Source organism: Variovorax sp. P2_H12, from assembly GCF_056403395.1.
On record NZ_JBFUFO010000049.1, the window covers coordinates 1 to 46,619 of the forward strand.

Annotated in this window: 45 protein-coding genes and 3 pseudogenes; 34 read left to right on the forward strand and 14 right to left on the reverse strand. The window is 67.7% G+C overall.

What is annotated here, in order from left to right; genetic code table 11:
• Positions 1-219: pseudogene (locus AC1DYK_RS29850) on the forward strand (3-keto-5-aminohexanoate cleavage protein); the annotation flags it as partial.
• Positions 220-225: 6 nt separating this feature from the next.
• Here the strand turns inward: AC1DYK_RS29850 and AC1DYK_RS29855 are convergent.
• Together AC1DYK_RS29855 and AC1DYK_RS29860 are read right to left on the reverse strand one after the other, a co-directional pair.
• Entirely contained in the window at positions 226-1,269 is a 1,044-nt protein-coding gene (locus tag AC1DYK_RS29855) for an AraC family transcriptional regulator (protein ID WP_478169603.1), read from the reverse strand.
• A gap of 387 nt (positions 1,270-1,656) precedes the next feature.
• On the reverse strand, positions 1,657-1,827 hold the full coding sequence (locus AC1DYK_RS29860) for a hypothetical protein (RefSeq protein ID WP_478169604.1): 171 nt from the start codon (positions 1,825-1,827) through the stop codon (positions 1,657-1,659).
• Positions 1,828-2,166: 339 nt separating this feature from the next.
• On the opposite strand from AC1DYK_RS29860, the gene AC1DYK_RS29865 reads away from it, so the two are divergent.
• From AC1DYK_RS29865 to AC1DYK_RS29875, 3 genes are read left to right on the forward strand one after another with little or no spacing between them, the layout of a single operon-like run.
• Entirely contained in the window at positions 2,167-2,787 is a 621-nt protein-coding gene (locus tag AC1DYK_RS29865) for a hypothetical protein (protein WP_478169605.1), read from the forward strand.
• 24 nt (positions 2,788-2,811) lie between these two features.
• Entirely contained in the window at positions 2,812-3,861 is a 1,050-nt protein-coding gene (locus AC1DYK_RS29870; RefSeq protein WP_478169606.1) for a M14 family zinc carboxypeptidase, read from the forward strand.
• 10 nt (positions 3,862-3,871) lie between these two features.
• Positions 3,872-4,669, forward strand: coding sequence for an alpha/beta fold hydrolase (locus AC1DYK_RS29875; protein WP_478169607.1), 798 nt, complete (start codon positions 3,872-3,874; stop codon positions 4,667-4,669).
• A 150-nt stretch (positions 4,670-4,819) separates the two neighbouring features.
• Here the strand turns inward: AC1DYK_RS29875 and trhA are convergent.
• Positions 4,820-5,353: pseudogene (gene trhA, locus AC1DYK_RS29880) on the reverse strand (PAQR family membrane homeostasis protein TrhA); the annotation flags it as partial.
• Between trhA and AC1DYK_RS29885 the strand changes: the two are divergent.
• Positions 5,352-5,807: a DUF3293 domain-containing protein gene (locus AC1DYK_RS29885; protein WP_478169608.1), complete on the forward strand. Its 456-nt coding sequence runs from the start codon at positions 5,352-5,354 to the stop codon at positions 5,805-5,807. The pseudogene trhA and the gene AC1DYK_RS29885 sit on opposite strands and share 2 nt — an antisense overlap.
• Before the next feature lie 147 nt (positions 5,808-5,954).
• On the opposite strand, the gene AC1DYK_RS29890 is transcribed toward AC1DYK_RS29885, so the two are convergent.
• Entirely contained in the window at positions 5,955-6,254 is a 300-nt protein-coding gene (locus AC1DYK_RS29890; RefSeq protein ID WP_478169609.1) for a hypothetical protein, read from the reverse strand.
• A gap of 67 nt (positions 6,255-6,321) precedes the next feature.
• On the opposite strand from AC1DYK_RS29890, the gene AC1DYK_RS29895 reads away from it, so the two are divergent.
• The 15 genes from AC1DYK_RS29895 (at position 6,322) to sorU (ending at position 21,244) form a co-directional block, all read left to right on the forward strand.
• Positions 6,322-6,510: a hypothetical protein gene (locus AC1DYK_RS29895; protein ID WP_478169610.1), complete on the forward strand. Its 189-nt coding sequence runs from the start codon at positions 6,322-6,324 to the stop codon at positions 6,508-6,510.
• A gap of 497 nt (positions 6,511-7,007) precedes the next feature.
• Positions 7,008-7,565 (forward strand): TetR/AcrR family transcriptional regulator, encoded by a 558-nt coding sequence (locus AC1DYK_RS29900; protein WP_478089897.1) that lies wholly within the window; start codon positions 7,008-7,010, stop codon positions 7,563-7,565.
• A complete protein-coding gene (locus tag AC1DYK_RS29905; RefSeq protein ID WP_478089898.1) occupies positions 7,546-7,968 on the forward strand; it encodes a cobalamin B12-binding domain-containing protein in 423 nt (140 codons plus the stop codon). Before AC1DYK_RS29900 ends, AC1DYK_RS29905 begins: the two co-directional genes overlap by 20 nt.
• Entirely contained in the window at positions 7,965-9,647 is a 1,683-nt protein-coding gene (locus AC1DYK_RS29910) for an acyl-CoA mutase large subunit family protein (protein WP_478169611.1), read from the forward strand. Before AC1DYK_RS29905 ends, AC1DYK_RS29910 begins: the two co-directional genes overlap by 4 nt.
• 2 nt (positions 9,648-9,649) lie before the next feature.
• Positions 9,650-10,846, forward strand: a complete 1,197-nt coding sequence (gene meaB, locus AC1DYK_RS29915; RefSeq protein ID WP_478169612.1) for a methylmalonyl Co-A mutase-associated GTPase MeaB — start codon at positions 9,650-9,652, stop codon at positions 10,844-10,846.
• On the forward strand, positions 10,843-11,166 hold the full coding sequence (locus AC1DYK_RS29920; protein WP_478169613.1) for a hypothetical protein: 324 nt from the start codon (positions 10,843-10,845) through the stop codon (positions 11,164-11,166). Before meaB ends, AC1DYK_RS29920 begins: the two co-directional genes overlap by 4 nt.
• Positions 11,167-11,211: 45 nt before the next feature.
• Complete coding sequence (locus tag AC1DYK_RS29925) at positions 11,212-13,158, forward strand: AMP-dependent synthetase/ligase (RefSeq protein ID WP_478169614.1); 1,947 nt, start codon at positions 11,212-11,214, stop codon at positions 13,156-13,158.
• Positions 13,159-13,169: 11 nt separating this feature from the next.
• A complete protein-coding gene (locus AC1DYK_RS29930; RefSeq protein WP_478169615.1) occupies positions 13,170-13,967 on the forward strand; it encodes an ABC transporter ATP-binding protein in 798 nt (265 codons plus the stop codon).
• 18 nt (positions 13,968-13,985) lie between these two features.
• Entirely contained in the window at positions 13,986-14,915 is a 930-nt protein-coding gene (locus AC1DYK_RS29935) for a branched-chain amino acid ABC transporter permease (protein WP_478169616.1), read from the forward strand.
• Between the two features lie 69 nt (positions 14,916-14,984).
• The gene (locus tag AC1DYK_RS29940; RefSeq protein WP_478169617.1) at positions 14,985-16,061 is read left to right on the forward strand and encodes a branched-chain amino acid ABC transporter permease; all 1,077 of its coding nucleotides are present in this window, start codon (positions 14,985-14,987) and stop codon (positions 16,059-16,061) included.
• A gap of 57 nt (positions 16,062-16,118) precedes the next feature.
• Positions 16,119-17,444 carry an ABC transporter substrate-binding protein gene (locus tag AC1DYK_RS29945; RefSeq protein ID WP_478169618.1) on the forward strand — a complete coding sequence of 442 codons (1,326 nt, stop codon included), beginning with the start codon at positions 16,119-16,121 and terminating at the stop codon, positions 17,442-17,444.
• 67 nt (positions 17,445-17,511) lie between these two features.
• Complete coding sequence (locus AC1DYK_RS29950) at positions 17,512-18,315, forward strand: ABC transporter ATP-binding protein (RefSeq protein WP_478169619.1); 804 nt, start codon at positions 17,512-17,514, stop codon at positions 18,313-18,315.
• A gap of 139 nt (positions 18,316-18,454) precedes the next feature.
• Complete coding sequence (locus AC1DYK_RS29955; RefSeq protein WP_478169620.1) at positions 18,455-19,627, forward strand: rhodanese-like domain-containing protein; 1,173 nt, start codon at positions 18,455-18,457, stop codon at positions 19,625-19,627.
• A gap of 76 nt (positions 19,628-19,703) precedes the next feature.
• Positions 19,704-20,918: a SorT family sulfite dehydrogenase catalytic subunit gene (gene sorT, locus AC1DYK_RS29960; protein WP_478169621.1), complete on the forward strand. Its 1,215-nt coding sequence runs from the start codon at positions 19,704-19,706 to the stop codon at positions 20,916-20,918.
• A 5-nt stretch (positions 20,919-20,923) separates the two neighbouring features.
• Positions 20,924-21,244 (forward strand): SorU family sulfite dehydrogenase c-type cytochrome subunit, encoded by a 321-nt coding sequence (sorU, locus tag AC1DYK_RS29965; RefSeq protein ID WP_478169622.1) that lies wholly within the window; start codon positions 20,924-20,926, stop codon positions 21,242-21,244.
• Positions 21,245-21,259: 15 nt separating this feature from the next.
• Here sorU and AC1DYK_RS29970 read toward each other — a convergent pair whose 3' ends face one another.
• The 3 genes from AC1DYK_RS29970 to AC1DYK_RS29980 form a co-directional block, all read right to left on the reverse strand.
• Positions 21,260-21,667, reverse strand: a complete 408-nt coding sequence (locus AC1DYK_RS29970) for a DUF1801 domain-containing protein (protein WP_478169623.1) — start codon at positions 21,665-21,667, stop codon at positions 21,260-21,262.
• A gap of 66 nt (positions 21,668-21,733) precedes the next feature.
• Entirely contained in the window at positions 21,734-23,335 is a 1,602-nt protein-coding gene (locus tag AC1DYK_RS29975) for an arylsulfatase (RefSeq protein ID WP_478169624.1), read from the reverse strand.
• 131 nt (positions 23,336-23,466) lie between these two features.
• Positions 23,467-24,687 (reverse strand): acetate/propionate family kinase, encoded by a 1,221-nt coding sequence (locus tag AC1DYK_RS29980; protein WP_478169625.1) that lies wholly within the window; start codon positions 24,685-24,687, stop codon positions 23,467-23,469.
• Positions 24,688-24,748: 61 nt separating this feature from the next.
• Here AC1DYK_RS29980 and AC1DYK_RS29985 point away from each other — a divergent pair, with 61 nt between their 5' ends.
• Complete coding sequence (locus AC1DYK_RS29985) at positions 24,749-25,702, forward strand: phosphate acetyltransferase (RefSeq protein ID WP_478169626.1); 954 nt, start codon at positions 24,749-24,751, stop codon at positions 25,700-25,702.
• A gap of 37 nt (positions 25,703-25,739) precedes the next feature.
• On the opposite strand, the gene AC1DYK_RS29990 is transcribed toward AC1DYK_RS29985, so the two are convergent.
• Positions 25,740-26,159 (reverse strand): hypothetical protein, encoded by a 420-nt coding sequence (locus AC1DYK_RS29990; protein WP_478169627.1) that lies wholly within the window; start codon positions 26,157-26,159, stop codon positions 25,740-25,742.
• 588 nt (positions 26,160-26,747) lie between these two features.
• Between AC1DYK_RS29990 and AC1DYK_RS29995 the strand changes: the two genes are divergently transcribed.
• Both AC1DYK_RS29995 and AC1DYK_RS30000 read left to right on the forward strand, forming a co-directional pair.
• Entirely contained in the window at positions 26,748-26,912 is a 165-nt protein-coding gene (locus AC1DYK_RS29995; protein WP_478169628.1) for a hypothetical protein, read from the forward strand.
• Complete coding sequence (locus AC1DYK_RS30000) at positions 26,909-27,655, forward strand: hypothetical protein (RefSeq protein WP_478169629.1); 747 nt, start codon at positions 26,909-26,911, stop codon at positions 27,653-27,655. Before AC1DYK_RS29995 ends, AC1DYK_RS30000 begins: the two co-directional genes overlap by 4 nt.
• Positions 27,656-27,679: 24 nt before the next feature.
• Here the strand turns inward: AC1DYK_RS30000 and AC1DYK_RS30005 are convergent, their stop codons facing one another.
• From AC1DYK_RS30005 to AC1DYK_RS30015, 3 genes are all read right to left on the reverse strand, one after another.
• Complete coding sequence (locus tag AC1DYK_RS30005; RefSeq protein ID WP_478169630.1) at positions 27,680-27,961, reverse strand: hypothetical protein; 282 nt, start codon at positions 27,959-27,961, stop codon at positions 27,680-27,682.
• A gap of 78 nt (positions 27,962-28,039) precedes the next feature.
• The gene (locus AC1DYK_RS30010; protein WP_478169631.1) at positions 28,040-28,246 is read right to left on the reverse strand and encodes a hypothetical protein; all 207 of its coding nucleotides are present in this window, start codon (positions 28,244-28,246) and stop codon (positions 28,040-28,042) included.
• Positions 28,247-28,466: 220 nt separating this feature from the next.
• Positions 28,467-29,387 carry a LysR family transcriptional regulator gene (locus AC1DYK_RS30015; protein ID WP_478169632.1) on the reverse strand — a complete coding sequence of 307 codons (921 nt, stop codon included), beginning with the start codon at positions 29,385-29,387 and terminating at the stop codon, positions 28,467-28,469.
• Positions 29,388-29,479: 92 nt separating this feature from the next.
• On the opposite strand from AC1DYK_RS30015, the gene AC1DYK_RS30020 reads away from it, so the two are divergent.
• The 4 genes from AC1DYK_RS30020 (at position 29,480) to AC1DYK_RS30035 (ending at position 33,358) form a co-directional block, all read left to right on the forward strand.
• On the forward strand, positions 29,480-30,718 hold the full coding sequence (locus tag AC1DYK_RS30020; RefSeq protein WP_478169633.1) for a CaiB/BaiF CoA transferase family protein: 1,239 nt from the start codon (positions 29,480-29,482) through the stop codon (positions 30,716-30,718).
• Positions 30,715-31,710: a hydroxymethylglutaryl-CoA lyase gene (locus AC1DYK_RS30025; protein WP_478169634.1), complete on the forward strand. Its 996-nt coding sequence runs from the start codon at positions 30,715-30,717 to the stop codon at positions 31,708-31,710. Before AC1DYK_RS30020 ends, AC1DYK_RS30025 begins: the two co-directional genes overlap by 4 nt.
• A 39-nt stretch (positions 31,711-31,749) precedes the next feature.
• Positions 31,750-32,751 (forward strand): Bug family tripartite tricarboxylate transporter substrate binding protein, encoded by a 1,002-nt coding sequence (locus AC1DYK_RS30030; protein WP_478169635.1) that lies wholly within the window; start codon positions 31,750-31,752, stop codon positions 32,749-32,751.
• Between the two features lie 100 nt (positions 32,752-32,851).
• The gene (locus AC1DYK_RS30035) at positions 32,852-33,358 is read left to right on the forward strand and encodes a hypothetical protein (RefSeq protein WP_478169636.1); all 507 of its coding nucleotides are present in this window, start codon (positions 32,852-32,854) and stop codon (positions 33,356-33,358) included.
• Between the two features lie 342 nt (positions 33,359-33,700).
• Here the strand turns inward: AC1DYK_RS30035 and AC1DYK_RS30040 are convergent.
• Positions 33,701-34,393, reverse strand: a pseudogene (locus tag AC1DYK_RS30040) (SDR family oxidoreductase); the annotation flags it as partial.
• Between AC1DYK_RS30040 and AC1DYK_RS30045 the strand changes: the two are divergent.
• From AC1DYK_RS30045 to AC1DYK_RS30070, 6 genes are all read left to right on the forward strand, one after another.
• Complete coding sequence (locus tag AC1DYK_RS30045; RefSeq protein ID WP_478169637.1) at positions 34,344-35,306, forward strand: AraC family transcriptional regulator; 963 nt, start codon at positions 34,344-34,346, stop codon at positions 35,304-35,306. The pseudogene AC1DYK_RS30040 and the gene AC1DYK_RS30045 sit on opposite strands and share 50 nt — an antisense overlap.
• Complete coding sequence (locus tag AC1DYK_RS30050; RefSeq protein WP_478169638.1) at positions 35,303-37,414, forward strand: prolyl oligopeptidase family serine peptidase; 2,112 nt, start codon at positions 35,303-35,305, stop codon at positions 37,412-37,414. Before AC1DYK_RS30045 ends, AC1DYK_RS30050 begins: the two co-directional genes overlap by 4 nt.
• A 59-nt stretch (positions 37,415-37,473) precedes the next feature.
• Positions 37,474-41,160: a GAF domain-containing protein gene (locus AC1DYK_RS30055; RefSeq protein ID WP_478169639.1), complete on the forward strand. Its 3,687-nt coding sequence runs from the start codon at positions 37,474-37,476 to the stop codon at positions 41,158-41,160.
• Positions 41,157-41,528, forward strand: coding sequence for an Hpt domain-containing protein (locus AC1DYK_RS30060; protein WP_478169640.1), 372 nt, complete (start codon positions 41,157-41,159; stop codon positions 41,526-41,528). The genes AC1DYK_RS30055 and AC1DYK_RS30060 overlap by 4 nt, the downstream gene beginning before the upstream one ends.
• On the forward strand, positions 41,521-42,585 hold the full coding sequence (locus AC1DYK_RS30065) for an adenylate/guanylate cyclase domain-containing protein (RefSeq protein ID WP_478169641.1): 1,065 nt from the start codon (positions 41,521-41,523) through the stop codon (positions 42,583-42,585). Before AC1DYK_RS30060 ends, AC1DYK_RS30065 begins: the two co-directional genes overlap by 8 nt.
• A 104-nt stretch (positions 42,586-42,689) precedes the next feature.
• Entirely contained in the window at positions 42,690-43,109 is a 420-nt protein-coding gene (locus tag AC1DYK_RS30070) for a hypothetical protein (protein WP_478169642.1), read from the forward strand.
• Between the two features lie 57 nt (positions 43,110-43,166).
• On the opposite strand, the gene AC1DYK_RS30075 is transcribed toward AC1DYK_RS30070, so the two are convergent.
• Both AC1DYK_RS30075 and AC1DYK_RS30080 read right to left on the reverse strand, forming a co-directional pair.
• Positions 43,167-43,811: a LysE family translocator gene (locus AC1DYK_RS30075; protein WP_478169643.1), complete on the reverse strand. Its 645-nt coding sequence runs from the start codon at positions 43,809-43,811 to the stop codon at positions 43,167-43,169.
• Positions 43,812-43,919: 108 nt separating this feature from the next.
• Complete coding sequence (locus tag AC1DYK_RS30080; protein ID WP_442284593.1) at positions 43,920-44,075, reverse strand: hypothetical protein; 156 nt, start codon at positions 44,073-44,075, stop codon at positions 43,920-43,922.
• 190 nt (positions 44,076-44,265) lie between these two features.
• Between AC1DYK_RS30080 and AC1DYK_RS30085 the strand changes: the two genes are divergently transcribed.
• Positions 44,266-45,348: an ornithine cyclodeaminase gene (locus AC1DYK_RS30085; RefSeq protein WP_478169644.1), complete on the forward strand. Its 1,083-nt coding sequence runs from the start codon at positions 44,266-44,268 to the stop codon at positions 45,346-45,348.
• Positions 45,349-46,619 lie beyond the last annotated feature (1,271 nt).

Here is a 46,619-nt window from a genome sequence, read left to right on the forward strand (position 1 = left end):
ACGGGCAAGATGAGTTCCGTCGAGCAGATCAAGCAGTTGGTGCGTATCTCCGGCGAATTCGGCCGCCCCATCGCGACAGCGAAACAGGCACGAGAGATCATGAAGATCGGGGTCTTCTACGAAACGACGGAAGAGACGCTTCAGGCCAACGGCTTCGCGCCCAATCGCAACGGTGGCAACCAGGGATTCCTGCGCAAGCCGGCCAGCGACCTCGGCTGAAGCCCATCACTTGCCTGCTCCGGATTCTCCCGGAGCCGCCATCACAGCCGCTTGTTTGCTCCATTGCGAGGCGCTGCAGCCGAACAGATTGTGGAACCAGTGACTGAAACTGCTGGGACTGGAGAAGCCTAGCAGTTCAGCCACCTCGCTGAGCGGCAGGTCGCTCTCGCGCAAGTGTCGCTTCACCAGATCCGAGCGCACCTGTTCGAGCAAGCCGCTGAAAGTGACCCCCTCCGCATCGAGTCGGCGGTGCAGCGTGCGGCGATCGACGCGCAGGTGCCGTGCAATCTCCTGCGCGGTGCAGGTGCCACCAGGCAGCAATGCCAGGATGAGTTGGCGGCAGGCTTCCCGCACACTTTCGCTGCGATCCCTGAGGTCCGCTTCCAGGTATTTGCGCGCGAAGCCCGCCGCCACCGGGTCTCCGGGCTCGCGTGGTCTGGACAAGTCGGTCGCCAGGCAGACCAGGCCGTTGAATTCCTGGTTGAACTTGACGCTGCGTCCGAAGAATGCCCGGTGAGCGGACACGTCCACAGGCGGGCGATGCGTGAAGCAGACTTCAAGCGGCCGCCAATGCGATCCGATCAAATCGCCCAGCATGCGAAACATGGTGCCCACGGAGAGTTCCACCGACTGTCGCATCTGCAGCCCGGGGCTTGGCAGCAAGTCTTCCCGGATGATGACCAGGCTGCCGGTGTCTTCGACACGGACGATCAGCGAGGCGTTCACCAGCTTGAGGTAGCGGCACAGCGTGTCGAGGGCATCCCTCGGCGTGCGCTCCTCCCTCAGCACCAGGCTGATGGGCCCGAGGGCGGAGAGCTTGCGCTGGGCCGCAAGACGCAGCGCCAGATCTTCCGTCTTGGTGGCACGCGCGGTGATCTCCAGCAACTCGCGCGCGGCATCTCTCGGAATCAGCGTCTCGGGGTCTTCCAGGAACTTGGCCTGCAGCCCCACGGTTCGCATGAACGCATTGGGGTCCCGGCCGAGAGACTGCACCAACTCGACGTAGCCGATCAAGCTGGCGCTGCGCACGAGTCGAGCGATATGTCTCATGGGGTGGGCGCGATTATCGTCCGGCCTCGCCCCCGAAGCGTGTCCCCGGGCGAGGTGGGCTTTCCCTGTTGACGTCGCCACGACCAGGATCACCGTGACCCCCATGACCTCGAACGATCTGGTGTCACGGGTCGCTACCGCCTCGATGGCGCTGGACTGCGCGATCGCTGCAATCTGGGCGTCGCCGATCGAGACGCTGTGTCCTGCTCCCCGAGCCTTTCCTGGTCAACGACGTGCTATGGCGCGACGGCGCAATTCATGCGCCCTTCATCCTCCCTATATCCGCCTTGATCACGGAGCACTCAGCGGAGCGCGCACGATATGACGAAGCGCTAGAGGCCTTCTCGCGGCCGTTGATGGAACGCAACCCGACCCGCGGCTGGAGTTTCAGCCCCGTTGAACATCCAGCGTCGGCGGCTTGGCTACTTTGAGAGCAGGGAGCTTCAAGACGCTGCCCAGGTTCGCCGCGATGGCTGGGTGAAACGTTGCAAGGATCTTCGTGCCCTCGGCGATCCGGCTTCGCCATCCCTTGCCGCGACCCATGATGTCGTCCGCCACCTCCTGAAGTGCGTACGGCGATCGCGAAGCGCTGCCAGCCGAACACCTCCTTGACCAACACCCAAGCGCCGTTAGGCCCGATGGCGCGCAACTGGGCCAGTTTCGCCACCAGCGGTTGCCCTCGATGAGCCTTCACAGACCGGCGGAGTCACTTCCGGCATGTCCGCTCGCTCCATCGCCGCCGCACCGGATTCGTCCGTGCGCACAGGCGTCGATGCGGCGCCAGGCCTTGAACCGATCGAAGCTCCCGTCCGAAGACCAGGCGCAGACGCAATTCAAAAATACGTGACTCCATGCAAGACATACGGTATAAATCGTTTACACCATTACTTGACATTGATGACCGCTTTGAATACCGCCCCGAATCAGACGGCACCCGACCACGCAGAGGCCCCTTCTGCCCGCGCCGAGATGGCCCTGCAGTCCCCGGAGGGTTTGCCCCCATCCGCCGCTCCTACGGTGAACGCGCCCAAGGCGCCGAGTCGCGCGCCACGCAAGGCGGCAACGCCGACGCCCAACGCCAAGGCCACATCGCCTTCGAAGACAGTGAGGAGGGCGCAAACGAAACAGGCGGGTCCCACAGTCAGCCAGGCTGCGACCTCCAAGAAGGTAGCCAAGCACCCACCCGAGCCGCTACCGAAAGCCCGGCCCACGGCGAAGTCGGACGGCGCTGCCAAGAAGCTCTCGTCCAACACCGCCGAGAAGTCCACCAGCAGCAAGAAGGCGCCCAAGCCCAAGGAAAAGCTGGTTCGCGACAGTTTCACCATGCCCCAGGAAGACTACGCACTGATCGCCGGACTGAAGAACCGCGCCCTGATGTTCAAGCGACCGACGAAGAAAAGCGAACTTTTGCGCGCCGGCCTGCATGCGCTCCAGGCATTGCCGGCGGCAACCCTTCGCGAGGCCCTCGATTCGCTGACCCCCTTGAAGGTGGGCCGCCCCAAGCGGGGAGCCCTCTAAAGGACCCGAAATGGATTTTCATCGGTGATCGCCTTGGAGGGCCTCGCGTCCGTGACGCCCACGGACCTCCCTGAACTCGAGGAACTGCGAACGCTCACCGAACTCGGCGCCCCGTGGATGGAGCGGCGCCTGCTCTGCGAGGTCGATGCGGGCGAGCGCCGCTTCCCGGTACACGCCTACCTGCTGGGCAGCAGCCGAAAGGACGCGCCGGCGGTCGGCATCTTCGGCGGCGTCCACGGCCTGGAGCGCATCGGCGCCGAGGTCGCGATCGCCTACCTGCGCAGCATTGTGATGCGACTGCCCTGGGACGTGTCGCTGCAGCGCATGCTCGAGACGACGCGGCTGGTGTTCGTGCCGTTGGTCAACCCGGGCGGGCTGTGGCTGGGCACGCGCGCCAATCCCCGGGGCGTCGACCTGATGCGCAATGCGCCCGTCGACTCCAGCGAACGGGTGCCCTACCTCGTCGGCGGGCACCGGATCAGCGCCGCCCTGCCCTGGTACCGGGGGGCCAAGGAGGCCCGCATGGAATGCGAGAGCGCGGCCCTGTGCCGCATTGTCGAAGCCGAACTGCTCGACCGGCCGCTCAGCATCTCGGTCGACTGCCATTCCGGCTTCGGCCTGAGCGACCGGGTCTGGTTCCCCTTCGCCCACACCGGGCGCCCGATCGCGCACCTGCCGGAGATCCACGCCTTCGCCGAGATCCTCGACCACAGCCTCCCGCACCACCGCTACGTGGTCGAGCCGCAGAGCAAGCAATACCTCACTCATGGCGACCTCTGGGACCATCTCTACCTGGGCGCCGCGGAACGAACCGGCAGCGTGTTTCTGCCCATGACGCTCGAGATGGGATCGTGGCGCTGGGTGCTCAAGAACCCGCGCCAGTTCCTCTCGCGCAGCGGCATCTTCAACCCGGTGGTCGAGCACAGGCGCCAGCGGGTGTTGCGGCGCCATGTCGGCTGGCTCGATTTCATCACGCGCGCGGTGTGCAGCCACGAGGGCTGGATGCCGGCACCGGCGCAGCGTGCGCGGCACCGTGCCGGCGGCCTGGCCCGGTGGTACGGCGCGCGGGCCTGAGCGGTAGCCGATGGAACGCTGGGTCCTGTTGCGCGGCCTCACGCGCGAAAGCGCGCACTGGGGTGTCTTTCCCGAGTTGCTGCAAGCGCAGTTGCCGCCCGGCGCGCAAGTGCTCGCCGTCGAGATTCCCGGCAACGGCCGCCTGCGGCAGCTGGCCAGCCCCACGCGCATCGAGGCCGCCACCGAGAGCTGCCGCCAGCAGCTTCAGGCCCTCGGCGTCGCGCCACCCTATCGCCTGCTCGCGATGTCTCTCGGTGCCATGATCGCGGTCGACTGGGCCGACCGGTTTCCGGGCGAACTCGAAGGCTGCGTGCTGGTGAACACCAGCCTGCGCGTCTTCAGTCCCTGGTACCAGCGCCTGCGGCCGGCCAACTACGGCGCGCTGCTGGGCCTGCTGCTGAGCGCCGATGCCCGCCGCCGCGAGCAGGCCATCCTGCGCCTGACCAGCCGGCAACCGGGCTGCGCCATCGAAGTCATTGATGAATGGACTGCCATTCGCCAAGCGCGGCCGGTCTCCGGCACCAATGCCCTGCGCCAGTTGCTGGCAGCGGCGCGCTACCGCGCGCCAACCCGGGCGCCCGCCGTTCCGCTGCTGGTCCTCGTGAGCCAGCGCGATAGGCTGGTCGACGCGCATTGCTCGCGATGCCTTGCCCAGCATTGGAATGCCACGCTCGTCGAGCACCCAACCGCGGGTCACGACCTTCCGCTGGATGACGGGCCTTGGGTCGTGCAGCAGGTCTGCGCCTGGGAGGCAGTCACGAATGCCGTCAAGCTCGACTCCCCCGCATTCCCATCGCGGGAACGCTGACCCGCCTCCTGCTCCCCTCACAGGACAACCGACCTGATCGCGCAGTAGTGACTGGCCGAGCCACCGATGACGAACAAGTGCCAGGCGCCCTGCGCGCACGGCCAGCCATCCCATGCCCAGGTACCTGGACAGCGAAGGCGACGAGCCCTCCCTGACGCGGGTTTCGAGCCCGACCCCGACCAGAGCGACGGTCCAGACCGCACCCACCATGGCCACGCCCTGCCAGCCTCCAAGCGAAACCAGGCCGAACGGCGTATAGGTGCCGGCAATCATCAGGTAGATGGCGCAATGATCGGCTCGCCGCCAAGTCTCTTTCGCAGGGCCCTGGGACGCATGGTAGAGCGTCGACGCCGCATACAACAGCACCAGGGTCAGGACGAAGATCGCAGCAGCGGCGCAGCGCACCGCATCCCCGGTGCCCGCAGCCTTGATCCAGAGAAAGGCGCCGCCGACGAGCGAGAGTATCAAGCCCAGGAGATGGCTGTAGCCATTGAATCGCTCCCCGTCAATGACGCGAAGGCTTTGGGCGGAACGTGCGTTGTAGTCCATCACTGCAAGATCAGATCGTGGTGCGATGACCTTGTCATGACGCAAGCGGCATCTGACCGGGACGCAAGTTGTGCCTCGACTGCGCAAACCCGTCCGTCCGATGGTGCTATCGAAGAAGGCGGGAAAATGCCACATGTCCCTGCTGTCCGTCAGTCACGCGAATCCCAGCGTTGAGGAGGTTGTCGCCTCCTACCGTGCCGCGCATTACTGCATCGAGCCGGCAGGTGCATCTGCCGTGATACTGCGCATCGGTGAGCGGTCAGCCGGGTTGGCTGCGCTATACAGCGAATTGGGCGTGGACAGCTGCGCATTCCTCACCGCTTCGAACCCGTTGGGAGTTGTCTTGCGCGATGCGGACAACGCGGTCGCCATGACTGCGCTGTGCGTTGATGTCCACGCGTTGGGCTTCGCGCTGTTGCCCGGCGTTACCAGAGATGGGGACCCTGCCAGCAGCTGGCCTGGCGAAGAGAGCATTGCAGTCCTCGGCATCGGTCGAGACGCGGCGCGTGATCTGGGGGATCGCTACCAACAGAACGCCATCGTGTGGGCAGGCTCCGATGCTGTGCCCGAACTGATCCTCCTTCGATAGCCCGGAGCCCACAGCAACGGCCATCGTGCTTCAGATCAGTCAGAGCTGGATCTGCTCGTCAGAGGGTGAGCGATCGCCGGACGGCGCGCGTCTGTCCAGCGAACGCGACGTCAACCGCTGTGTCGGCGCTGCTCGAATCTTCGGGGCTCACCATCGTGCCAATGCGCCACCCAGTGCGCCGGCAACTCCTCCCAGCGCAACGCCGACCACCACACCGACCGGGCCGGCCATCGCGACGCCGATGGCGGCACCCGCGGCCGCACCGGCAATCACGCCGCCACCCACAAGCACCGAATTCGCCTCGCGCTGTGCTTCTTCGGGCTTCAGAGGAAACTGCGCCGCGGGCCTCGGATCCTGCGACGGAATGCCGTACCCGGGACGGGCCTGCTCGACGAGGTCTTCGTCGGCAGGTGCGGGGTTCCACGGCGAGGTGGAAGATGGGTTCATGTGCCTCTCCTAAGCAGGTCAAAGGCCCCCGAAGTTCGCTTTGGGGGCTTGTCTATCGGCGATCTCCGTGGACGATGAGCAGGTGACTCGTGCGGCGCGTGTCTTCGACCGGATCGTCGTCTTCGTCCCCATCGCCGGGGCCAATGACGCGACCCGGATCGACCTCCAGGCGAGCGTGAAACGCGCTGAGATGAAGCCGCAGGGCGGGCTCGAAGTCGGGCTGGGGCATGGCGAGCGGCATGACGGCTACTCCTGATTGCTTGTGCGAGCAAGATATGTCGGTTGGCCTGCACCCGGTGTAGGAGCCCGCGCGCGGCGCAGCGACCCGATGGCTGTTTCGATGCGTCAATGGGTCCTACGAAATCACGTTCTTGTCCGTGGTGTCTTACAGCACTTCACGGGGATATCGTCGTTGTCCACACGACGATCGACGATCTCGGCATTCCTGCCCCAGTGCAGGAGGTCCGATTCCGGGCCGGGATCGGCCTCATTGGATCGCCCGCGGAGCGGCGGTTTTCTGTCGCCAGCACCGACGCCTCAGAGCCATCGCCCCGGTGACCAGGGTGAACGCCACCTTCATGGACATCGTCGCCGGCCCGTGTCGCAACGGAGTCCGACGCTGTCCCATGGTGGATTCCCTAGTTCGAAAGTGTTGACTAGAGGATGGGCGCGACAAACAATATACCAAACGAACGATTGTTTTTTATGTCAGCCCAACGAAAGACCAGCCGCGCCCCACGCTCGGACAACCGATTGCCGGAGCTCCTGGATTCGGCGGCGCGACAGTTCGCCAGCCGCGGCTATGCCGCCACGTCGATGCGGGACATCGCCGTGGCGGCCAGCATGCTTCCCGGCTCGGTGTACTACCACTTCTCCTCCAAGGAAGAACTGCTGGTCGCTGTCTACAGCGCGGGGGTCAAGGAGCTGGAAATTGCGGCCGCCGAAGCCGTGCAGAAGGAGTCCGACCCGTGGTTGCGACTCGAGGCGCTCTGCCGGGCGCACCTGGAAACGGTGCTTCGAGACAGCGACTACGCCCACGTGCTCATTCGCGTCCTGCCGGACGACATTCCGGGCGCGGCCGAGCGGCTGAGAGAACTTCGCGAGAGCTATGAAGACTCGTTCCGCGACGCAGTCGCGCAGCTTCCGCTCACACCCAGAGCAGACCGGCGGGCCCTGCGGCTGATGCTGATCGGCGCGCTGAACTGGGCCGCGCTCTGGTTCAACCCCCAGGGACGCGACTCCCCACGCGTACTGGCAAGGAAATTCGTGGGGCTCATTAAGGAGACGCAAGATGACAGCACGCCCACCTAGGGTGATCGTCACCAAGATCGGGTTCGACGGTCATGACAGGGGCAGCCGCGTGATCGCAGCATGCTTGCGCGATGCGGGCATGGAGGTGATCTACACCCCGCCGTGGCAGGAGATCGCCACCGTCGTGAAACTCGCGGTCGAGGAAGACGCCGACGTGCTCGGCGTCTCGTCCCTCGCCACGGACCACCTGATCGTCCCCAAGCTGATGACTGCGCTGAGGGAGGCCGGCATGTCCGATGTCCAGGTGATCGTCGGCGGCATCGTCCCCGCCAAGGACGAGGCCATGCTGCTGGAAGCCGGCGTCGCCCGTGTCTTCCACCCGGGAACGGCGCTCGACGATGTGGTGACCGATGTCATCGCGCTCACCGCCAAACGTCGCCAGATGCAAGGAGAGTCCGCATGAACGCCACCGTCACGAACATCAAGGAGTCGCCGTCTTCCGAAAGCCATCGGCGCTGGAAAAACGAGTTCGCCCAGGGCGTCCAGGGTGACGCGACGACCTTCAACCGCTCCGGCATCGGCATCAAGCCGCTGTACACGCCGGCGGACTGGTCAGGCCAGGCCTACGAGCCATCGCTCGGCTATCCGGGCCAGTACCCCTTCACCCGGGGCATCTATCCGACGATGTACCGGGGCCGAAGCTGGTCCCAGCGGCAACTCATCGGTCTGGGCGTGCCCGAGGACTACAACCGGCGCGTGAAGGAGATCCTGGACCTTGGCGCCTCCGCCCTCTCCCTGATTCCCTGCAACTCGGTGTTCCGGGGCTACGACGCCGACGAAGTGCCTGCCGAACTTCTGGGCACGTGCGGCACGGTCATCAACCACGTCCAGGACATGGAGACCGCGCTCGACGGCGTCCCGGTCGACCGGCTGTCGACGGCGATGAACGACCCCTCCCCCTTCACCCTGCTGGCCTTCGAACTTGCCGTGGCCAAGCGTCGCGGGGTGCCGTGGACCCGCATCACGGGAACCTCGAACCAGAGCGACTGCATCTCCCACTTCGTCGCCAACCACATGTTCTTTCGCCTCGCGCTGCAAGGCGCGCGCCGGGTCGTGGTGGACCACATCGAGTTCTGCAACAAGCAGGTGCCGGGCTGGAACCCCCTCTCGATCGTCGGGCAGCACATGCAGCAGGCGGGCGCGACCCCCGCGGAAGCCATGGCTTTCACCCTGTGCTCGGGCATCCAGTACGCCGAGGACTGCATCGCCGCCGGGATGGATCCGGATCAGTTCCTCCCTCGCTTCACTTTCTTCTTCGACATCTCGATCAGCCTGTTCGAGGAAGTCGCGAAGTTCAGGGCCGGCCGGCGCGTCTGGGCCCGTCTGTGCAAGGAACGCTTCGGCGCCAAGGACCCGCGCTCCTGGCGCTTCAAGTTCCACGGCCAGACCTCCGGCGTGGACCTGACGCGCCAGCAGCCCCTCAACAACATCGCCCGGGTCACGACGCAGGCGATGGCCGGCATCTTTGGCGGCCTGCAGTCGCTCCACACGGACAGCTACGACGAGGTCTTCTCCACGCCGATCGCGGAAGCCGCACGGATCGCGGTCGCCACGCAGAACATCCTGCGCGAAGAGGCCTACCTGACCGATGTGATCGACCCCCTGGGCGGGTCCTACTACGTCGAATCGCTCACCGACGACATGGAACGCAAGATCGACGGGATCATCGCCATGGTCGACGAAGCCGGCGGGATGTACCAGGCGGTCGAGAAGGGCATCATCCAGCAGATGATCGGCGACTCGGCGCTGGCCTTCCAGAAGAAGATCGATGCGGGCGAGCAGACCATCGTCGGCGTCAACGCCTACCAGATCGAGGAAGACCCGGCGTCGTATCCCACCCTGGAGTATCCGGACCCGACCCGGATGGCCGGCTACCTGTCGCAGCTGGCGGAGTTCAAGAAGACCCGCGCCAACAGCGAGGTCCGCAAGGCCCTGAGTGCGCTGGCGCGGTCGACGGAGTCGCGCAAGACCAACGTGTTCGAGCATGTGGTGGCGGCGGCGGAAGCCGGGGCCACGCACGGCGAGATCTGCGGCACGCTGCGCGAGCAGTTGGGCTTCGGCCAGCCGCTCACCCTGGTCTGAGCATGGCGAGCAGCGCATTCATCCAGACGGCGTTGGCGGGCGATCGAAGGTCGATCGGACGGGCGATCAGCGCCCTTGAAAATGGCAGCGAGACGGCCTACGCGGTCCGCCAGGCCGTTGCAGGACGCCAGGGCCGGGCCCATGTGATCGGCGTCACGGGCCCGCCGGGCGGCGGCAAGTCGACCCTGGTCTCGGCGCTGATCCGGGGGCTGCGCGAACGCGGCAGGACGGTGGCGGTCGCCGCCGTCGACCCCTCCAGCCCGTTCACTGGCGGCGCGGTTCTGGGTGACCGCATCCGCATGGGCGATCGCCAGTCCGACGCCGGGGTCTTCATCCGCTCGCTGGCGTCGCGCGGCCACCTGGGCGGGCTCGCCGTGGCGGCAGGCGACGTCATCGACCTGTTCGATGCGGCCGGCTTCGACGTCGTCATCGTGGAGACCGTGGGCGCCGGGCAGTCCGAGGTGGAGATCACCCGCTACGCGGACACCCGGGTCGTGGTGTGCCCCCCGGGACTCGGCGACGACGTGCAGGCCATCAAGGCTGGCGTGCTGGAAATCGCCGACGTCTTCGTGGTCACCAAGGCCGATCTGCCGGATGCCCGCAAGACCGAGTCCGACCTGCTGGCGATGCTCGCGCTGCGCCGTGGCCAGGCGTCGCCGCCGCCCGTGCGGAAGGTCTCGGCACCGTCCGGCGAAGGCATCGAGGACCTGGTCGAATGGCTGGATGGCCGCACGCAACGAGGTCTCCGGCACGAAGCGGGTGGCGTCAAGAAGGCCTACAGCCAGACCTCGACCTGCATCGCCGCCGACAACCTCGCGCAGTTGCTGGGCATCGAGCTGGTGGCCGCGTCCGTCGGCAGCACCACCGTGCGCATGAAGGTGGAACGCAGGCACATCAACTTCAACGGCAAGTGCCACGGGGGAGCGCTGTTCGCGCTCGGAGACATGGCGCTCGGGCTGGCGTGCAACTCCCACGGCCGCCTGGCCACGCTGGTCGACGGCCAGATGAGCATTTCCACGGCCGTGGATGAAGGCGACTGGCTGGTTGCCCATGCCAGCGAGGTGAGCCGTTCGCGAAAGATCGGCAGCTACCAGGTGCATGTCACCCGGGCGAAGGACAACGCGCACATCGCGCTGATGCACGGAACGGTCTACGTGCTGGACCGGCCCGTCGCGGCCGTTGGCGGAGACAGCCGGTGACGGCCGCCCCTCTCGCTGCGCCGCTTCGCGGGCGCGACCGGAAACGGATCAGGTCGCTCAAGCGGCTGGCCCGCGCGGGGAGCTCGCCGGTCGCGCAGCCGGCGCTTCAGGCGCAGAGCCAGCTGATCGTGCTGGAGTTGCTGGAACGAAGCATCCGGTTCGGCCATCGGCGTCTGGCGCTTCAGCGGCTGCGGCACGCGGCGGATCTCGGCGCCCCCCTGCGCGACGACCACTGGCGCTATTGCCAACAGGTGGCGCAGGCATCGAACGACAAGGACCTCGTTGCCCTCTTCGCCATGGCGCGGCGCCTCGCGAGCTAGGCCTTTCCTCCTTCGTCGCCCCGAAATCGATTGCGTGGAGTCCATGTGCAAACCACTTTTCCCCGTTTGATGTTGCATCAAGCCGCAGCCCGCCCGGACGCGCCGGCGATGCGAGAGAAGGCGTACGGCATCTGGCACACCACCTCCTGGTCGGCCATGGCGACGCTGGTCGAGGCCATCGCCTGCGGCTTGCTCCAGGCCGGCCTGCAGCGCGGCGAGCACCTGGTGGTCATCGGCACCAACCGGCCGCGCCTGTACGCCACGATGCTCGCCGCCCAGTCGCTCGGGGCCATACCGGTGCCGCTGTACCAGGACGCGGTGGCGGCCGAATGCGTCTTCCCCGTCAGCAATGCCGAGGTGCGCTTCTGCGTGGTGGAAGACCAGGAGCAGGTCGACAAGCTGCTTGAGATCCGCGAACAGTGCCCGCGGATCTCCCACATCTGGTTCGACGACCCGCGCGGCCTGCGCAATTACGACCAGCCGGGACTCGCTGCGCTCGATGCGCTCATCGCGGCGGGAGCGGTGCACGCCGGAACCCACCCGGCGCTGTTCCGCCAGCAGATCGAACAGGCAAGCGCCGACGACGTGGCCGCCATGTTCTTCACCAGCGGCACCACCGGCAACCCCAAAGGGGTGGTTCACACGCACCGCGCCCTGATCGACCGCGCGCGCGCGGGCGCCAGCTTCGACAAGCTGAACGACAAAGACGAAGTGCTGGCCTACCTGCCGCCGGCCTGGATCGGCCAGAACATCTTCTCGTACGCGCAGTGGCTGGTGGTCGGCTACGTCGTCAATTGTCCCGAGAGCGGCAGCACGGTGATGATCGACCTCAAGGAAGTCGGTCCCACCTATTACTTCGCGCCCCCACGGGTGTTCGAGGGCCTGCTCACCAGCGTGATGATCCGGATGGAAGACGCCGGCCTCCTCAAGCGCCGGCTCTTCCACGCCTGCATGGCGCTGGCCCGCCGCGTCGGCCCCGCGCGCCTGGACGGCAAGCCGGTCGGCCTGCGTGACCGCCTGGCGTACCGGTTGAGCGACTGGCTGGTGTACGGCCCGCTGCGCAACAACCTGGGGATGAGCCGCGTGCGCGTGGCCTACACCGCGGGCGAGGCCATCGGCCCGGACCTGTTCAGCTTCTACCGCTCGATCGGCATCAATCTCAAGCAGCTCTACGGCTCCACCGAGACCGCCGTGTTCGTCTGCCTGCAGCCCGACCACGAGGCGCGCGCCGACACCGTGGGCGTGCCTTGCGAGGGCGTGGAAATCAGGCTCAGCGACACCGGCGAGATCCTGGTGAAATCGCCCGGCCTGCTCAAGGAGTACTACAAGAATCCCGAGGCCACCGCCGAGGTTCTCAGCGCCGACGGCTGGTACCGCACCAGCGACGCGGGCTTCATCGACGCCAGCGGCCATCTGAAGATCATCGACCGCGTCAAGGACGTCGGCCGCCTCCTGGGCGGCGCCTTCGACGGTGCCATGTTCGCGCCCAAGTACGTCGAGAACAAGCTCAAGTTCTTCTCGCACATCAAGGAGGCGGTGGCCTTCGGCGACGGACGCGAGAAGGTCTGCGTGATGGTCAACATCGACTTCGAGGCCGTGGGCAACTGGGCCGAACGGCGCAACCTGCCCTACGCCGGCTACACCGACCTGGCGGGCAAGCCCGAGGCGCACGAACTCATTCGCGCGTGCGTGGAGAAAGTCAATGCGGACCTGTCGCGCGACGCGCTGCTCGCCGGCAGCCAGATCAGCCGCTTCCTCGTGCTGCACAAGGAACTCGACGCCGACGACGGCGAGCTGACCCGCACCAACAAGGTCAGACGCGGGTTCATCGGGGAGAAGTACAGGCTTCTGGTCGATGCGCTGTACGACGGCAAGACCGAGCAGTTCATCGAAACGCAGGTGAAGTTCGAGGACGGCCGCTCCGGCAGCGTGAGCGCCCAGGTCCGGATCCTGGACGTCAAGACGTTCACGCCCATCGGCGCCGCCGCCTGAAGAACAAAGCCGTGAACCAGAAAACCATCGGCGACGTCATCCTTGACGTTCGCAACATCAGCCTGCGGTTCGGCGGCGTCAAGGCCCTGACCGACATCAGCTTCGACGTCCACGAGCACGAGGTGCGCGCCATCATCGGCCCCAACGGCGCCGGCAAGAGCTCGATGCTCAATTGCATCAACGGCGTCTACGCGCCGCAGGAGGGCTCCATTGCCTTCCGCAACCGGACGTTCAAGCACATGAACTCGCGCCAGGTGGCCGAGATGGGCATTGCGCGCACCTTCCAGAACCTGGCGCTTTTCAAGGGCATGAGCGTGATCGACAACATCATGACCGGGCGCAACCTGCGCATCCGCAGCGGCCTGCTCAGCCAGGCGTTCCGGAACCCCTTCGGCATCGGCACGGCCCAGCGCGAGGAAGAGAAACACCGCGCCTTCGTCGAGCGCATCATCGATTTCCTCGAGATCCAGGCGCACCGCAAGACGCCCGTGGGGCAGCTGCCCTACGGCCTGCAAAAGCGCGTCGACCTCGGCCGCGCGCTGGCGATGGAGCCGCAGGTGCTGCTGCTCGACGAGCCGATGGCCGGCATGAACATGGAGGAGAAGCAGGACATGAGCCGCTTCATCCTCGACGTCAACGACGAGTTCGGCACCACCATCGTGCTGATCGAGCACGACATGGGCGTGGTGATGGACATCTCGGACCGCGTGGTGGTGCTGGACTACGGCAGGAAGATCGGCGACGGCACGCCCGACGAGGTGCGCAGCAACGGCGACGTCATCAGCGCCTATCTGGGCACTGGCCACTGAGACCCGGCGGAGACACACATGGCATTTTTTCTGGAAGCCCTTTCCGGCGGCCTGATGGCGGGCATGCTGTATTCGCTGGTCGCACTGGGCTTCGTGCTGATCTTCAAGGCCTCGGGCGTCTTCAACTTCGCGCAGGGCGCGATGGTGCTCTTCGCCGCGCTGGCGATGGCCCGCTTCGCCGAGTGGATTCCGAAGTGGCTGGACATCGACAGCCGGCTGCAGGCCAACCTGCTGGCCTTCCTGCTCGCGGGACTGTGCATGTTCGCGGTGGCCTGGGCGGTCGAGCGGCTGGTGCTGCGCCACCTCGTGAACCAGGAGGCCGCGACCCTGCTCATGGCCACGCTGGGCATCTCCTACTTCCTCGAGGGCCTGGGCCAGAGCCTCTTCGGCAGCAACATCTACCAGATCAACATCGGGATGCCCAAGGATCCGATCTTCCTCCTGGAGTCGAGCTTCGAGGGCGGCATCCTCGTCAACAAGGAAGATCTTTACGCCGCGGTGATCGCCGCCGTGCTGGTGGCCGGCCTGTCGCTGTTCTTCCAGAAGACCGGCACCGGCCGTGCGCTGCGCGCCGTGGCCGACGATCACCAGGCCGCGCAGTCCATCGGCATCGCGCTCAATCGCATCTGGGTCATCGTCTGGTGCGTGGCCGGCGTGGTGGCGCTGGTGGCCGGGATGATCTGGGGCTCCAAGCTCGGGGTGCAGTTCTCGCTGTCGACCGTGGCCCTGCGCGCCCTGCCCGTCATCATCCTCGGCGGCCTGACCTCGGTGCCCGGCGCCATCCTCGGCGGCCTGATCGTGGGCGTGGGCGAAAAGCTCTCCGAGGTCTATCTCGGCCCCCTCATCGGCGGCGGCATCGAGATCTGGTTCGCCTATGTGCTGGCCCTCGTGTTCCTGCTGTTCCGTCCCCAAGGCCTGTTCGGCGAAAAGATGATCGACCGCGTCTGAAGCGCGTTCGACGACGCACGCCGCGCGTGCATCCCGACTCACTGCCCAGAAGACTGTTCGAGACCAACGATGTTCTACAGAGAAAACGGCCAGCTCAAGACCTCCTACCGGGCCGACCAGCAGATCCTTCCCATCGCGCAGGACCGCTGGGCCATGGGGGTCCTGCTCGCGATGGCATGCCTGGTCGTTCCGGCCATTGCGAGCGACTACGCCCTGATCGCCATCGCGGTCCCCTTCCTCATCATGTCGCTCGCCGCGCTCGGCGTGAACATCCTCGTCGGCTACTGCGGGCAGATCTCGCTGGGCTCGGGTGCCTTCATGGCCATGGGTGCGTACGGTGCGTACAACTTCCTGGTCCGGATCCCCGACATGCCGCTCATTCCCGCGCTGCTGCTCGGCGGCCTGTGCGCGACCGTCTACGGCGTGCTGTTCGGCCTGCCCAGCCTGCGCGTCAAGGGCCTGTACCTGGCCGTGGCCACGCTGGCCGCGCAGTTCTTCAGCGACTGGATGTTCCTTCGGATCAAGTGGCTGACCAACCACTCGTCGTCCGGCTCGGTCTCAGTCTCCGGGCTCCAGATCGCGGGCTGGTCCATCGGCTCGCCGGTCGAGAAGTACCTGCTGTGCCTGGGGTTCGTCCTGGTCTTCTCCCTGCTCGCCAAGAACCTGGTGCGAAGCGCGATCGGCCGGGAGTGGATGGCCATCCGCGACATGGACGTGGCCGCGGCGGTGATCGGCATCCGCCCCATGTACGCCAAGCTCACGGCCTTCGCGGTCAGCTCTTTCATCATCGGCATCGCCGGTGGCCTGTGGGCCTTCGTGCACCTCGGCGCCTGGGAGCCGGCGGCCTTCTCCGTGGAGCTCTCCTTCCGCCTTCTCTTCATGGTCATCATCGGCGGCCTGGGCTCCATCATGGGCAGCTTCTTCGGCGCTGCCTTCATCGTCCTCCTCCCCATCTTCCTGAGCCAGGCGCTGCCGGCCCTGGGTGCCCTCTTCGGGGCCCACGTGTCCGCGGCAGCCATCTCCCACGCCGAGTCCATGGTGTTCGGCGGGCTCATTGTCTGGTTCCTGATCGTCGAGCCCCACGGGCTGAGCAAGCTCTGGATGCTGGGCAAGCAAAAGCTGAGGGTATGGCCGTTCCCTCACTGACAGGCGGGTGAAGAGAGATCGATTTCGGCCGAACAAGTGCAAACAACAGGAGACACGATGAAAAAGACAATGGCGATCGCCGCCACCGTGCTGGCCGCGGTGATTTCGGCAGCTTCGGCGCCGGCAGTGGCACAGGACAAGCAGCAGTTCTTCCCGCTGCTGACCTTCCGGACCGGCCCCTACGCCCCCAGCGGAACGCCGTGGGCCAACGGCTTCGTCGACTACTTCAAGCTGGTCAACCTGAAGGGCGGCATCAACGGGGTCCGAGTCGCCTGGGAGGAGTGCGAGACCGGCTATGCGACCGACCGCGGCGTGGAATGCTATGAGCGCCTGAAAGCAAAGAACGGCGGCGCCACGGTGTTCCAGACCATGTCGACCGGCATCACTTTCGCGCTCACCGAACGCGGCGCGGCCGACCGGATCCCGATCCTGACCCCCGCCTACGGCCTGAGCGAAAGTGCCGACGGCGAGGTGTTCAAGTGGAGCTTCCCCATCGGCGGCACGCACTGGGCTTCTGCCGACACGCAGATCCAGTATGTCGCGCAGAAAGCCGGGGGCCTCGACAAGCTCAAGGGCAAGAAGGTCACCCTGCTCTATCACGACAGCCCCTTCGGCAAGGAGGCGGTCCCGGTCGTCACCGCCCGGGCGCAGATGCACGGCTTCGAACTGACTTCCATTCCGGTGCCATCGCCCGGGGTCGACCAGAAAGCCGCCTGGCTTCAGATTCGCCAGAGCCGGCCGGACTATGTGCTGCTCTGGGGCTGGGGTGTGATGAATTCGACGGCGCTCAAGGAGGCCCAGTCGACCGGCTACCCGCGCAACCGATTGGTGGGGGTCTGGCCATCGGGCTCGGACTCGGACGTGAAGGGCGTCGCGGGCGCGGAAGGCTACAGCGCCGTCCTGATCCTGCCCGGGCCGGGCTTCGACTCCAGGATTGCGAAGGAAGTCCTGGAGAAGCTGCACGGCAAGGGAAATGGGTCGGGGCCGAAGGAAGAAGTGGGCGAGGCGCTCTACATGCGCGGCCTGATGAACGCGATGGTCGCGGTCGAGGGCGTTCGCCGGGCCCAGGAGAAGTTCGGCAAGGGCCAGGTGATGACGCCCGCGCAGGCACGCTGGGGCTACGAGAACCTGAAACTCGACGAGAAGCAGCTTGCGGAGCTGGGCATCGCCGACGTGATGCGCCCCATCGCCACGACCTGCAAGGACCACATGGGGCCGTCCGCGGCGCGTGCCTACACCTGGAACGGGACCAGGTGGGATGTCAGCTCGGAGTGGCTCCATGCGGACCCGAGCGTGCTGGGGCCGCTGCTCAAGACGGCTGCGGACAAGTACGTCAGCGACAAGAAACTGGCCCCTCGAACCCCCGACGACTGCAATTCATAGGCAGCTTCGCGAAGCCGGCGCAGGCAGGCCGGCCACGGCCCCTGCCTGCTCTTTGGGACCCCATTCAATGAAAAGCATCGTTCTGAATGTCAACGGCATCGAGGTCATCTACAACCACGTCATCCTGGTGCTCAAGGGCGTCTCCCTGACAGTGGCCGAAGGCCAGATCGCAGCCCTCCTGGGCGGCAACGGCGCGGGCAAGACCACCACGCTGCGCGCCATTTCCAACCTGCTTCAAGGCGAGCGCGGCGAGGTCACGAAGGGCAGCATCGCGCTGCGCGGCGATCGGATCGAGAACCTGTCCCCGGCCGAACTGGTGCGCCGCGGCGTGGTGCAGGTGATGGAAGGCCGTCACTGCTTTGCCCACCTCACCATCGAAGAAAACCTGATGACCGGCTCGTACACGCGAACCGACAAGACAGAGATCGCGCGGAACCTGGAGAAAGTCTACAGCTACTTCCCGCGCCTGAAGACGCGGCGCGATTCGCAGGCCGCCTACACCTCCGGCGGCGAGCAGCAGATGTGCGCCATCGGCCGCGCGCTGATGGCCAACCCCAGCGTCGTGCTGCTCGACGAACCGTCGATGGGACTCGCACCCCAGATCGTCGAGGAGGTCTTCGAGATCGTGAAAGACCTGAACCAGAAAGAGCAGGTCACCTTCCTCGTCGCCGAGCAGAATACCCACATGGCGCTCAAGTACGCCGACTACGGCTACATCATGGAAAGCGGCCGGATCGTCATGGACGGCAGCGCCACGATCCTGCGCAACAACGAGGACGTCAAGGAGTTCTACCTGGGCATGGGTGGCGGCGAGCGCAAGAGCTTTCGCGACATGAAGTCCTACAAGCGGCGCAAGCGGTGGCTCGCCTGACCCTGCCGTCGCACTTTTCCTGTACCCACCAACATCAACAGAGAACTTTAGATGTACTTGCCCCTATGTATCTAAAGGTTTCATACTTTGAGATAAGCATCATAGAGGCCAGACGACGATGAGCAAGAGTTTTGCAGGTATGACATTCACCCGCGCGCGGTGGGCCGCCGGCTTCGCGCTGGCCGCCTGCATGCTGGCCTCCACGGCCGTCCATGCGCAGGTCAAGGTGCTGGTGAACCCGGGCGACCAGGCCGAGCAATCGCGCGGTGCCACCATGACCCTGTGGCGCAACGCGATCGAGCAGGCACTGCGCAAGGAGCGCGTTGCCGACATCGCCATCACGGGTTCGGCCGACATGACCAGCGACCTGAGCGCCACCCGCGCGCGCCTGCCGGATGTCGTCGTCGGACCGGCCCACCTGATCGGCTCCGCGGTGCGCTATGGCTACACGCCGGTGACTGCGGTGGATGTGCGCTCGCAGGCCGTGCTGGTGGTGCCCGCCAACAGCACGATCGGCAACTTCCAGCAAGCCGCCGGCAAGCGCCTCGGCCTGCCGCTGCAGGACAGCCTGGTGACCTACCTGCTGCGTGGCGAGGCGATCGCCGCCAACACGACGATGAAGCGGCACTTCCGCGACCTGTACGAAACGCGCTACCAGGACGCCCTGCTGGTGTGCCTGCAGATCGGCCGCTGCGACGTCGTCGCTGTCGAGAAGGCGACCTTCGACAAGTGGGTCGCTGCCGGTGCGCCGGTGAAGATGGTGATGGAGTCTCGCGATGTCCCGGGCCTGAGCGTTGCCATCAAGGAAGGCTCCAAGGTCTCGGCCGACATGCTGCGCGCCGACCTGGGCGATGCCGCACCCGGCACCAGGACCACGCGGGTGTCGGCGCAGGACTTCACGTACGTCTCCACCCTGGGCTACTTCACGCCGCGCGAGCTCAAGGGCGCCAAGGTGGTCGACGCCAAGACCGTGGCCACCCTGCTGTCCAGCCGCAGCGCGAAGTACATCGACACCCGCAACGCCGCGGAATTCAAGGAGGCGCATGTGCCTGGCTCGGTGCTGATCCCCTACGTCGAGAAGTCGGCGAAGGACCCGGACTTCGCCGCCAACCTCGACGAGTTCAACGTGGCGGAACTGGGCCCCGACCGCAACGCCGAACTGGTCTTCGGCTGCAACGGGCCCGAATGCTGGAAGAGCCACAAGGCGAGCATCGCGGCGCTGAAGGCCGGCTACACCCACGTGAACTGGTTCCGCGGCGGCCTGCCCGAATGGCGGGCCGCGGGCCTGGCCGTGGACTCGGCGGCGAAGTAATCGCCGCGCGGCGAGCGCGTAGTATCGGTTCCGACTTTCTTCCACCTCACACCCCTGATTCGAAAGAGCGTTTCTCATGACCAATCTGCCGTTTGCGCCCAATCCGATGCGTCGCGCGCTTCTCACCGGGACCGGCGCGGCCGTCACGATGGCCGCCGTCGGACCGTGGCGAACGGCCTTCGCCCAAGCTGCGGCCGCGCGGCCCCTGCCGGCCTTCGCGGCCTTCAAGGATGCGGGCGCGATGATCGTCCACAGCGCCAACACGATCGAGATGCGGCGCGGGCCGGCCGGCAACGGCGCGCTGACCACGGTCAACCAGCTCTACGTGCGCAACAACCTGGCGCCGCCGAGCGCCGAGATCGTCGCCAAGCCCGACGACTGGACAGTCCAGATCGAGGGCGTGCGGCGCCCGAAATCGCTCAGCGTGCGCGAGCTCAAGACCATGGGCACCGAGAGCGTGACCATGGTCCTGCAATGCAGCGGCAATGGCCGCGGCATGTTCCCCTCCAAGCCCAGCGGAACCCCGTGGCAGACCGGCGCGGCCGGCTGCATCATGTGGACCGGCGTCCCGGTGCGCAATGTCGTGGCGGCGCTCGGCGGCATCAACCCGGGAATGAAGTTCCTGACCGGCACCGGCGGCGAGGTTCTGCCGGCCGGCATCAGCCCGAAGTCGAGGGTCGAGCGCAGCGTGCCGGCCGCCGTCTTCGAGGACGCCCTGCTGGCCTGGGAGATCAACGGCCAGCCGATCCCGCTGGCGCATGGCGGCCCGCTGCGCCTCATCGTGCCGGGCTTCACCGGCGTCAACAGCATCAAGTACGTCAAGCGGGTGGCTTTCACCGCGGCGGAAAGCGACGCGTCGATCCAGCAGACCGACTACCGCATGACGCCGACCGGCGAGGCCTCGCAGCGGCCGACCGACCCCTCGGTGTGGCAGATGCCGCCGAAGTCATGGATCAACACGCCGCTGGCCGGCGCCACGGACCTGCGCGCGGGCGAGGAAGTCGTCGTGCGGGGCGTCGCCTTCGCCGGCGTCAACGCGGTCAAGCAAGTGGACGTCTCGATCGACGGCGGCCAGAGCTGGCGGCGCGCGGCGCTCGTCGGGCCCGACCTGGGCCGCTTCGCCTGGCGCCAGTTCGAGCTGCCCGTGCGCCTTGCGGCCGGCAAGTACGTGCTGGCCAGCCGCGTCACCGACGTGCGCGGCAATGTGCAGACCGAGAACCGGGTCGAGAACAAGGGCGGCTACCTGAATTCGAGCTGGCGCGACCACGCCGTCTCCATCTCGGTGGCCTGAACACCATGCGTCATCGCTTCTGGGGGGCCGTCGTCCTCGCCGGCCTGTGGATGGCGGGCGCCCACGCCCAGCCGGCCGCGGACGAAGGCCGCAAGCTCTTCCTGACCGGCGCGACGCCGGCCTGCGCCCTGTGCCACACGCTCAAGAAGGCGGGCGCCACGGGCCTGATCGGTCCCGACCTCGACGAACTGCAGCCGGACGCGGCCCGCGTCGAGAAGGCGATCCGGAACGGCATCGGCCCGATGCCCGCGTTCAAGACCCTGACCGACGAGCAGATCCGCACGCTGGCGCGCTACGTGGCGTCGGCGACCGGCGCGGCGCCCTGAGCGCTGCGGCGCGCGTCAGGGACGCGCTGCGGGCCCGGCGCGTGCCGCGAGCGTCGGGTCACCCAGTGCTTCATTGAGCGCGACGGCTTTGCGCGTCAGTTTGCGCACCGTCGCGGGATCGACCGTCATTCCCTCGCGCAGTTCCAGCGTCGCCATCTCGTAGCGTCCCCCGGGCTTGAGCCCGGGCTCGATGCCGCGCAGGCGCTGCCCGCGCCAGAAGCCGAACAACACGCGGCTTTCCTCGGCGCGGATCAGAAGGACCGGGCCGTTCGACAGATAGACGAGGTGGCGCCATTTGACGACCTCCTCCATGTTTGATGCGGCGCGAACCGCCGCACGCAGCCCCTCGACAAGCTCACGGCGCCAGCCGTGGAGCGCCGTCACATAGGCGTCCGGGCTGGCAGCGGGGCTGGTCTTCTGCATCACCTGGTGCCCGTGCCGCATGCCCTCGCCGGGTCCCGGTGACGCACGGCGGTGGCATCGTGTGGACTACTTCGACTCCGAAGCCGCCGCTTCCCTCCGTCTGCGAAGGTCGGCCATGGTCGACTCCAGGACCGTCGCCGGATTGAAGCTCGGCGGGAACGATCGCGGCGGGAACTCCTTGAAGGTCTCGGCGAACTTGAACACCTCCTCCATCAGGCCATACACCTGGCCGACGTGATTCAGCTGCCAATCCCAGAACGTGTTCGAGGTGATGTCGGCCCGCTCGAAGGGATCCTGGAACAGGTTGAATATCTTCTGCAGCCGCAGCTCCGTGAACGGCTCCGCCCACACCTGCATCGTGCCTGGCACGCGCTGCTCGGCACAGACGTACTTGTAGTCGCCCTGCCGGATCGCCACCAGCAGGCCGTCGTCGTCGGTGTAGAAGAACAGATCGCGCGCGCTTTTCACGCTGCTCTTCTTGCCCGCGGTGCCGCTCACCTTGCGCAGGAAGTCGGACTGGTCGTAGCCGTCGAGGTGCACCTTGTAGGTGTTGCCGTTCGCCTCGTAGCCTTTCTTGAGCTTCCCGACGATGTCGGGCTCGCCGGCGATCGCGCAGAGCGTCGGAATCCAGTCGTTGTGGCTCATCACTTCGTTGGTGACCGTGCCGGCCTTGATGACCTTCGGCCAGCGCGCCACGCAGGGAACACGGAAGGCCCCTTCCCAGTTGGTGTTCTTCTCCGAGCGGAAGTGCGTCATGGCCCCGTCTGGCCAGGTGTTCATGTGCGGGCCGTTGTCGGACGAATACACCACGATCGTGTTGTCCGCGATACCCATCTCGTCCAGTGCATCGAGCAGCGTGCCGATCGTGTCGTCATGTTCCATCATGCCGTCGATGTACTCGCTGTCGCCGTGCTCGTAGCGACCGCGATGCGCATCGCGCACGTGCGTGCGCAAGTGCATACGGGTGGAATTGAACCAGACGAAGAACGGCTTGTCCGCGTCGTTCTGGCGCTTCATGAAGTCGATCGCCGCGGCCGAGGTCTCGTCGTCGATGGTCTCCATCCGCTTCTTGGTCAGGGGACCGGTGTCTTCGATGGTCTGCTTGCCGATCTTGCCGAAACGCGGGTCGACCGTCGGGTCGTCCTTGTCGCTTGCCTTGCACTTGAGAACGCCGCGCGGACCGTACTTGGCGAGGTAGGCCGGATCTTTCGGGTAGTCGGGCAGCTCCGGCTCTTCTTCGGCATTCAGGTGATACAGGTTGCCCAGGAACTCGTCGAAGCCATTGACCGTCGGCAGGCTCTCGTTGCGGTCGCCGACGTGGTTCTTGCCGAACTGGCCGGTCGCATAGCCCAGGTTCTGGAGCAAGCCGCCGATCGACGGATCGAGCTGGCTCATCCCCATTGGTGCGCCCGGGAAGCCGACCTTGGTGAGGCCGGTGCGCAGTCCATGCTGCCCGGTGAGGAAGGCCGCGCGACCCGCGGTGCAGCTCTGCTCGCCGTAGTAGTGAAGGAATCGAACGCCCTCTTTCGCGATGCGATCGATATGGGGCGTCTCGTAGCCCATGATGCCATCGCTGTAGGCGCTGATGTTCGTCACGCCGATGTCATCACCCCAGAGGACGAGAATGTTGGGTTTGCCGCCTGCGCCTTGTCCTGACTTTGTCGCCATCGATTACTCCTTGCGTTGATGTCGATCCCGAAGAGGGGAGATGCTGTCGTTGGCCATGGGCGTCGCCGATGGCCAGGAAGAAGCGCTCTCAAGCGCTTCCATAGGGCAGACTAACCTCTTCGTGCCAATCTTCAAATTGCACTTTGGTGCAACGGCGGAACGAGCAAGCCCACGGTGTGCCGCGCGATCATCAGTTCCTCGTCGGTCGGTATGACCCAGGCCGAGCAGCGGCCGGCGGCGCGGCTGATGCACGGGCCGCCGCCGTCGTTGGCGTCGTCGTCGAGCTGCATGCCGAGCCAGCTCAGTCTTGAGACGACGAGGCGGCGGATATCGGCGCCGTGCTCGCCGATGCCTGCCGTGAACACCACCGCATCCAGGCCACCCATGGCTGCCGCCAGCGACCCGATCTCGCGCACGATGCGGTAGACGAAGAGCTCGATCGCGAGGCGGGCGCGCGGCTCATCGCTGGCGCGCAGCACGCGCATGTCGCTCGAGACGCCGGAGACGCCGAGCAGGCCCGACGCCGTGTAGAGCAGCTTCTCGATGGCCCGCGCATCCATGCCGCGCTCGTTCATCAGGTACAGCAGCACCCCGGGGTCGATCGCCCCGCAGCGCGTTCCCATCGGCAGTCCGTCGAGCGCCGTGAAGCCCATCGTGCTGGCCACGCTGCGGCCGCCCTGCAGTGCGCACGCGCTGGCGCCGTTGCCCAGGTGCAGCGCGACCACCCTGGCTGACGCCAGTTCCGGCGCCACTTCCGGCAGTCGCGCCGCGATGTACTCGTAGGACAGGCCATGGAAGCCATAGCGGCGCACCCCGCTCGCGTACAGCTCGAAGGGCAGCGCGAACATCTGCGCGACCTCGGGGTTGCTGCGGTGGAAGGCGGTATCGAAGCAGGCCACCTGCGGCACGTTGGGCAGCGCTTCGAAGGCCAGGCGGATCGGCGACAGGTTGTTGGGTTGGTGCAGAGGCGCCAGTGGCGACAACGCGTCGAGTTGCTGCAGGACCTCCGGCGTGACGAGCACCGGCTGGGCGAAGGTGGCGCCCCCGTGCACCACGCGATGGCCGACGCCGCGCAGCACGATGCCCGGCACCCGTTCGCGCACGAAGTCGATCACATGGTGCAGCGCCGCGTCGTGCCCGAGCGCCGATCCGGCGTCCCAGGCCCGATGGCCGATCACCTGGCCCGCCGGATCCCTGGCGGTGAATTCGGGCGCCGCGTCGAGCCCGTCGACCAGGCCGCGCAGGACCAGGCTCAGTGCCTCGCCGCGCATTTCGTACAGCGAGAACTTCAGGCTCGACGAGCCTGCGTTGGCGACCGCGACCATGTCGCCGCCGGGCGTTGCAACAGACATTTTTCTCATCCTCCGGGAAAGCACGACACTTATAACCCCGAACCTTTTCGCTGGAGCACCCATGGAGCCTTCGTCCGCCGCCGCGCATCCCCACTACGACCGCCTGATCGCCGCCGCGCGCGCCCTGCCGCCGTTGCGCGTCGCGGTGGTGCACCCGGCCAACGAAGTGGCGCTGCAGGCGGCGCTCGAGTCGGCCCGGCTGGGCCTGGCCGCGCCGCTGCTGGTCGGGCCGCGCGCGAAGATCGAGGCCGCCGCGCAGGCGCTCGGGGCCGAGCTCGAGGGCATGCGGATCGTCGACGCGCCGCACAGCCACGCAGCCGCCGACATGGCGGTCGCGCTCGCGCTCCAGGGCGAGGTCGACGCGCTGATGAAAGGCAGCCTGCACACCGACGAGCTCATGGCCGCCGTGGTGCGCCGCGAAGGAGGCCTGCGCACCTCGCGACGCATCAGCCACTGCTTCGTGATGGACGTGCCGGGCCACGCGCAGCCGCTGATCATCTCCGACGCGGCGATCAACATCGCGCCGACGCTGGAGGAGAAGGTCGACATCGTGCAGAACGCGATCGACCTCGCGCATGCCCTGCGGATGCCGGCCGTGCGCGTGGCGCTGCTCTGCGCGATGGAGACCGTGAATCCCAGGGTGCCGTCGACCCTCGACGCCGCGGCGCTGTGCAAGATGGCCGACCGCGGCCAGATCACCGGCGCGCAACTCGACGGCCCGCTGGCCATGGACAACGCGATCGACCCCGAGGCGGCGCGGATCAAGGGCATCGTCTCGCCGGTGGCGGGCCTCGCCAACGTCCTGATCGTGCCCGATCTCGACGCCGGCAACATGCTGGCCAAGAGCCTCAGCTTTCTTGCCGGCGCCTACGCCGCAGGCATCGTCCTGGGCGCGAAGGTGCCGGTGATCCTGACCAGCCGGGCGGACTCCGAAGCGGCGCGGCTGGCTTCGTGCGCGGTCGCCTCGATGCTGGTGAAAGCGGCGCGCGAGGGCTCGATCAAGGCGGTCGGCTGAAGAGGGCCGGCGCGCGTCGCTCGCGCCGCGATGCGACCTACCGGACTCTCGTGACCGTCACGTTCACCGCGCCATGGTTGTTGAGGTAGGCGAACCAGGCGTCATTGGCAAACAGGAACAGCTCGGGCTCGACCTCGTCGCTCTGGCCTGCGTAGGTCCACACGGCGTGCTTCCCGATGGGGAACAGATGGGCATCGTTGCGACCGACCGCACCGATCAGCTGGAACCACCGGCCTTCCTTGCAGCGCAGCGCCCAGCGCGCCATCGACTGGGCGAAGCTGGGCTGGATCCTGCCGTCCGCGCTCGATGCCAGATGCCAGTCGACCCATCGGCTGTCGTCCGCCGCGATCTCGTAGGTGGCGCCGGGCGAGAGCAGGACGCCGGTCGGGTTGTAGTGATTGCCGCTGGCGATCGAAAGCGGCCCGGACGAGTCGCCGATCGCGAGATGCATGGTCATGGTTGTCCCCCTTCGCAGGTCTGCCCCCCGACCGCACACGCCGCTCGAAGTCGCCCGTCGTCCGTCCTCGAGGACGACAGCGGCGCTGTGTGACGCGGCAGTTTACTCTTCAGGGCCCATCTTGTGCGGCCTCGGCGGCAGCTTCGCCCTCGATCGCGTCCCTCGGGCGGCCGATCCAAATCCGCCCGGCCTTTTCCCACCGGGCGGAATGCAGCGTCAACGCTTTTGGTCAGGCTGCTGGGGGGTGCTCGGATTGCCTTGACCGGGCTGCGGCTTTCCTGGGTCGGTTTGCTGCTGCTGCCCGGGGCCGCTGGGTTGATTGCCCGGTTGATTCGGCGCGTTCTGTCCTGGTTGGTTTGCCATGTGTACCTCTCGAGTGTTCGGAGCAACGTCACTCCGGATTTCAATGTAGGAAAGCCTTCCTCGTGCGTTCGTAGGCCCGTCATCAGCCCCCGCGTAGGACAAGTGTCTACGCGACGCCGCCTACGCCGGCGTTGATGGAGCGCTGTCCTACATCCGATCGGCATCCTCGGTTCTATCTTGAAAATTCAGAGAGGAGATCCTCAACGGAGAACGGAGATTTCTGAAGTGAAGACTCTGATCGACGAAGACCACGAAGCGCCGCTGGACAGCCACCTTGTGCCGCGCGTGCCGCGGGACTGCACGGTGTGTTGCAACATCCTCCACCGTCTGCAAAATCCCGCCGACTTTGAATCCTCCGACAGGATGTCATTGCGGGACACGGGCAAATGAAAGCATCGCCAGGAGCGCGCAGCTGGATGGCGGCGGGCGTTCGCCACGAACTGCTCATGCGCGCGTTGCCCGCTTTGCGACACGAGATGGCCGCCCCCGTGGCCGCAATTCGCATGGCGGTCCTGCTGATGAAGCACCAGTTGGCAAGTGCATCCACGGTCGACCCTGCGGCTCTGGCAGAGCGGGCGGCAGGCATCGAGGACCAGGTCGCGGCGCTCCCGGCCGGCAAGCAGTTCCTGCGCGGTTTGGAACTCTCGATCGATGGGGAAAGCATCACGCGCAGCGACCTCGTGGCGCAGGGGACTGCGCTCATGCGCGTGGCTTTCGATCTCCGCGGCATCAGTCTCCGTGTCGGCGACGAGTTTTCGAGCGAAGGCGGGCCGCGATTCCCGAACAGCGCTGCACTGCTCTATATGTTCCTGGGCGCGCTCGGCTATCTGAACGACAACGCGGAACATGTCGACGCGATCTGTATCGAGGCCGAGGGTATCGATGCGTTGCGCTTCTCTGCGCGGCATGGCGAAGCACCCATCACCGATTCGCCGGACGACGCCCATGGCGCGCCGCGTGCGCTTGCCATCGATGCCGTCGCGCTGCAATTGCTGGCGGATGGGCTGGGCTACGCAGCATGGATCCTTCCCGATTCGGTGCATTTCGCGCTGAGGCCTGTGCCGCATCCTGCCGAGACTCGCGCGGCACCGGCGCTAGATCGCCCGGAGCAGTCAGCCCGCGGGTGCGGTTAGCGCGCGTCTGTCCTTCTCCGCCGCCTACTTCAGGCTTGGCAGCTTGTCGGCCGAGATGTGGGTGAGTCGCCCCCGAGCGGCAACCCCGGACTTGAGGTCTGCGCCAGCCGCCTCGGAGATCTCGGCCGCATGATCTGCGAACACTTCCAGGCACTGCTGTGCATTCAAGTTCGTGTCGCCGGCCAGATCGGCCAGGGTATCCGGGACGACGATGAATTCAGCACTCCCGTCCGCAGACTCTGCATCGAAAACCACGCCGGTGCCGCGCAAACTGATCTCCCATCGAGCGTTGGTGATGTTCGTCATTTCAACCTCCGGTGTTTGGAAGACCAGTATGAACCAATCCACCCAGGTCACCCGCACCCGATCCGCAACGTCGCGCGGCTAAGTCAGCTTGTCAATGCGATATCTCGCTTCGGCAGTGGCCTCTATCACCGCGGCGGCCTCAGACCTGTGGCCAGGCTGCACTTGCTCAGAGAACAACAACTGGCCGTCGATTTCAAATCGCCAACGCCAAGTCCCTGTTGCCCGGGTCGTGGTGATCACCACAGTGTGGCCTTTGTACTCAAAGCGTTTTTTCAACGTCTGCATGTGAGTCATCCCTGCTTTGAGGAAACAGTATGGAGGTGGACCCAATCCCCCTCTCGCAGCGATGTATCGCACGGTGCTTGACGGCAGCATGGCACACTCGCGGCGCGTGATCCCCCAGGGCCTCGGGATCAGCTTCTCCGGCACCGTGTGGGGTTCGATCCTCCGCGCGTTCACCCGATTTCGACCAGCGCCCTTGCTTCGTGCTCGGGATCTGGGGCAGTCATGCACCTGGGTGCGGCGCAGGACTGACCGGCGCACTGTCCGCACACAGGTGGTCGACCAGGCTGCGCGCGGCGGGCGACAGGGCCTCGATCGACCGCACGCAGACCATGAGCTGCCGCCGCACCCAGGGCTCGTCGAGCGCCACGGCGCGGATGCCCAGGGACGACAGGTAGAGGCGCGCGCTCCGGCGCGGCAGCACGCCGACGCCCATGCCGGCCGCCACCATCAATGACATGGCGTCGTAGCCGCTGACCTGGATACGCAGGCGCAGCGGCAGGCCGGTCTCCGCCGCCGCCTTGTGCAGCTGGTTGTTGACCGCGCTGCCCGGATGCGCGCCCACGAACTCGTACGCCAGCGCCTCGCGCAAGCTCGCCTTCCTGCGCCGTGCCAACGGATGCTCGCGCGGCACGATCAGCACCAGTTCGTCCTCCCGGTACGGCAGCACGGTCAGCGCTTCGCCATAGGAGCCCGCATTCAGGATGCCGATGTCGGCCGTGCTGTCGGCCACGGCGCGCGCGATCGCCGAGCTGATGCGCTCCTGCAGGTGCACCTGCACCAACGGCGCCGTCGCCATGAAGCTGCGCAGGTCGTCCGGCAGGAACTGGGTGATGGCCGAGATGTTGGCAAAGACCCGCACGTGGCCGCGCAGCCCGCTCGCATAGCCGGCCATCTGCTCGGCGATGTCGTCCAGGCCGTTGAGGACGCCGCGCGCGAGCCCGAGCAGCGCGTGCCCGGCGGCGGTGGCCTGCGCACCCTTGTTGCTGCGCTGGAAAAGCACCGTGTCGAGCGCGTCCTCGAGCTCGCTGAGGCGCTTGCTCACGGCCGCCGGCGCCAGGTGCTCGCGCAGCGCGGCGGCGGCGATGGTGCCCTCCTCCATGACCGCCACGAAGAGGCGCAGAGAGACGGGATCGAGCTTCATGGGGCAGCCATTACACACCATCGCGATCCGCGATGGCAGCCTCGCCAATCACCGCTTTGCAGCGTGCCGGGGGCTGGCCATCATCCCGACCCATGAACGCTGCTTCCACGCCCCCGCCCCATTCCTCTTCTGCGCCCGCGGCGTCCGCTGCCCTCGCCGGCCTGCGGGTGGTCGAGATGGGGCAGCTGATCGCCGGCCCCTTCTGCGGCAAGACGCTCGGCGAGTTCGGCGCCGACGTCGTGAAGATCGAGACGCCAGGCAGCGGCGACCCGCTGCGCAACTGGCGCATGCTGCAGGATGGCACCTCCGTCTGGTGGCAGGTGCAGTCGCGCAACAAGCGCTCGGTGGCGATCGACCTGCGCTCGCCCGAAGGCCAGGACATCGCCCGCCGGCTGATCGGCGAAGCCGACGTGCTGATCGAGAACTTCCGGCCCGGCACGCTCGAGGGCTGGGGCCTGGGCTGGGAAGACCTGCGCCGGACCAACCCCGGTCTGGTGATGCTGCGCATCTCGGGCTACGGCCAGACCGGCCCCTACCGCGACCTGCCCGGCTTCGGCGCCATCGGCGAAGCCATGGGCGGGCTGCGTCACCTGACCGGCGAGCCCGGGCGGGTGCCGGTGCGCGTGGGCGTCTCGATCGGCGACACGCTGGCGGCGCTGCACGGCACCATCGGCGTGCTGCTGGCGCTCTATCACCGCAAGGTGCACGGCGGGCCCGGCCAGGTGATCGACGTGGCGCTGCACGAGGCGGTGTTCAACGTGATGGAAAGCCTGCTGCCCGAGTACAGCGCCTTCGGTGCGGTGCGCGAGGCGGCCGGCAGCGCACTGCCCGGCATCGCACCGTCCAACGCCTACCGGTGCAGCGACGGCTACGTGCTGATCGCGGGCAATGGCGACAGCATCTTCCGGCGGCTGATGGAGACGGCGGGGCGGCCCGACCTGGCGGCCGCGCCGGATCTGCAAGGCAATGCCGGGCGGGTGGCGCGGGTCGACGAACTCGATGCCGCGATCGCCGCCTGGACGCTGCCCCAGCCTGTGGCCGAGGTGCTCAAGCGGCTGGCCTGCGCCAACGTGCCGGCCGGCCGCGTCTACACCGCGCAGGACATCCACCAGGACCCGCACTACCGGGCACGCGACATGATCCTGCGCCAGACCACGCGCGACGGCCACGAGATCGACGTGCCTGGCATCGTGCCCAAGCTGTCGAACACGCCCGGCAGCGTGCGCTCGTCGGCACCGCGGCTCGGCGACGACACCGACGCCGTGCTGCGCGAGGCCGGCCTGACACCCGAACAGATTTCCCTGCTCCGCGCGAAAGGCGCCATCGCATGAATCCGCAAGACACCTGGACCGGCGCACGCCGCCGCATCCACATGCAGGAGGTCGGCCCGCGCGACGGCCTGCAGATGGAATCGGCCTTCGTGCCGACCGCCGACAAGATCGCCTTGATCGATGCGCTGTCGGCCGCCGGGCTCGCGAAGATCGAGGCCACCGCCTTCGTCTCGCCCCAGGCCATCCCCGCGCTGCGCGATGCCGAGATCGTGCTGCGCGAGATCGCCCGCACCCCGGGCGCGGTCTACACCTGCCTGGTGCCGAACGTGCGCGGCGCCGAGCGCGCGGTCGAAGCGCGCGCCGACGAGCTGAACCTGGTGATGTCGTGCAGCGAGACCCACAACCTCGCCAACCTGCGCATGACCCGGGCCCAGTCCTTCGCGGCGCTGTCGGAAGTGATCGCGCTGGCACGGCAGGCCGAGGTGCCGGTCAACGTGTCGCTGTCCTGCGTGTTCGGCTGCCCGATGGAAGGCGACATCGACCCGGCGGTGGTGCTCGACTGGGCGGAGCGCTTCACGGCCGCCGGCGCGCGCGGCATCACGCTGTGCGACACCACCGGCATGGCCTTCCCGACCCAGGTGGCGCAGACGGTGCGGGCATTCCGCGGGCGGCTGGCCGACGCCGAACTGACGCTGCACTTCCACAACACGCGCGGCATGGGCCTGGCCAATGTGCTGGCTTCCATCGACGCGGGTGCCGACCGCTTCGATGCCTCGCTCGGCGGCCTGGGTGGCTGCCCCTATGCGCCGGGGGCCAGCGGCAACGTGTGCACCGAGGAGATCGTGCACGCGCTCGAGCTGATGGATTTCGACACCGGCTGCGACCTGCCGCTGCTGCTGCGGGCGGCCGAGCGGTTGCCGGCGTTGATCGGCCACGACATCCCGAGCCAGATCGTCAAGGCCGGCCGCAGGCTCGACCTGCACTCGCCACCGCCCGACTTCGCGCTGTGGCGCGACCGGGCCCGGGCGCGCGATGCCGGCCCGGCGAGCTGAGACACACGCTTTTTCAAAGATCACAAAAAGGAGACTTCCATGACAACCTCGCACCACATCTCTCGCCGCGCGCTCGGCCTCGCGACGATCGGCATCGCGGCCTTCGGGCTGGCCCCGGCGCTGCACGCGCAGGCGCCGGCCGGCTATCCCAGCCGGCCCGTGATGCTGCTCGTGCCCACGGCCGCGGGCGGCACCACCGATATCGCGGCGCGCATGCTCGGCGTGCCGCTGGGCAGCGCGCTGGGCCAGACGGTGGTGGTCGACAACAAGGGCGGCGCCAACGGCGCCATCGCGGCGGTGGCGGTGAAGCGCGCCGAGCCCGACGGCTACACGCTCCTGATGCAGTACTCGGGCTATCACGTCATCACCCCGCTGGTCAGCAAGCAGGCGCCGCAATGGGAGGCGAAGGACCTCACGCCGGTGGCCAACGTGCTGTCGGCGCCGCAGATCGTCGTCGTGCGCGCCGACCTGCCCTTCAAGACCGTGGCCGAGCTCGTGGCCTTCGCGAAGGCGCACCCCGGCAAGCTCAACTACGCCTCGTCAGGCAACGGCTCGCTGCAACACGCGACCGGAGCGATGCTCGAGCAGCAGGCCGGCATCAAGCTGACCCACATCCCGTACAAGGGCACCGGCCCGGCGCTGCAGGACCTGCTGGGCGGCCAGGTCGACATCACCTTCGGCACGGCACCGCCCTTCGTGCCGCACATCCAGTCGGGCAAGCTGCGGGTGCTGGCCACCACCGGAAAGACCCGCCTCGCGAGCCTGCCGGAAGTGCCGACGACCGCCGAGGCCGGCCTGCCCCAGCTCGACGCCACCTCGTGGTTCGGCGTGTTCGCGCCCGCCAGGACGCCCAAGCCGATCATCGACAAGCTGACCGCGGAGATCGCGAAGACCGTGTCCACTCCCGCCTTCAAGCAGAAGGCGCAGGAGCAGGGTGCGACCGCCGACTACCTGAACCCGCAGCAGATGGACGCGCTGGTGAAGGCGGAGACGGTGCGCTGGGCGGAGGTCATCAAGGCGGCGCGAATCGAGGCAGACTGAGCGCCAGCCGCCCGGGTGTGCAGGCGCGCGAACTCGCCGACACCCGGTCGGCAATGCTTCGACAGCCGGAGGGTCTTCGGGCGCGAATACCATGGCCCTCATGTCGCACTCTTCCGGCTTCCCGCGCACGGCCGCATGCGCCATGGCGCTGCTTGCCGCCTTGCTCGCGGGCTGTGCGAGCGACCCCTCGCGCGTGCAGCCCGGCGCCGGCCGCGACCAGGTGCTCGAGCAGCTGGGGCCGCCCACGGCCGTCTATCGCACCCCAACCGGAGAACGGCTGCAATATTCACGCGGCCCCGCCGGCTTCCAGGTCAGCAATGTCGACCTCGACACTTCGGGTCGCGTGCGATCGGTCAGGCAGGAGCTCGACGAAGGCCTGTTCGGCAGCACGATCCGGCCCGGCGAGTGGCGCGTGGAGGACGTCCTCTTCACCTACGGGTCACCGTTCGAACGCACGCGCGTGACCTCTTTCGACGGCACCGTGTGGTCCTGGCGCTACCTTCACATCAACAACCGGCGGCTGCTCTACATCTACGTCGACCCCACCGGACGGGTCGACCACTACAGCGTCGGCGACGACCTGATGCTCGAACGCTGGCGTTGGTAGGCCGGATCCGAGATCCGACCAGATCCCGCGGGCCGCCGTCTCGCGCACATACTCCGAAAAACCCCTCGCCGGCCGCCTCAACGCGCGCTGCACGCCGTCGGCGACCGACGCATTGCGCCCATCCAGCACCTCGGCGAAGAGATAGCGGATGAGATCGGCGAAACCCGGCGGCAATGGCTCCTGCTGCAGCGCAGCGATGTAGTCTTCCATCGGCACTTCGACGAAGTCGATCCGGCGCCCGGTGGCGCGGCCGATCTCGGCGATGGCGTCGGCGAAGGTCCACAGCCGGGGACCCGTCACTTCATAGAGCTGGCCCGCATGGCCGTCTTCGGCCAGCGCCGCGACCGCGATCCCGGCGATGTCGGCGGCGTCCACGAAGGGCTCGCCGACCGCACCCACGGGCAGCGCGACCGCGCCCGAGCGGATCGGGTCGAGCAGATAGCCCTCGCTGAAGTTCTGGCAGAACCAGCTGGCCCGGATCAGGGTCCAGTCGACGCCCGAACGGCGCACGATGTCTTCGCAGCGCTGGGCCTCGGGTTCGCCCCTGCCGGACAGCAGGACGAGCCGCGTCACGCCGCTTCGCACCGCCAGGTCCGTGAAAGCCTGGATCGCGGCCGGCGCGCCCGGCGCCGCAAGGTCGGGGTGGTACGCGATGTAGACGGCATCCACGCCTGCCAGTGCCGCGGGCCAAGTCCGGGCGTCGTCCCAGTCGAAAGCGGGCACGGCGGCGCGCGAACCGATGCGCACACCGAGGCCCCGGGCCTGCAGCCCTTGCGCCACGCGGCGGCCCGTCTTGCCCGTGCCGCCGAGGACCAGTTTCAAGGCTTCTTTCATGATCGTCTCCTGAGGGTGGGTGGAAGAAGCTCCGATGTTGGCCGGGGATGCGGACCCAGCGGTTGCAGGCCGTCGCTCGTTCATGCCCGATCGTCCAGAACGATGGACGCGCCGCCGCTGGCGCGCGGATACTGCGGCCATGCTCGACGCCATGACAACACCCGCCGATCCGCTGGGCGAAGCGCTGCACTTCCTGCGCATGAGCGGCACCTTCTATTGCCGCTCGGAATTCACGGCGCCGTGGACGCTCGAGCTGCCGGCGATGGACAGCTGCCTGATGCTCCATGTCGTGACCTCGGGCGAGTGCCGGCTGGAGATCGACGGCGCCGAAGCCTGTGCTCTGCGGACCGGCGATCTCGCGCTGGTGCCGCACGGCGAAGGCCACAAGCTGAGCTGCGGTGCGGGCGCCCTGCCCAGCCAGCTGTTCGATCTGCCGCGCGAACTCGTCAAGGACCGCTATGAAGTCCTGCGGCATGGCGGCGGTGGCACGGCCACCTCGATGATCTGCGCCGCGGTGCGCTTCGACCACGCCGCCGCGCATCGGCTGCTGGAGGCCCTGCCGCGCGTGATCCGCGTCGATGCCTGGGATTCCCCAGAGAAGGACTGGCTTCAGAGCACGCTGCGCCTGATCGTGGCCGAGGCCCAGGAGCTGCGCGCCGGCGGCGAGACGATCATCACGCGGCTGGCCGACATCCTCGTGATCCAGGCGATCCGCTCCTGGCTGGCGAGCGACCCCGCCGCGCAGACCGGCTGGCTCGGCGCGCTGCGCGACCGGCAGATCGGTCGCGCCATCGCGCTCATCCATCGCGACCCGGCGCGCCACTGGACCGTCGAATCGCTGGCACGCCAGGTCGGCATGTCGCGCTCGGCCTTTGCGGCGCGCTTCACGCACCGGGTCGGCGAGCCCGCCATGCAGTACGTGGCGCGCTGGAAGATGCATGCGGCCGAAGCCTGGCTCAAGGATGAAGAGACGCCGCTCGCCGAACTCGCAAGCCGCGTCGGCTACGAATCCGAGGCCGCGTTCAGCCGCGCCTTCAAGCGCTTCACCGGCGTCTCGCCGGGGTCGGTGCGGCGCGCCACGTTTCGCGAAGTTCGGATCCAATCGACCCCATGACCTCCCCTCTCCCTTCCGGAACCGAACCCGAACCCGCGCCCACGGAGCCCGCCGATCCTCGTCTGTGGCTCGAGGAGGTCGAAGGTGCCGACGCCCTGGCCTGGGTCCGCCAGCGCAATGCCCGGACCCTGCGCACCCTGGCGGCCACCGACGAATTCGCCAGCACGCGGGCCGCGGTGCGGGCGGTGCTCGACTCCGAGGCGAAGATTGCCGAGGTCTCCAGGCTGGGCGACCTCTATTACAACTTCTGGAAGGACGCCGCCCACCCGCTGGGCCTGTGGCGGCGCACCACGCTGGCCGAGTACCGGAGCGCGAATCCGGCCTGGGAGACGGTGCTCGACCTCGACGCGCTCGCCGCGGCGGAGAACGTCCACTGGGTCTGGCACGGGGCGGCCGTGCTGCGGCCGGCCTTCCGCAAGGCCCTTGTCAGCCTCTCGCGCGGCGGATCCGATGCCGACGTGACGCGGGAGTTCGACCTGGTGGCCAAGGCCTTCGTGGCGCCCGAACACGGCGGCTTCTTCCGCCCGGAGTCCAAGGGCGGCCTGGGGTGGATCGACGACGACACCGTGTATGCGTTCGCCACCCTCGGGGACGGCGCGTCCACCACGTCGGGCTATCCGCGGGTCGCCCGGCGCTGGACCCGGGGCACGCCCCTGGAATCCGCCCGCACGGTGTACGAGGGCCTGGCCGACGACATGTACATCTCGGCCTTCCGGATGCACACCCCGGGCTTCGAGCGGGACTTCGTGGCCCGGTCGCTCGCGTTCTACAGTTCGGAGCTCCTGCTGGTGACGAAGGGCGGCCAGTTGCAGAAGGTCGATGCCCCCTTGTCGGCCGAACTCAGCGTCAGACGGGAGTGGCTGCTGATCGAGCTGCGAGAACCGTGGACCGTGGACGGCCGCACCTACGCCGCCGGATCCCTGCTGGCGACGCAATTCGACCGCTTCATGCAGGGCGAGCGCGACTTCGCCGTCCTGTTCGAACCGGGCCCGACACGCTCGCTGGCGGCAACGACCTGGACCCGCAGCCAGCTGGTCATCAACGTGCTCGACCACGTGAAGAGCCGCCTGCACGTCCTGACGCCGCCGGCCGCCGGCACCGGGCCCTGGGAGCACAGCGAATTCGTCGGCGCCCCGCCCATCGGCAGCGTGCACGCGCGAGCGGTCGATGCGGACGAATCCGACGACGTCTGGCTCACCGCCACCGACTACCTCACGCCCTCGACCCTCTCGCTGGCGACCGTGGGCCAGGCGCCCGAGCTGCTCAAGTGCATGCCGGCCTTCTTCGATGCCAGTGGGCTGGTGGTCGAGCAGCACTTCGCCGCCTCGGACGACGGCACCCGCATCCCGTATTTCCTGGTCGGCCCGGCCGACCTGGTGCGCGACGGCACGGCGCCGACGCTGCTGTACGGCTACGGCGGCTTCGAGATCTCCCTGACCCCGGGCTACTCCGGTGCGCTCGGCCAAGCCTGGCTTGCACAGGGCGGCGTGTACGTGGTGGCGAACATCCGCGGCGGCGGCGAATACGGGCCGCGCTGGCACCAGGCTGCGCTGCGCGAGAACCGCCACCGCGCCTACGAGGATTTCGCCGCGGTGGCGGACGACCTGGTGGCCCGCCGGATCACCTCGCCCGGCCACCTCGGAGCGCAGGGCGGCTCCAACGGCGGGCTGCTCGCCGGCATGATGCTGACCCGCTACCCGGAGCGCTTCGGCGCGGTGGTCATCGAGGTGCCGCTGCTGGACATGCGGCGCTACGCCCGCCTGCTGGCCGGCGCCTCCTGGATGGCCGAGTACGGCGATCCCGACGACCCTGCGCAGTGGGCCTTCATCCGGACGTTTTCTCCATACCACCTGTTCGACGCCAGCCGCGACTGTCCGCCGGTGCTGTTCACCACCTCGACCCGGGACGACCGGGTGCACCCGGCGCATGCCCGGAAGATGGCGGCGGCGATGATCGAGGCGGGCAAGGACGTGACCTACTACGAAAACATCGAGGGCGGCCACGGCGGCGCCGCGAACAACGAACAAGCCGCCACGATGCAGGCCCTGGCCTACCGATTCCTGTGGGAGCGGCTCGGCCCCCGCGACCACCAGCCGCTTCGCCGCTAGACTCCACGCAGGGTGCGCGACTCGCGCATCCACCCCTGATCGCAGGAGGCACTTGCCCCATGGCGGAGTCCCGGTCCCGGCCACTGTCGATGCAGGCGCTGCGCGCCGGCACCGACCTGCGCGAACCCTTCGAGCGCGTGGTCGACAGCGGGCTGCGCCTGAATGCGTCGTGCAGCGAGGGCGAGCTGCACCGCGTCCTGGTCGACGAGGCGGCGGAACTGAGCGGTGCGCAGCGGGTGCTGCTGGTGCTCGAGGCCGATGGCGGTCCGCGCATCGCCGCGTCGATGCTGCCGCGGGGTGAAGATGCCGCCACTGTGCTGGCCGCGATCGAACCCTGGCTCGACGAAACCCGCCGCACGAACGCCTCGAGCCTGCGTCATGGGCCCGAAGGCGCCGCCCCCCTGCTCCAGCGCTCGTGCCTGATCGCGCCACTGGTCGCGCAGCGCGAGCTGCTCGGCCACCTCTACGCGGACATCGAAGGCCCGGCCGGGCGCTTCCATGGATCGGACCGCGAGTTGCTGAGCCGGCTGGCGAGCCAGGCCGCCGCGGCCCTGGCCCACATCCGCTCCCGCGAGCGCCTGGAGCGCCAGGTGGCCGAGCGCACGGCCCAGCTCGCGCAACGCGCCGGCGAACTCAGCTTCATCAACAGCATCCAGCAAGGCATGGCGGCCGGGCTGGAATTCCAGGCCATCATCACCCTGGTCGGCGACAAGCTGCGCGAAGTGTTCGATTGCGGCGACGTCAGCATCCTGTGGTGGGACGACAAGACCAACCTCATCCAGGCGCTGTACCGCTACGAACACAACCTGCCGCTGCCCCTGCCGCCGGCGCGGCCCTTGAAGCCGGACGAACCGGCGCAACGGCTGCTCCACACGCGCCAGGTCGGCGTGGCGAACACGCGCGAGGAGCAGACCCGGGCCGGCCTCAAGCCGGCCCCGGGCACCGATTGGGCGCTGTCGATGGTCGCCGTCCCGATCGTCGGCAGCGACCGCGCCCTGGGGATCATCGGGCTGCAGAACCACGAGCGCGAATACGCCTTCGGCAGCAGCGAGATCCAGCTCCTCGAAACGGTGGCCGCGAGCATGGGCGTCGCGCTCGAGAACGCGCGCCTGTTCGACGAGACCCAGGAGGCCCTGGCGCACCAGACCGCGGCGGCCGAGGTGCTGAAGGTCATCAGCGGCTCGCCGACCGACGTGCAACCGGTGCTGGACACGGTGGCCGAGCGCGCCGGCCTGTTGTGCCGGGCCGAAGGCAGCCGGGTCTGGCTGGCGGTCGGCGACCGACTGCACGCGATGACGAGCTATGGGCCGGCGTACGGAGGCGACTCGGCGGGCCTGGAGCTGCCGCTGCGCGCCAGCTCGATCGCCGGGCGCGCGTTCCTGGAGCGCCGTTGCGTGCATGTCGAAGACGTCGTGCCGCTGCTCGCCACCGAGTATCCGGACGTGCGTGAGCTGCAGGCGCGCAACGGCTTCCGCACGGTGCTGGCCGTGCCGATGCTGCACGACGGCCGGTCGGTGGGCGTGATCTCCCTGCTGCGCAACCAGGTGCGGCCTTTTGCGCCGGCCGAGATCGGGCTCGTCCAGACCTTCGCCGACCAGGCGGTGATCGCCATCGAGAACGTGCGGCTGTTCAACGAGACCCAGGAGGCGCTGGAACGCCAGACCGCGACCGCCGAAGTGCTCCAGGTCATCAGCGGCTCCATGGAGAACGCGCAGCCCGTGTTCGACAAGATCCTGGAGAGCTGCCAACGCCTGTTCTCCGGTTCCCAGATGGGCATCTCGCTGATCGGGTACGACGGGCAGGTGCACCTGGGCGCGCACCGCGGCTCGGCCCGCGAGGCACTCGAGAAGTACTATCCGCGGCCCATCGACCACACGCCCATCGGGCAGGCCATGGGGGGCCCCGACATCGTCCACATTCCGGATGCGCTGGCCGAACCGCAGCTGCCCCAGTTCATGCGCCAGGTGGCGGAGAAGGTCGGTACCTACGCGATCATGATCGCCCCGCTGATGTGGGAGGGCCGAAACATCGGCTCGATCCACGTGACCCGCCAGCCGCCGGGGCCGTTCGCCGAGAAGGAAATCAAGCTGCTGAAGACCTTCGCCGACCAGGCCGTGGTCGCCATCCAGAACGCCGCGCTGTTCAAGCAGGCGCAGGAGGCGCGCGCCGCGGCCGAGGCCGCCAACGCCGCCAAGAGCGCGTTCCTGGCGACGATGAGCCACGAGATCCGCACACCGATGAACGCGGTGATCGGCATGAGCGGCCTGCTGCTCGACACCACGCTCGACGCCGAGCAGCAGGACTACGTCGCGACCATCCGCGATTCGGGCGATGCGCTGCTGACCATCATCAACGACATCCTCGACTACTCGAAGATCGAGGCCGGGCGCATGGACATCGAGTCGCATCCGTTCGATCTGCGCGACTGCGTGGAGACGGCGCTCGACCTCGTCAGCACGCGCGCGACCGAGAAAGACCTCGACACGGCCTACGTGTTCGAGGGCGACGTGCCGGCCGCCGTGAGCGGCGACCTCACGCGGCTGCGGCAGGTGCTGCTGAACCTGCTGAGCAACGCGGTGAAGTTCACCGAGACCGGCGAGGTGGTGCTGACCGTCAGCGCCGAGGCCACGTCCGCCGGCAAGGTGACGCTGACCTTCGCCGTGCGCGACACCGGCCTCGGCCTGTCGCCGGAGGGCATGGGCCGGCTGTTCCAGTCGTTTTCGCAGGCCGACTCGAGCACCACCCGCAAGTACGGCGGCACCGGCCTGGGCCTGGCGATCAGCAAGCGGCTGGCCGAGTTGATGGGCGGGACCATGTGGGCCGAAAGCAACGGCGTGGGCAGCGGCTCGACCTTCTTCTTCACCATCGAGGTGCCGACCGCGCAACTGCCGCCGAGCCGGCGTCGCGACTTCATCGGCGTGCAGGCCGAACTACGGGGAAAGCGCCTGCTGATCGTCGACGACAACGCCACGAACCGGCGCGTGCTCTCGCTGCAGACCGGCCGATGGGGAATGGACCCGCGCGCCACCGAATCGCCGGCCGAGGCCTTGCGCTGGCTCGGAGAAGGCGAGCGCTTCGATCTCGCGATCCTCGACATGCACATGCCCGAGATGGACGGCATCGACCTGGCGCGCCGCATCCGCGCGAACCACGCGGGCCTGCCGCTGGTGTTGTTCAGCTCGGTGGGCCGGCGCGAGGCTGGCGACGCCGAATCGCTGCTCGACGCCTACCTGGCCAAGCCGATCCGCCAGTCGCACCTGTTCGACACGCTGGTGAGCCTGCTGGCGCCCGACGCGGCCGCCAAACCCGCGGCCGGCGGCCCGGGCAAGCCGCAGATCGACCCGTCGATGGCCGCACGCCATCCGCTGCGCATCCTGCTGGCCGAAGACAACGCGGTGAACCAGAAGCTCGCGATGCGCCTGCTGCAGCAGATGGGCTACCGGGCCGACCTCGCCGCCAACGGCATCGAGGCGGTGGAATCGGTGCAGCGCCAGGCCTACGATGTGGTGCTGATGGATGTGCAGATGCCCGAACTCGACGGACTGGACGCGACGCGACAGATCTGCACGCTGCTGCAGGCGGCGCAGCGTCCGCGCATCGTGGCGATGACGGCCAACGCCATGCAGGGCGACCGCGAAATGTGCATGGCCGCGGGCATGGACGACTACCTGACCAAACCGATTCGCATCGACCGGCTGGTCGAAGCGCTGACCAGCGTGCCGGCACGAAAGGACCGAACGACATGAACACCACCGACCAGCGCGGGGGGCCCATGAGCGATGCCTCCATCGACCGCGCGACCTTCGCCGAACTGCAGGACACCGCGGGAGCCGATTTCGTGAAGGAGCTGGTGCAGACCTTCCTCGAAGAAGCGCCGGCGATGCTGAAGGAACTGCGCGACGCCTTCGCCACCGGCAACGCCGACGCCTTTCGCCGCGCGGCGCATTCGCTCAAATCGAACAGCCTCACCTTCGGCGCGCTCGCGCTGGGCGCCATGGCGCGCGAGCAGGAGCTTGGGGGCCTCGAGGCGGCACGGCGATCGGATGCACTCGACGCGCTGGCGGCGGAGTACGCGCGAGTGGCCGCGGCCCTGGAGGAACTGAACCATGACTGACTTTCGCCATGCACCGGCCCGGCTGCTGGTGGCGGACGACAACAAGGTCAACCGCCTGCTCATGGCCCGCAGTCTCGAACTGCAGGGCCACAGCGTCCACTGCGCCGAGAACGGACGCGTCGCCCTCGAACTGCTGCGGCGCGAAGCCTACGACCTGCTGCTGCTCGACATGGAAATGCCCGAGATGGACGGCTTCCAGGTGCTGGAGCAACTGATCGGCGATCCGCAACTGCGCGACCTGCCCGTGATCGTCACCTCGTCGCTCGAGGGCGTGGCCGACATCGTGCGCTGCATCGAGCTCGGCGCCGAGGACTATCTGCACAAGCCGGTCAATGCGGTGCTGCTGAAGGCCCGCATCGGCGCCAGCCTCGAGAAGAAACGCCTGCGCGACCAGCAAAAGGAGCTGGTGCGCCGCTTCGCCACCTCCGAGGTCGTGCAGGACCTGGAGCAATCCGGCTTCGCGCTCGGCGGGCGGCATGTGCATGGCACCGTGATGTTCTCCGACATCCGGGGCTTCACCGCGCTGGTCGAATCGCAGCCGCCCGAAGAGACGATCGAACTGCTGAACACCTACTACACGCTGATGTTCGACGCCATCAACGGCCACGGCGGCGTGGTGAACCAGATGGTCGGCGACGGCCTGATGGCCATCTTCGGCGCCCCGCTTCCGCTGCCCGACCACGGCGCGGCCGCGGTGCGCGCGGCACTCGACATGGTCGAGATGATCGACCTGCTGAACGTCGAGCGCACCGCGGCGGGCAAGCCCGAGATCCGTATCGGCGTGGGCATCGCCACCGGCGACATGGTGGCCGGCTACACCGGCACGCAGCAACGCGCGACCTACACCTGCATCGGCGACACCGTGAACCTCGCCGCGCGCCTGGAAGAACACACCAAGCTCGCCAAACGGACGATCCTGCTCGATCCGGCGACCTGCATGGCGCTCGGTGGACGCATTCCGGTCGAGTCCCTCGGCGCGGCGTCGATGCGGGGCAAGGCGACAGCGGTCGAGGTCTACGCCGTCACCGAGGCGGATCGGTCGAAGCCGGCAAGCTGAAGCATCGTCCGCCGATGTCACAGAATGTGATTCGTGTCCACCAAACCTGGGGGTGGGGCGTTCGGGCACACTAAGGCCCTTTCGCCCATCCTTCGGAGAGTTCCGTGAGCTTCACTGGCCCTGCATTTGTCAAATGGGCGTTTTCGGCGGCCCTGGCTGCCGCTGCCCTTTCCATCGCCGCTGCGGCGCATGCCGAGGTCAATGTGTCCGTCGGTGTCGGCGGCCCGGTCTACTACGAGCCGGCTCCGGTCTACGCGCCCCCACCGCCGGTCTACTATCAGCCTGCGCCGCCGGTGTACTACCAGCCTGCGCCTCCGGTGTACTACCAGCCGCAGCCGCCCGCCTATTACCGTCCGGCACCGTCCTACTACGACGGCCCTGCCTACGGACCGGGTTACCGGCAAGGCCCACCCCCGCGGCCAAAGCTGAGCGACATGCAGCAACGCGCGCTGGACAACTGCGCCCTGCTGGCGCCGCGGGAGCAGCCGAGGTGCCGCGCCACGGTGCTGTCGACCACCCGTTGAGCACGACGCCGCGATTGCGCCCCGCCATGGCGTGAGGCACCGGGGAACTGCAAGACCTCAGGCCAGCCTGTTGCGCAAGCGCAGCATGCCGAGCCCGAGCAGCACGAAGGCGGTGCCCGAGATGCGATGGAACAGCCGCACGCGGCGGGCGTCGCAGAAACTGTGCTTCATGGTCCGCGCCACCAGCACGTAGAACGCATGCGACAGCACGGTGAAGGCCGCGAACGTGGCCGTCAGGACGAAGAACTGCTCGACCACCGGCGCGCCTGGCGCCAGGAACTGCGGGAAGAGCGCCGAGAAGAAGAGGATGCTCTTCGGGTTGGTCAAGGCCACCGTCAGGCCATGGCCGAACAGCCTGAGCGGCGCATGCGCTGCGGAGTCCCCCGCGGATCGACGCGTGTCGGCGAAGGCATTGGCGCCGCTGCGCCACTGCCTGACACCGAGATAGACGAGGTAGGCGGCCCCGGCCAGCTTGAGGGCCATGAAGGCCGTGGCCGAACTGCTCAGCAGCACGCCGAGGCCGGCCATCGCGATGGCCGACACCAGGAACACGCCCGCTGCATTGCCGAGTGAACCCCACATGGCCCGACGCGGCCCCACCGACACTGAATTGGACACCGCCAGCAGCACGGCCGGGCCCGGCGTGAAGGCCATGAAAAGCGAAACCCCGCAAAAGACGAACCAGCTGGACCAGGTCACCATCACTCCTTGCAACGCTGCCGGCGCGGCGGCGAAATCAGCCCGCCATTGTGTTCAGGATCGGCATTTCCGCGCTGACCGAGGGCCATGCCTTGGCGAGGGGACAGGCTCTCAGAGCTTCTCCTTCACGAATCCCGCCGCGTTCTCGTCCGCGCCGGGCTTGCCTTCGTCCGAATGGGGGTTGGTTGGATCGGTGTCGGTAGGAAATTCCGGCTCGACCGGAAGTTGCGCGGGATCGTCCTCGGAAGGGACTTTAGGGGTCGTCATGGGCTTGGCTCCTTTTGGCGGCAAGGAAGTCTCATTGTGAGCCGCTGGCTGCAGAAAAGTGGCCGATCTGCCGAAGCGCCAGCGGCGTCTGCCGAATCGCCAGGGAACCCGCCGAAACGCGACATCCTTGGCGCTTCCGTCTGACGGGCATCGCCGGGACACTGGTCCGCATCGAGACCGGAGGCATGCCATGCAAACCCACCCGACCACCGTGTACCTGAGTGCCCCGGAGATGATCCGGCTGGTGCAGCGCAAGGGGCTGTGCGCCTGCATTGCCGGCGTGGCCGAGCGCATCGAGCGCGAGTTCCTGCGCTGGAACGCGTTCGACAAGGTCGCCCGCGTCGCCTGCCATTCCGACCTCGGCGTGATCGAGCTGATGCCGATCGCCGATGCCGCCCGCTTCGCCTTCAAGTACGTCAACGGCCATCCGGGCAACCATCGCCATGGCCTGCCCACGGTGATGGCCTTCGGCGTTCTGGCCGACGTGGACACCGGAGCCCCCCGCCTGCTGTCCGAACTGACGCTGACGACGGCCATTCGCACGGCCGCCATGTCGGCGCTGGCCGCGCGCCGCCTGGCACGCCCGGGCAGCCTGCGCATGGCGCTGATCGGCAACGGCGCGCAGAGCGAATTCCAGGCGCTGGCGTTCCGCGATCTTGTGGGCATCCGCGAAGTGCAGCTCTTCGACACCGATGCCGCCGCCAGCGCCAAGCTGGCCGCGAACCTGCGCGGCCGGGGTCTGGCGGTCCGCCTCTGCGGCAGCAGCGCCGAAGCGGTGCGCGGCGCCGACATCGTCACGACTGCGACGGCCGACAAGACCCGCGCCACCATCCTCACGCCCCCGATGATCGAGCCCGGCATGCACATCAATGCCATCGGCGGCGATTGCCCGGGCAAGACCGAGCTGCACCGGGGCGTGCTCGAGGCAGCGTCGGTATTCGTCGAGTTCGAACCGCAGTCGCGCATCGAGGGCGAGATCCAGCAGATGCCCGCGGACTTTCCGGTCACCGAGTTCTGGCAGGTGCTCGCAGGCCACCGGCCGGGTCGCGTCGATGCCTCTCAGGTCACCGTGTTCGACTCGGTGGGCTTCGCGCTCGAGGATTTTGCCGCACTCTCGTTCATGGCCGAGACCGCGGCCGAGCTGGGTCTCGGCGAGATCATCGAACTGGTTCCGCAGGCCACCGATCCGAAGAACCTGTTTGGCTTGCTGCAGGACAAACGGCCGCCTCGTGGGCACCGAAGGGCCCTGCAGGATCCAAGCCTGCATCATTGACGGTGCCCGATATCCGGCGGACCCTGGCCGTTTGGCCGATGGGATCAGCACGCCGGCCGCCGTGACAGCGCTGGCCTCGATGAGCTAGCATGCACTATCACGCGAAAGGCGAAGAACGGCATGACGAAGTTCTGCAGTTCCTGCCACACGCCCAACCGGGATGCGGCCAAATACTGCCGGGGTTGCAGTGGCAGGTTCTCGGGCCACGATTCGCCTGAAGTGACTTTCGACAGCACGCTGCGCGATCCCGTTGCGCAGCCGAAGGCAGCGCCCGTCCGGGCAGCGTTCGCAAGAGCTGCCGAGCGACCGCCGCCAAAGGCCCGCCTCCTTGCGCGCACCGGCTCGATCGGCGCACCCCCGCGCCTCGACGTCTCCGTCTTTCTGCTGCTGGCCGTGCTGCTGGCGATGGGCGGCATCTTCGTGCTCTGGCACTCGAGCCGCCTCGCGAGCCACAGCCCGCCGCCAGCGCTGCCACCCACGTCGCAGCGGATGGAGGCGCCTGTCCCGCCTGTCCCTCCACTTCAACTCGCGATCGCTCCGGAGCCGGTCATGCCGGCTTCGACGGCGGAACCGGTCACGCCGGCGTCGACCCCGGAGCCGATGCCGGCGTCGCCGCAGAACGAAGTCGCGCCGCAGACGCCGCCGAATGAACCGGCGCCGCCTCCTCCGTCCAGCCTGGTGGCAAGCTCGTCCGAGCGCGCACCGGCGGCAAGTCGCCCCTTGGCGACTCCAGACCCCGCACCCGCACCCGCCCCCGCCAAGGGCAAGGCACTCGAGGGCACCAGGGACGTGAACCTGGCCAAGGCGCACCCACGCGCGCCGGTGCGACCCATCGCTGTACCGCCCCCCTCGCTTGCAGTGCGCGTATCGGCACCGGATCCGAACATGCGCATGGCCAGTGTGGACGCCACCGGGCCTGTGCCCAAGCCCAGCGTGCCAGTCCAGACCGACAAGGCGCCTCCGTCGAACGGCCCGCGGGGCTGCGACCGGTACAACCCCTATGGCGAGGCCCTTTGCCTGGCCACGCCGGCGAGCCAGGGAACACAGTCGGCCCAGGGCCCGGCGGCCGGCTCATCGTCAGGGTCAGGCGTTGCGGCCCTTTCGAAAACTTCGCCGGCCACGACCGCGTTCGCTGTGGCTGTTGATGCCGGCGGAAGCGGCGCTGGTGGGGGTGGCGGCGGCGGCGGCGGCGCTGGTGGGGGTGGCGGCGCTGGTGGTGGTGGCGCTGGTGGTGGAGCTGGCGCTGGCGCTGGCGCTGGTGGTGGGGGTGG

Bases quoted from the DNA above. Each gene is read 5' to 3' on its own strand.
- AC1DYK_RS30065 (WP_478169641.1), top strand. From the start codon at position 41,521: ATGACTGACTTTCGCCATGCACCGGCCCGGCTGCTGGTGGCGGACGAC.
- AC1DYK_RS29905 (WP_478089898.1), top strand. From the start codon at position 7,546: ATGACAGCACGCCCACCTAGGGTGATCGTCACCAAGATCGGGTTCGAC.
- AC1DYK_RS30045 (WP_478169637.1), top strand. From the start codon at position 34,344: ATGACAACACCCGCCGATCCGCTGGGCGAAGCGCTGCACTTCCTGCGC.
- AC1DYK_RS30015 (WP_478169632.1), bottom strand. From the start codon at position 29,387: ATGAAGCTCGATCCCGTCTCTCTGCGCCTCTTCGTGGCGGTCATGGAG.
- AC1DYK_RS30030 (WP_478169635.1), top strand. From the start codon at position 31,750: ATGACAACCTCGCACCACATCTCTCGCCGCGCGCTCGGCCTCGCGACG.
- AC1DYK_RS29985 (WP_478169626.1), top strand. From the start codon at position 24,749: ATGGAGCCTTCGTCCGCCGCCGCGCATCCCCACTACGACCGCCTGATC.
- AC1DYK_RS29970 (WP_478169623.1), bottom strand. From the start codon at position 21,667: ATGCAGAAGACCAGCCCCGCTGCCAGCCCGGACGCCTATGTGACGGCG.
- AC1DYK_RS30075 (WP_478169643.1), bottom strand. From the start codon at position 43,811: ATGGTGACCTGGTCCAGCTGGTTCGTCTTTTGCGGGGTTTCGCTTTTC.
- AC1DYK_RS29875 (WP_478169607.1), top strand. From the start codon at position 3,872: ATGGAACGCTGGGTCCTGTTGCGCGGCCTCACGCGCGAAAGCGCGCAC.
- AC1DYK_RS29950 (WP_478169619.1), top strand. From the start codon at position 17,512: ATGAAAAGCATCGTTCTGAATGTCAACGGCATCGAGGTCATCTACAAC.
- AC1DYK_RS30005 (WP_478169630.1), bottom strand. From the start codon at position 27,961: ATGACGAACATCACCAACGCTCGATGGGAGATCAGTTTGCGCGGCACC.
- AC1DYK_RS30050 (WP_478169638.1), top strand. From the start codon at position 35,303: ATGACCTCCCCTCTCCCTTCCGGAACCGAACCCGAACCCGCGCCCACG.
- AC1DYK_RS29990 (WP_478169627.1), bottom strand. From the start codon at position 26,159: ATGACCATGCATCTCGCGATCGGCGACTCGTCCGGGCCGCTTTCGATC.
- AC1DYK_RS29940 (WP_478169617.1), top strand. From the start codon at position 14,985: ATGTTCTACAGAGAAAACGGCCAGCTCAAGACCTCCTACCGGGCCGAC.
- AC1DYK_RS29945 (WP_478169618.1), top strand. From the start codon at position 16,119: ATGAAAAAGACAATGGCGATCGCCGCCACCGTGCTGGCCGCGGTGATT.
- AC1DYK_RS30020 (WP_478169633.1), top strand. From the start codon at position 29,480: ATGAACGCTGCTTCCACGCCCCCGCCCCATTCCTCTTCTGCGCCCGCG.
- AC1DYK_RS30010 (WP_478169631.1), bottom strand. From the start codon at position 28,246: ATGCAGACGTTGAAAAAACGCTTTGAGTACAAAGGCCACACTGTGGTG.
- sorU (WP_478169622.1), top strand. From the start codon at position 20,924: ATGCGTCATCGCTTCTGGGGGGCCGTCGTCCTCGCCGGCCTGTGGATG.
- AC1DYK_RS29885 (WP_478169608.1), top strand. From the start codon at position 5,352: ATGTCCCTGCTGTCCGTCAGTCACGCGAATCCCAGCGTTGAGGAGGTT.
- AC1DYK_RS29910 (WP_478169611.1), top strand. From the start codon at position 7,965: ATGAACGCCACCGTCACGAACATCAAGGAGTCGCCGTCTTCCGAAAGC.
- AC1DYK_RS30055 (WP_478169639.1), top strand. From the start codon at position 37,474: ATGGCGGAGTCCCGGTCCCGGCCACTGTCGATGCAGGCGCTGCGCGCC.
- AC1DYK_RS29975 (WP_478169624.1), bottom strand. From the start codon at position 23,335: ATGGCGACAAAGTCAGGACAAGGCGCAGGCGGCAAACCCAACATTCTC.
- sorT (WP_478169621.1), top strand. From the start codon at position 19,704: ATGACCAATCTGCCGTTTGCGCCCAATCCGATGCGTCGCGCGCTTCTC.
- meaB (WP_478169612.1), top strand. From the start codon at position 9,650: ATGGCGAGCAGCGCATTCATCCAGACGGCGTTGGCGGGCGATCGAAGG.
- AC1DYK_RS30085 (WP_478169644.1), top strand. From the start codon at position 44,266: ATGCAAACCCACCCGACCACCGTGTACCTGAGTGCCCCGGAGATGATC.
- AC1DYK_RS30035 (WP_478169636.1), top strand. From the start codon at position 32,852: ATGTCGCACTCTTCCGGCTTCCCGCGCACGGCCGCATGCGCCATGGCG.
- AC1DYK_RS30000 (WP_478169629.1), top strand. From the start codon at position 26,909: ATGAAAGCATCGCCAGGAGCGCGCAGCTGGATGGCGGCGGGCGTTCGC.
- AC1DYK_RS29980 (WP_478169625.1), bottom strand. From the start codon at position 24,687: ATGTCTGTTGCAACGCCCGGCGGCGACATGGTCGCGGTCGCCAACGCA.
- AC1DYK_RS29855 (WP_478169603.1), bottom strand. From the start codon at position 1,269: ATGAGACATATCGCTCGACTCGTGCGCAGCGCCAGCTTGATCGGCTAC.
- AC1DYK_RS30025 (WP_478169634.1), top strand. From the start codon at position 30,715: ATGAATCCGCAAGACACCTGGACCGGCGCACGCCGCCGCATCCACATG.
- AC1DYK_RS29955 (WP_478169620.1), top strand. From the start codon at position 18,455: ATGACATTCACCCGCGCGCGGTGGGCCGCCGGCTTCGCGCTGGCCGCC.
- AC1DYK_RS29890 (WP_478169609.1), bottom strand. From the start codon at position 6,254: ATGAACCCATCTTCCACCTCGCCGTGGAACCCCGCACCTGCCGACGAA.
- AC1DYK_RS30060 (WP_478169640.1), top strand. From the start codon at position 41,157: ATGAACACCACCGACCAGCGCGGGGGGCCCATGAGCGATGCCTCCATC.
- AC1DYK_RS29865 (WP_478169605.1), top strand. From the start codon at position 2,167: ATGACCGCTTTGAATACCGCCCCGAATCAGACGGCACCCGACCACGCA.
- AC1DYK_RS29935 (WP_478169616.1), top strand. From the start codon at position 13,986: ATGGCATTTTTTCTGGAAGCCCTTTCCGGCGGCCTGATGGCGGGCATG.
- AC1DYK_RS30080 (WP_442284593.1), bottom strand. From the start codon at position 44,075: ATGACGACCCCTAAAGTCCCTTCCGAGGACGATCCCGCGCAACTTCCG.